This window comes from Parashewanella spongiae, assembly GCF_004358345.1.
Classification (GTDB): Bacteria; Pseudomonadota; Gammaproteobacteria; order Enterobacterales; family Shewanellaceae; genus Parashewanella; species Parashewanella spongiae.
In genome coordinates, this window is record NZ_CP037952.1 from 2595222 (window position 1) to 2652892 (window position 57671).

Consider the following 57671-nt stretch of genomic DNA (forward strand, 5'->3'; position numbering starts at 1 on the left):
ATCATGGCGTTATGCAACCGATGGCTGCGGCACAATTACGGCAATTACTGAGTGGTGAACCTTATTTATCTTCAAGTCGCTTGAAATAAATCGCACTTACCGGTTGATTATTTTATTTATCGGATCATACTGCCCGCCGAATTCATTTTTCCTATTCGCCTAAGCTGGACTGTCCTTTAATGAGTAAACCGTTTACTGATATCGACCACAACGCGCTGGAAGCACTGATAGTTCGTGTTACTGAAGCCAAAGAGCATGAATTAGCACTGTCTCCAGAAGATTGTCAGTTGTTACTTGATGCCTTAGTGACGTTATCGACGATGCAGCAACGATTAACCAATCACGATGTCACCGTGCACAAATTGCGTAAGTTACTTGGCATTGAAAAGTCTTCAGAAGCCTTGTCTCGTGTCAGTAAAAGCAATAAAGGAAGCGGTAAACACACTGCGGGTAAAAATCGTAAACCCAAAGAGAGCGGTGAAGATTTCACTCCCGCTAAGCCAGTTGTGATAGTGCATCAGAGTACAGATGTGAAAAAGGGTGATAACTGCCTAGAGTGCCACATGGGTAAAATGTACAAAACCGACCCAGGCAGTTTACTGCGTATCACAGGGCAAAGTCCGTTTAAGCCAGAGCAGCATGTCATGGAGCGCTTTCGCTGTAATGCTTGTGGTGCTTACGCTACCGCCGCTTTGCCAGTTGAAGTGTTAGCCGACGGGAGCGAGCAACAAAAATACGGCTACTCAGCTCGGTCATTAATGGCCATACACAAGTATTTTGCCGGGTTGCCGTTTTATCGCCAAGGGAGCATTCAAAAGCTGCTTGGTGTCAAAATCACTGCGTCTACTGTGTTTGACCAAGTTGAATATGTGGCCAATGATATTTACCCTGTTTATCAAATGTTGGTTAACCTCGCGGCCGATGCGAAGCATTATTATCTCGATGACACGACTCACCGAATTTTGGATGCTACGCCAATAGAAAAACCGGTGCGTAACAGTGACAAGACACAAATGCGCAGCGGCGTGTACACATCAGGTGTTATTGCGACCACTCAAGCCAATGATAGTATCGTGTTGTTTGAAACTAATATTGGTCATGCTGGCGAATTCATCGATAGCCTGTTGCACAAACGCGGTACTCATCAATCTAGGCCGATAATGATGAGTGACGCTCTGGTCAGTAATCGCCCTACGGTAAGAGAATGTCTGCTGTCATTGTGTAACAGTCATGCCAGACGACAATTTGTTGATGTCATTAACCATTTCCCCGATGAAGTCGAGCACGTACTGACACGTTATGGTGAAATTTGGGCTTACGAGCAGCACACTAAAGAGCAAAAGTTTACGGCAACAGAAAGGCTGAGTTACCATCAGCAACATTCGTTGCCTGTAATGAAAACCATCAAGCAGTGGTGTACAACACACCTTAACGATGAAACAGTTGAAGAGAATAGTGGTTTAGGTAAGGCGATGCGATATTTTGTCAAACATTATGTTGGCTTGAGCTATTTTTGCCACTACGAAGGTGTATACATCGATAATAACCGTATCGAAGCCATGTTAAAAATCATCGTTCGTGACCGAAAAAATGCGATGTTCCATAAGACGTTACTTGGCGCTACGATTGGTGATGTCATCACGTCAATGATTGCAACAGCAAGTGAAGCTGGCATCAATGTGTTTGAGTATTTCACATTTTTACAGAGAGAGAAGGATAAAGTGAAAACCAATCCTGAAGAATACCTACCGTGGAATTATCGAGAAACAGTCGTCATTGAAAAATAATATAGCTGTAAAAAATGGACTTGGGCTAATCGCCTAGGTCTAGCTGTACCTGAAATAATTTAGTTTTTCACGCTATGCTGCCGTAAGCTCACTTTTAACTAAACAATTTAATGAACGTAGAAAACTATAAATGGTTGCGGGAGCTGGATTTGAACCAACGACCTTCGGGTTATGAGCCCGACGAGCTACCAAACTGCTCCATCCCGCGTCTGAATTGTTGCTGTGATTATTAATTAATGGTTGCGAGAGCTGGATTTGAACCAACGACCTTCGGGTTATGAGCCCGACGAGCTACCGAACTGCTCCATCTCGCGTCCGAAAACTAATATACTATCAAAACTGGTTGCGGGAGCTGGATTTGAACCAACGACCTTCGGGTTATGAGCCCGACGAGCTACCATGCTGCTCCATCCCGCGTTCGTATTGATATTTAAATTTATGTGTTTGGTTGCGGGAGCTGGATTTGAACCAACGACCTTCGGGTTATGAGCCCGACGAGCTACCAAACTGCTCCATCCCGCGTCCGATACATAAATTTATTTTCAAGTGGTTGCGAGAGCTGGATTTGAACCAACGACCTTCGGGTTATGAGCCCGACGAGCTACCAAACTGCTCCATCTCGCGTCTGTCTTGAAAGCGGGATGGACTATAACGATCCGCCCTGAGCAATGCAAGCTTAAAGTGATAAAAACGTCTTGAGTGCTCAAATAAGGCTCACAATGGGCTTATTTTCTACATTTAGTCATTTCTTCAACTCACAACGTTATCATTTTCCAATTTATTTTAATATTGAACAACCACTAAGTTTGCTTTTGGAAATAATTTCTTATCTTTTATCCTAGTAGTCCATTCATATGAATTCTACAGTTAAAGCTGTTCTGGTAAACCATAGTCATAGGAGAGCTAAGAATCATATATCGATATTTATTGTTTTAAACTCTTACTTAACTTTTGTTCACAATCAATTGACAAATAAGTGATGTCTGAACAAAACACCTCCTCCCAGCCCTTGGCAAGTCAGTAGGATTCTAGCTTTTCATGCTTTGATTAACGAATGTGTAACTGGATTTCGTTAATCAGTGAACTTCTGTTAAAAGGCTCACTTTACTCTGGGAGTACGGGGTAAAGTTTCTTTAATTTTATACGTGCCTCCTCAGTCGTGAACTGCCAGTTCATCTTAGCCTTGGACTCATTACGCTCGGTAACCCAGGCTTCGACTTCAGTATTTAGTGTTTCCTGATCGGGTATTCTTCGGTTTAAGCATTGCCTGCTCAAGATACTTAGGGATGCTGCGACTTAGGTTATACCGACGTATAATCCAAACAGAGTAATTTACGGTTGCAGCCAAATGTCTACTTCAATTTACCTTTCTAGTGAGTCCAAAAGGATAATTAAACTTGCATCCAGTAAATTTCATGGGATGGAGAAAAGAGTTTTTATGGCCGAAGTATCCAAAACCTTCTGCTGTGGGAGTCCACGCTTAACTGAAACAGAATTTGGCTGGTGTCGAAAGGCTGTTGCGTTTGGGCTTCATGAACAAGAAATGGGCTTCGAGTGTTTCGGACACTATGACGGAAAACCTTGAAGTGAAGTGAGTCAGCCTCAATTAGAAATAGATATTAGAGCGTTAGTAGATCCTGAATCGCAAGCCGACCCGAATTTTAAAAATACGTTTGTGTATACCCGAATTACAGCGAAAGGCGTCAGAAAAAAGTTAATTGAAGAAAAAGGCTGGCTACCTGAAGAATTACCTAAAGAAAGAACGGAACCCATCAGATACGGGTAACAAATAAATGAGAAAATCTGAGGAGAAAAACGTTATTTATTGAGATAATAAGCCGACTAAAACTATTCTCAAAATAAAATGCCGATACTCGACCGAACACCGCTTAACTCCTCAGACAAATTCGAACTTCTCTTAAAAACTATCGCTTGCCAAGTGCATGGTGCAGTTTCTTCTCTTTCTGATGAATTTAATGTTTCTCGTAAAGCCGTTTACTCCGCTAAATATGCGGCTCAATCGGCACTAAAGTGCCTTGTTACTACCAACGACGAATCTGATGTCATTACATCTGTAAATGTTGACGTACCACATCTTCGCCGTTCTATTGTGGCTTTATCAATCACAGCACCTAACTCTATTCGAGCAATTGAAGAACAAATCCCACTCATTTATCCAGGCTGTAAAGCCAGTTACGGTTACATTCAAGGCGTTATCGTTGAAGCTCAAGAGCAGGCTAAGTTATTTAACGAAAAAGTGTCGCTATCAGCCATAAAGAGTGTGGCCATCGATGAGATGTTCAGCCAAGGTGACCCCGTACTTGCTGGGATAGATCTCGAAAGTGGTTATTTATTTTCACTCTCTCACGAACAAAAGCGTGACGGTGAAACTTGGGCACGAGTTTTAGGTGAAGCTAAATCACAAGGATTATCACCTCAGCACGTCGTTAAAGATGGAGCAAAAGGAATAGCGAAAGGCGTTAGCATGAGCTTTGAACATGCAGAGCAACGTGATGATGCTTTCCATGCGTTGTATATCGTAGGTAAGGCGCTGAGAAAGGTTGAACGTCGGGCGTACTACTACATTGATAAAGAGGCTAGTTTGGAAAAAAGATTGCATAAAGATGTATTCGATACAGAGAAAAAGCAGCAGACAATGGTTGATTTCTTAGGCGTGCAAGCGAAATGTGAGCAAGCGATTGAGCAATATGAAAGTGGAACGAAAAGCAGAAATCATCTCCACCAAGCTTTGACCAATATTTCCATGAAAACGGGTAGCCTCATGACGAAAAAACAGGCTGAAGCCTTGCTAACGAAGGCTGTTGATGGCTTAAAAAATACTGAGCATAAAGATGGCATCACCGCTGCTAGATACATAAAAAATCGTTTGAAAGGACTGACATTAGCAACTAAAGCACTTCACGAAAAGTTACTGAAACTTGGCGAACTTTATCCTCAAGAATGCGTTGAAGTGGCTTGTCGCTTCTCTGAACGAAAGCGCCAATTACGAAAAGCTAAACCTTGGAAAATAGCGCGGTATCAGAAAGAATTAGTTGGCAGTTATCAGTGGTTGCGACTCCGTTTAGGCAAGAGTGCCAGCGAACTTATGCTGCAAGTGGAAGCGTTGCATCAAACTCGCCACAGAGCATCAAGTGCCATTGAAGGATTTAATGCCACTCTACGGTCTTACCTTTATGTCCGTAAAGGAGTCAATCAAGGTTTCCTCGAGTTATTTAAAGCTTGGTACAACCTTCGCTCAAGACGCTGGGGGAAACATAAAGGAACTTCATCGTATCAGAATATCACAGGGAAAAAAGTTGATGACTGGCTAACAATGCTGAATTTTCCACCTTCGGATTTACACCACTAAGCACTCACAAACTTTGTGTGATTTACGGTAGCGGTTCAACTGAGGTTGAGCTGGCTATCTCTCTTTGATTTGTTACCTTTAAGACCTATGTTTTGATCAGTCCTGAAAGAACCATTAACGACATATTAAATCGACTGGGATATAGACTTCGACGAGTCCAAAAAACTAAACCCCAAAAAAAATTCCTCAAACAGACGCTATCTTTGAAAACGTAAACAAAATCAATAAAGAAACAACCGGTAATAAAAAAGTCATCCGTATTAGTATCGACTGCAAAGCGACAGTTAATGTTGGTGAGTATTCCCGTTACGGTAAATCTCGTAGTGCTGATGCTGTTCAAGCGTTGGATCATGATATGGAAATAAAAAAGAAAATGATCCCGTTCGGAATTCTTAACCTCGACAATGATCAACTTCATGTTTTTTATGGCAACTCAAATAAAACAAGTGACTTCATTTGTGACGCACTTGAATGGTGGTGGGATTCAGTTAAAAGTGAAAATCTAGAAGTGGAAGAACTCATTATTTTTTCAGATAAGGGTCCTGAAAATAGTGGCTGTCGTACTCAATACCTGTTTAGATTAGTAGCGTTTAGTGAACAATCGAAACTCAAGATTCGAAACGTCTACTACCCGCCATACCACAGTAAGTACAACCCGATAGAACGAGTCTGGTCATCGTTAGAGAGGCATTGGAATGGCACATTACTGAGTACAGCCAAAACGGTAATAGAATGGACAAAAACAATGACATGGAAAGCGATGAGCCCAGTAGTCAATGTAATTGATAAAATTTACTCAAAAGGAGTCAAGCTCAATAACAAAGAAAAAGAAGAGCTGGAAAGTAAAATAGTCAGAAATAGTGAATTACCAAAGTGGGATCTTACAATCACTCCAATTGCGGTAGATTTTTAAATGCTAGATCCCTTAATTCAATTTCAGCCATATCCAACCAACTTCCGTGCTTTGGCGTGTAATGAAATTCTATTTTATTGATCAACCTACGAGCTTCTTCTGGTTCGAAGGCCTTATAAAATGAAGCCGGTGTATGAGTATTCAAGTTATCCTCAACTAATACAATTGTCTCAGCGTCCTTATAACGCCCGTCTACTAAGGCTTTTACTTGATGAGCCCAATCAATGGCCGTTCTGTGTTCAGTGACTTCAACATGTCGCCAGCCCGCTAAAGGCTCAAATATCATGAACAGGTTGCTGACACCGTTACGCTCATACTCTGTATCGTATCGCTCTGGATAACCTGAAACTAAGGGTAACGGATTGCGAACTTCTTTAACTTGTTGTTTGCTGGTTTCATCAAGGCATACTAAAGGACGCTTAGGATTGTAAGGAAGTTTATAGAGTTCTAATATATCTTCCATAGCACTCACGAAGGCAGCGTTTTCCTCTTTAGGTATACACCATTCATCTTTAAGCCATGGTTTAAGTTCGTTTTTTTTAAAGCATAATGAACAGAAGTTCTTGATATGTTATCGATATATTTGAGTTCAATCATCTTGTCTCTAAGAAGATTTAATGTCCAACGGCAACGTCCTTCAGGAGGCGTAGAGCAGGCCAGTGCAATTAGGTGGGCTTCGGCTTCGCCATCCATTATGCGTCTGCGGCCTTGATGGCTGTGTTTGCTATTCACAGCGACTTCTAATCCTTCTTCGACAAAACGCTTTCTAAGGCTCGTTACTGCAAGTGGTGAGATGTTTAGTGCTTTAGCAATCTGTTGATTGATCAGTGGCGAATTATTCTCATCAATAGCAAGTAAAATTTGGGCGTGTCGTTTCTTATGTTGAGCAACACGTGGTTTCTTCTGCTTTATCAAAGCCTCAAGCATTGAACATTCTTCATTACTCGAACGAACGTGGTATTTAACCCTCATAACAACTCCAGTGTTTCTTGTGTTCAGGAGTTGTTAGGATATAACCATTCGGTCATTATTTGTTCTTGAATGGACTACTAGAAAAATCAGTTGGTGGCGCTCTTAAACGCAGAGAAAATTTTCGATATCAAGGCGTGACTTGAAGTAAGTAGTAGTTCTACTTATAAAAGTTACAATGCAGCAAGCGGTAATTTTCTCTGCGTTTAAGAGCGTCAAGCATTCACTCAATGGATGAGTACACTTTATGACTTTTATGGTTGAACTTGAGTTACTAATCTTACTTTTATGCGTCCAACTGATTTTTCTAGGCTTATATGCCTCAACAGGTATAATGTCGGTCATTATTTTTTCGGCGTTTTGAAGTAACAGATGTTTGAATTTTTTGCAGCGGCCCCACGCGGGTTTGAGTACAGTCTAGCTCAAGAGTTAGATAAGTTAGGTGCGAGTGATATTAAAGAAAGTGTAGCAGGCGTATACTTTTCAGCTTCCTTAGAGTTAGGTTATCGTATTACTTTGTGGAGTCGTCTTGCGAGTCGAATCGTTTTATTACTTCAAAAAGCGTCATGCACCACTCCTGATGAATTATACGACACGGCTTATTGTATTGATTGGCCAAGTCATTTTTCAAATAAATCGACGTTTAGTATCGATTTTCATGGAACTGGTGGGTTCATTAAGAATACTCAGTTCGGTGCGCTTAAGATTAAAGATGCTGTGGTTGACCGTTTCCGTGACGATGGTGAAGCACGTCCTAACGTAGAAAGGTCTGAAGCAGAATTTAGAATCGATGCACATTTTCGTAAAGGTACGATATCTATAGGCATCAATTTCTCAGGCCCTGGACTTCATCAACGTGGATACCGAAGTGACACTGGCTCTGCGCCATTGAAAGAAAACCTTGCTGCGAACATGCTTGCTCGTAGTGGTTGGATTGAACAGCAAACTGATTTATTTGACCCATTCTGCGGCAGTGGAACGATATTAATTGAAGCTGCAATGGTTGCTGCTGATATAGCACCTGCTTTACATCGCCAGAGTTTTGGTTTTGAAAAATGGCGAAGACACAATTCAGAGTTGTGGGATTCAATATTACAAGAGGCAGAGGCTCGAGCTTCATTAGGTAAATCCCGTTGCGAAATTAAACTGTTTGGATCTGATATTGACCCAAGAGTAGTGAACATCGCTAAGCAAAATGCTAAAAATGCCGATGTTGCACAGTTTATTGATTTTGAAATTGCAGATGCACTGGCAATGAACCCACCTTTTGAAACAGGGACTTTAGTGAGTAATCCTCCTTACGGTGAGCGTTTAGGCAAAGTCACTGGGCTCCTGCAGTTATATTACAAGCTTGGTGAGCACTTTAAGTTTACTTTTGGTGGCTGGAAGCTTGCACTGCTTTGTAGTGAAATTGAATTATTATCGGCTTTAAAACTGAAAGCAGATAGACAACTTAAAATGTTTAATGGTGCTATGGAGTGCGGTTTTAATCTTTACACTATGCATGCCACAAGTACTCGTCGAGAAAGAACAGAAACCAAAGTCAATGACACTGCAGAAGTTAGCATTGCTAACGTGGCACCAGATTTCTGTAATCGCATAAAGAAAAACCTTAAACAGCTCAATAAATGGGCTAAGAAAGAAGGTATTGATAGCTACCGTATTTATGATGCTGATTTACCCGATTACAATGTAGCAATCGATAAATACTTAAATCATCTTGTTGTTCAAGAATATGCTGCACCAATTGAAATTCCGGAGTCAGTTACTAAACGTCGTATTAGTGATATTTTATTAGTATTACCGCAACTTACGGATGTTGCTCCAAATAACATCGTTGTGAAGACACGTTCACGCCAAAAAGGTAGTAACCAATATCAAAAACGTAATCAAGACAAAGTTGAGTTGATCACCACAGAATACAATGCCAAGTTTAAGCTAAATTTATCTGGTTATTTAGATACAGGGCTCTTTCTTGACCATAGATTAACAAGACGCTTAGTCGGTGATAAATCAAAAAATCGTCATGTACTGAATTTATTCGCTTATACTGGCACAGCATCTGTTCATGCTGCTTTAGGCGGTGCAAAATCGGTGACCACAGTTGATATGTCACATACGTATTTATTGTGGGCTGAAGAAAACTTTAAACTTAATGGTATTTATGGAAATCAATATCATTTCGAGCAAGCGGATTGCCTTCAGTGGATAAAAGAATCAGAAGAACAATTTGACTTGATTTTCATTGATCCGCCAACCTTTTCTAATTCAAAAAGAATGGAAGATTCATTTGAAGTCGAGCGAGATCATGTTGAATTACTCACAGATCTTATGAAGTTACTGATGCCAGATGGAGAGATTATATTCTCAAATAATAAGCGGAAATTTAAAATGGATATTGAAGCTTTGGCAAAAATTGGTATTAAAGTTGAAAACCTTGACGCTAAAACACTGCCATTGGATTACAAACGTAACCCGCAAATTCACAATACATGGTTATTAACACATGGCTGATTTTTCAAAACAATTTGTTTTGTTTCATACCGAAGGCTGCCATTTGTGCGAAATAGCTCAAAGAATGGTGGCCAAAGAAGCAATTGATTATCAACATCAAGATATTTGTGACGATGATCAATTGGCTGATAAATATGGTGTAAGTATTCCTGTCCTTTATGACAGTCTAAATAATAAAGAATTATTCTGGCCGTTTGAGCAAAACGACGTTCAGAAGTTTATAGGAGCATAAATTGAGTCTGGTTCGTATTAATAACGGTGCATTAGCTTTCGGTCATACACCACTTTTGAAAGATGCTGATTTTACTATTGAGCCCGGAGAACGGGTGTGTATCGTTGGCCGTAACGGTGCTGGTAAGTCGAGTTTAATGAAAGTGCTTGCTGGTGACATTATTTTAGATGATGGTGAGTTTAATATCGCTACTGATGTTAAAGTGAGCCGCTTGCAACAAGACCCACCAAAATCAGAATCAGGTTCAATATATTCTTATATCGCCGCAGGCGTTGCTGAAATTGGCGATTTGCTTCAAGCTTATCATGATCTTTCTCATCAATTAGAAACAGCTGATGCTGACTCTATGGAAAAAATGCTGAATAAAATGCAGCGGATTCAAGAGAAGCTGGATCATAATAATGGCTGGCAGCTTGATTCTCGAATAAACCAAATATGCCAATTACTTTCATTAGATTCTGAAAAGCAGCTTTCTGAACTATCGGGTGGTTGGCAGCGTAAAGTTGCATTAGCGAGAGCCTTAGTCAGTGAGCCAGATCTGTTATTATTAGACGAACCGACTAACCATCTAGACATTGATACGATTGAATGGCTTGAACAGTTCTTGATGAGTTATAAAGGCGCGATTGTATTTGTCAGTCATGACCGTGGTTTTATTCAAAGAATGGCAACTCGAATTGTTGATTTAGATCGTGGCGTAATTACAAATTGGCCGGGCAGTTACCAAGCTTATCTTGATGGAAAAGCTGAATGGCTGCGAGTTGAAGAAGAGCAAAATGCACTTTTTGACAAGCGCTTAGCCGATGAAGAAACATGGATTCGTCAAGGTGTTAAAGCAAGACGAACCCGTAACGAAGGTCGAGTAAGAGCGTTAAAGTCGCTTCGAAAAGAACGAATGGAGCGTATCAACAGACAAGGTAACGTAAGTATGTCTGTTGGTGATTCAGAGCGTTCAGGCAAGCTTATCTTTGAGGTAGAAAAAGTTAATTATGATATTCCTGAAAAGAGACTGGTAAATAATTTTACAACCCGTGTTATGCGTGGTGATCGTATTGCGCTCATTGGGCCTAATGGTTGCGGTAAATCTACGCTCATTAAGTTACTTTTAGAGCAACTTGAGCCGCAATCAGGTGAGATTAAAGTAGGCACTAAGTTGCAAGTGGCATACTTTGACCAATACCGTGAAGCACTCGATCCCGAAAAGACAGTAGAAGAAAATGTCGGTGAAGGGAAGAGTACAGTTACTATCAATGGTAAAGATCGCCATATATTGAGTTACCTGCAGGATTTTTTGTTTTCACCACTACGTGCACGTACCCCAGTTAAGGCATTGTCAGGCGGTGAGAAAAACCGTTTATTGCTTGCAAGACTATTGTTACGCCCTGCGAACTTAATTGTTCTCGATGAACCAACAAATGACCTTGATATTGAGACCTTAGAATTGTTAGAGTCTCTACTGGCTGATTTTGGCGGAACACTTCTCATTGTTAGCCATGATAGAGCATTTATCGATAATACCGTGACAAGCAGTTGGTGGTTCGAAGGTAATGGACGTTGGCAGGAGTACGTTGGAGGTTATCAAGACGCTGTTTCTCAAGGCGCTAAAATTTATTCTGAGGAACCCGAAGAGAAAATCGCTGTCCAATCAAAAGCTGAGCCTAAGAGAGCTGATGTTTCGCAAGTAAAAGAAGAACCATCAAAGCTTAAGTCGGCAAAAAAAATGAGTTACAAATTGCGGGATGAATTAGAAAAATTACCTGCAAAGATGGAAAAACTTGAGAGCGAAGTTGAAGAACTACAAAAAACTATCGCCCATGCTGATTTTTACAATCAAGAGCAAAATAAGGTCAATGAAGTTTTACAAGCATTGGCAGACAAAGAACAGCAACTAGAAACCTACTTTGAGCGCTGGGAAGAATTAGAATCGCTTAAGTAACTGAGTTAAACAGGAAGATATTAATGAAGTTAACGCTGGATAAAGCTTTATCTGCAGTAGCAGTAAGTGTAATTGGAGCATTAGGTACTGCAGTTGCAGCGCCAGTGTATGAAATTGTAAATTTAGACGATTATGATTTTATTGGTGAAGGTCGTGGAACACTAGAAAACACCCGTAGTGGATATGCGCAATCTATCAACGCGAATAATGAACTCGTAGGTATTGCTCAAGGGCGTAAAAAACTCAGTGCTGAAGATATCGATGTAGATATTATCGATGTTGAAGATGGTATTGCACCATCAGAAAGAATTACATTTAGCATTAACTCTCCAATTGTTGCTAATACTTTTGGTTTTGTAGCGAGTACTGTATGGATCCCAACATTTGAATCGGTAAATGGTTCTACGGATCCAAAAGATTCGAGTGTGACTAACTCTGTTGATAGTCAGTTTTTTGGTATTAATGACGCTGGCATAAAAGTCGGAAACATGACGGCACCAGAAGATAGAATTACCTATACAGGGACTACGGAAAACCAAGAATTCTGGTATATAAGAGCTTACGAGCAACGGGGTATTGCTAAGCGTGGTGATACTGAGCTCCCACTATTACCTCCTTATCATACTTACACTAACTCAGATGGAGAGGCCGCTGAAATAGGTGGCTATGCGGGTGCAACAGCGATTAATAATCATAACTTGATTGTAGGTTACGCAAGTACCGATATTGCTGATCCAAGCAAAGCTAGAATCGATACCTGCATCGATTCAACTACAACGCCTACGGATGTTTGTATTCAAGAACAACAGTTTCCAAGTAGCCAAGGCAGTAGAAACATTAATTACCAAGTACGTGGCTATCTATGGCAATTGAATAGCGATGATACAGTCACTGGAACATTACTTCCTTTAGGTTTAACGCCTGAGGCAGACTCAACGGTAACATATTCAGCACAAGCTTTAGGTGTAAATAATGCTGGTGTTGTAGTTGGGCGGTCTAATACTTATCGTAACGGTGATAAAGACCGTTTGCGTGATGATGCGGCTTATTGGACTAAAAATAGTTCAGGAGAGTATCAGTATAATTGGGTTCCTTCAGTAAATGAGGAAGAAGATATTAACTCTATTGCCTATGATATTAATGACAATGGCATATTAGTAGGTAGTTATAGATCGTTTATCGATGGTTTCCAAAGAGACAAATTCTTTTATTTCGACACAAATTCATCAGGTGGATCAGTCGTTGTTCCAAACGACTTTTTTGATCAACTTTCTGACTTTGCTTCACGTGGACGTAGTATTAACAACAAAGATCAAGTTGTTGGATACATTGAAACTACTCAAGATAAAAATACTGCACGTCCGAAAGCTGGTTTCTTATTCGATAAATCTTCTGAAGAGTTTTCGAATTTAAATGATTTGCTGACCTGTGAATCCAAAGGTTACATTGTAAGTGGCAGTGAAACTCGTCGTAATGAAGTGACGGTAGTAGACGGCTCAGGTAAAGAGTTAGTTTATGAATCTGATATTGTGGTTGCTGACGCTGCGAGCATTAATGAAGATGGCACAATTGTAGGCACGGCACTCATTCGCAAACCAGTGTATCAGGTCGATGCTGATGGTAATCCTGTTTTAGATGAAAATAGTAATCTTCCTTTGTTTGAGTTAAACGCTAATGGTCAGCCAGTCACTTCATCTTTACCAAGAATGGTTGTTTTACAACTAACAGGCGATGATGTGCAAGCTGGGGAAAAAGCTTGTACATTTACGGACAAAGTTGATGAAAAACCGTATGAAAGAAAAGGTGGCGGAATGTTGACTTGGTTGTTTGCACTACCTCTTTTATTCATTAGGCGTAGAAAAGTTCATTAACTTTAGTAACTTACTAAAAACAAAAGAAAACGACGCGTTATAGAGTCGTTTTTTATATCAGAATACTTTAAAGTCGGTTAAAAATTAATCAAAAAAATATTGATCTTGGGTTAAAAAAGCATTATTTATTAGATCTGATTGTATTTTAAATTTTACATTGACTGATATATCGTGACATTGAAAACAGGATCAGTAAAGCAAGACATGCTGTTTACCTGAGACAGTCCGGTTCGTCATAATAATAGAGTTTGAAAACGCAACAGATTGGCCCAACTTTTTATTTGCTGTATATAGAGGACAGGAATATGAAAAGACAGAAACGAGATCGATTAGAAAGAGCTTACTCAAAAGGATTTCATGCCGGGATGGGAGGACGCTCAAAAGAAATGTGTCCATACTTAAACGTGAACTCTCGCTCTCAATGGCTCGGTGGATGGCGTGAAGGAGTAGATGATAGATTTAATGGAATTCAACCAAATAAGTAATGCCAATTACAGTAATTAATCTCTGACTCAGCAAGAGATAAAGGTTTTCAGTACAAGGCGCATGTTCGAAGTACTATCGGGATAATTCAAGAACGTGCAACGCAGTAATGGAAACTTTTAGCCTTGCCCTACGGGAGCTTGTATGCGCAAAAATTACTTCACAAAATTATTTCAACGTAGATAACTATGTTTTCACCGATTTCGTTTGTACTTTGTGCGCATACATAGCTCTGAGTTGAGCATTTAAAGCATCAGTTGACTGCGTTCTCAAGCGTAGAAAAAATGGCTGATAGTAAGGCGTAGCTTGCAGCAAGTAGTTATTCTACTTGCAAAAGTTACAACGCAGATAGCAGTCATTTTAGCAAGCTTGTGAGCGTAGAGCACTTCACTCATTGGGTGAAAGCCATGATGATAAAGTCATCTTATTGACTCAAACAGTTACTCATATCATATGCTCAGCGTTCAACTGATGTTTAGGTTTAATTACTGTAATTGGTATAACCTAAATAAACAAGCCCTCATAAAAGAGGGCTTGTTTATTTTTAAAATCTTATAGAGAAACTTAAAACGTTGAAGTATCGGTAAATATTCCAACTTTCAAGTCAGTTGCGGAGTAAATTTCACGGCCATCAACTTCAATTACCGCATCAGCCATACCCATAACCAATTTTCTATTTATTTTTCTTTTAATGTTAAGGCGATATGTTACTTTTTTTGCGGTAGGTAATATTTGTCCTGTGAATTTCACTTCTCCAACGCCTAAAGCACGACCTTTTCCTTCGGCACCTTCCCACCCTAAGAAGAAACCAACTAACTGCCACATAGCATCTAAGCCCAAACAGCCGGGCATAACAGGATCACCGACAAAATGACAATCAAAGAACCATAAGTCTGGATTGATATCTAATTCAGCAACTATTTCACCTTTACCAAATTCACCGCCATCACTATTTATTTTTGTGATTCGATCGATCATTAACATATTTTGAACTGGAAGACGAGGTGAATTTGCACCAAATAAATCACCGTGACCGCAAGCGATTAATTCTTCTTTAGTGAAACTGTTAGCGTTATTCATATTATATCTATTCAAATCGAAAGTGACTGCAAGGTTAGCGAACACATGTACGCTAAACAACTCCGATCAGCTATTTTTAAAGATAAAATTGAATCTAATCACGGTTCAATTTTAACATTGTCACTAAACGCTCAAATAAAGTTGGCTCTGCTTCAAATTCACCAGCTAGTTCGTTTAATCTTTTTTGCACCTGACCATAAAGGGTTTTTTCAGGGAAGTCATTATCTTCGTCAGCAACTCCTGCGGGTTGTTGCATCAGTATTTCAATAACTTGATCCACGTGGTCAACTTGAAAAAGAGAAAATAAGCCGTTTTTAACGGCGTCGACAATTTCAGTTGGAAGATTAATTTGTTTAACATTAGCTTTAGGAATAATCACACCCTGTGAGCCTGTCAATTTGCGTCGATTACAAAGATTAAAAAAACCAGTAATTTTTTCATTCACTCCACCAATTGCTTGAACATTTCCAAACTGATCCAAAGCACCTGTTACTGCAATGTTCTGTAAAATAGGTGATTCGCTTATGGCTGATAGTAGGCAGCAAAATTCTGCTACTGAAGCGCTGTCTCCGTCAATTTCTTGATAAGATTGTTCAAATACAATATTGGCATTTAAATGCAAAGGCGCATCACGACCAAAAATTCGATATAGGCAAGATGATAAAATCATCATTCCTTTTGCATGGATGTTACCACCTAATTCTGATTTTCTTTCGATATCAGCGACTTCACCATCACCATAATGGGTTGTACAAGTGATTCTAGCTGGTTCTCCATAGCTATAATCGCCTGTATCTATCACAGTAAGCCCATTGACCTGTCCGACCATTCCACCATCAGTTGGTAAAGTAATAAACTTGTCATCAAAATTTTGAGCTGAGTAGACTTCTGATAAATTATGCCGACGTTTTTTAAACTCGAGGGTTTTAATTACGTCAATTTGATCGATTGTCGTGGAAGATGAAAGTGCTTTTATTTGAGCTAACACTTGTACAAGTTCTGACGAGGCTAAAGATAACCGTTGCTGATGCTCAACAAGGCTGGATGAATAAGTAAAAAGTGCCTCAAGTGCAGACTTGCTTAGTTTGACAGATAGACTTTCCGCTAAAGCATCTAGCCACAAGGCATAATCAGACTCTGGGTAAGCCAGTAAATCAACCTCGTTATTGACTTCACCAAGGAGAGGAAAATGTCGGTTAAATCTTTCGTCTTGGATGCGGAGATGGTTGTATAAACCTATTGGGCCAACTAATACAATTTTACAATTTAAAGGTACTTGTTCTAAAGTAGAGCTTACTCGATAGTACCCAGTATCAAGAGTATCGATTAACAGAGACCAAATACCTTCTTTTTCCAATAAGGATTCAATACTTATAAATACGGTGTGATTTTCAGCAAACGCACCATTTTTATATTCTGATATTTTATCATTTACAATGGTTTTTCCTAATAAGTCTATACGTCTTATATTGCCAGACAAATAACAAAAGGAGTTGGATTTTTCAGCGATAACACCAACATTTTTAGGGGCAGGGTGCTTGTGCCATTGCAGATCAATTTCGGCTGAATCTGCTTTGGCGGCAGCAAGAAATTGAGGCTCTTTATCGTTAGACAGGCTTATTAAAGCATCGATAAATAGATTTCGCTCGATACCTGTAAAATCTGCAATGTATAAATGTTGAGAAGGTAACTGTTGAGACAACTGAAATGCTTCAACTACACGCTCTTGACCGAGTAATAAATGTCGCTTGTCACACTTAGCTCGAAAGCCTGTCGGGATATTGTATTTTGGAGTAAGTTCACTTGCAGGAATTAGCTTCGGATTCATATCAATATTATCAGATTTCTTTTAAGCAGAAGTTTATCACAATGTTACTGTTGAAGTCGTACCTCTCATATTATCTAAGAGGGATAAGTTTAGAGTTCGATTGCCAGCATATCCCCCAATTAAAGGTTATTATTGCTGAAAATAAATACTGAGCGATTGATTTGCAGACACTTGGCTCATTTTATAAAATTTTATATTTACAGCATATTAGTTTTTGCATATTATCAGCGCGTTCGGAGGGGTGGCAGAGTGGTCGAATGCACCGGTCTTGAAAACCGGCAACGGTTTATCCCGTTCCAGGGTTCAAATCCCTGCTCCTCCGCCACATTAAGAAAAGGCTACTTAATTGAGTAGCCTTTTTGCTTTCTCTAGAAAGGAGAACTGATTATCGATTATTTCGATAATCAGTTCTCAATATTTATAGGTAAAGGTATAAAGGCCAGCCTAATAATCCAGCCATACCTTCTTTATGTTCTAAACGTTCAAGTTTTTCTGGGCTTGCACCAGCTATCAGTTGTTGCTGATATTTTTGGGCAAACTTTAATGTTCTAATAATTGCCGTATTGAATTTAGCGTTTAAATCTTCATTCAAAGTTTGTTGAAGCTGCTCAGGAAGTGAGACTAGCATTCTATTTTTAGTTTCTTGGACAAAATCTTCGCTAAACCACAAGGGTTCGAACCTAATATTAGAAATTTTTTTCTTCAAGTCTTCTTTAACTTTTGTATTACTACCAAAAAATATTTGATAAATCAGTGCCTCAGAAAACATTTCCTCTAGGCTTCTACACTCAACAGGATCGTAGCTTGAGTTTGTAAAGTAAAGGCTTTGAATTGCCTCAGCGGCTTGTTGGCTGAGGTGTTCTTGAAGTGCGCTTTGATAGGCATTCCAGCCATCCCATTCGTCAGTATCTGCAGGAGACGAAATTTGATTAAGAAGACGCTTTTCGACTTCGCCATAAACTGACTTTGTATTCATCAATCTGTATTTACTAACGGTGGCCAGCATGGTCCAACCTTTTTGAAAGGACTTCACAAGGCCATCACCTTTCTTTAACAATAGAATTGCTTTTATTTGGTCATGGTTTGCCATCGTCATTAAGCCAAGACTAGCAATTCCGATAACATCTTGAGACGCTTGCTCTAATAAATGCATTTTGTGTTTATTGTAAAATTTATCAGCAAGCTTTAGGCTCATTAAAACACCTTTATTTTTTATTGCTGATATTTCAGAAGAAGATAAGATTTCTTCTTCGATTGCGAAACGCAAAACCTTCGACAAAAAAGGACCTTGATTAGGGTCGTGTAAAACAAGCTGCATTTACTATTTCCTTAATCTAAAAAGCTGAACATATCATCGACTTCAGTGTATTCATCATTTGTATCATTTTTCTCTTTAGCTTGAGTAACGATTTCAGTGACAAATTTTCCAATAATAGCTTGCCAGTCTGACCCTTGATCACGTAACAAGTTTTTGATGGCTTTCTCTACATCAGGTGAGAGATCTTTAATAAGAGCGAGCAAACTTTTTGGATCATCAGTGCTCAAGTTATGTAACTCTTCTGATTCAAAACGATCAGTGAAACCAACAGTATCTTCATCCGCTTCATCATCAAAAGTATCTGCAATATTATTTGTTAAATCACTTTTTGATGGGTTCATTATCAGCTCTATGAAAGGAATTGATAAATAAAATAATCCAGCTGGTTCTTCGGCTATGCATTCAAGAATAGCAGTTTGTTTAGCCTCACTAGGTTGAATTCGAATAAGGTAAGTAAGAAAGTCAAAAGTTTGTGATGCGAGTTCATCGGCATTACTTTTTATTTGTTCTTCCCAATACAGTGGCTGCTGACAGACGACATCTCTAATTTGCTCAGGCGTCATTAGCTCTGACATAATCGATGGGCAAGAGATGTCATGGTTACTGTTAATTTGAGTGAGTGTGACGATATCCATGTTTTCGATGACTTCTACTAACTGATCGTCATTCATTGTATTCGCAATGATCTCAAACCGTTTACTTGCTTGTTTTGGTTCTACATCTGCCAGCTGCTTGATTTCGGCAGCTGTTAATTCAATAAGACTGTTCATTAATAGTTCTCGTCTTGATCATAGTGGTCGGAGTAATCTTCTGATTGTTCGTCATATTTTTCATTAAAGTCAGCATCTGTAGCTTCGTTTTTTTCTGTAGATAACTTGTCGTCAAACATAAGTAAATATACAGCTGCAGTACTTTGTATCAGTAGTTTTTCAGAGTGTTCTTTGACAGCTTTAACAAGTGGAATGTCATCATTATTAAAAGCGACATTTACTTTAAATTCATCCCAAGTCGGTGATGTTTCATTAGCTAACCAGTTTTTCCATTTCTTCTGCGAAGCGTCGGGGAAACGGACATTTCCGAATAGTGCAACGGTTAAATATTCTGGCAAGGAGACTAAAATGCTAACGTCAGCAAGAAGTACTTGTTTCATTTTCGACGTGTATTGACTTAGGGCGTCTGGAGTATCTGGATCTTGATAAGACTGAATGTTTTCCCACGCATCACTCTGTAACTGATTAATAAAAGCGGTATCAAATTGACTGGACATAAACTACCTAAAAAGTTGAAAGCTGAGAAATAAAATGTGTGCGCTAGTTACGAGTTAATAATATTCATCCCATAATTCTCGCATAGCAATCGTTGGATCATTCACAATGACATTATTGAAATCACGGATGAATGCCTTACGTGATTTAGGGTCTATTAAAACTTCGTATGAAGATTGTATTCGATGAAGCATTGAGGCAGATTGCTGCTTTTCACCTTCAGAAGCGTTGAGCATTTTGTCTGGATGAAACTTATTAGACAGTCTTTTATATGCTTTTTTTATTTCATCTTCTTTGGCGCTGGGTTTGATACCTAGTACGCTAAAGTGATTAATCATAATTTTACCTGTTTCAGTAAGACGAGAACTTAACTTAACTTAAAATCAAATATCAATAGACTATAGGCTATTTTATAGCAATAAATGCTTATAGTTTATCCAAAGATTCTTTTTTCGCGAAAGGAGAATGATATCAAAGATGTGAAGTTATCAGCAAATTTGAATTTTGTTTCCTCAGCCTTTCCTGCGTTTTTAATCTTGTTAAGGTATCGAAACATAGCAAACAGTAATCAGAATGTAAGTTGCGAAACTGTAGGCTTTCATTTACCCATTCTATTTGCTAGCTTGAAAACCTCCCCTCTCTTACAAATAATACCAATTACAGTAATTAAATGCTCAACTCAGAGCTATGTATACGCACAAAGTACAAACGAAATTGATGAAAGCATAGCTATCTACGTTGAGATAATTTTGTGAAGTAATTTTTGCGCATACAAGCTCCCGAAGGGCAAGGCTAAAGTTTTCCACTACTGCGTTCCACGGTCTTGAATTATCCCGACAAAAGCACGAAGTGCGTTGAACGCCAGCTTTGTATGGCGGCCGTAGGGAATATAGTACTTCGAACATGCGCCTTGTACTGAAAACCTTTAACTCTTGCTGAGTGAGAGATTAATTACTGTAATTGGTATAACACCCTTCCTAAGTGAAATATCAAAGCGCTATGGCAATTGTTTCTTTTACTATCTATTTGGAGGATAAGCAACGCAGGATAATTAGCAATTAACTCTCGTAGAAATCATACATCTTCAAGTAACACGGCTATATTAGGGGTTGTTGATCTTTCGTGATTGTTTTTGCAGCGATAAATTGGTTATTTTATGCAAGGTAGAGTTTGTGAGGTTTGGTTATTCCAAATAGTAAAACGATAACGCAGCAGAAATGACCAATTTACGCTGTCTTCGATGCTTTTGAGCATTCACTGTTCTGTGTTGTGATCAGCTCACTTAGATGGCTAAGCATCACTGCTCACGCCTTGTACAGATAAATGCTCAAATAGCACAAAATTTAATCCTGAAAGAACAACAGACCCTAGTACTTTGCTGTATTTGAAAATCAAGTATCAACACCTAAATCATTAAAAAAGCGTTGTTTCGCACCATATTTGAATCAAACTTTGATCTGCCGAACAATTCGGAAGATTTATATTCTATATTTAATATATATACTGTAATGAATCGTTTAAATACTAGTCATTTATGGTTGTTCAGAATGAGTATCTAGTATTTACATTTATAGAAAAATAGGAAATCTAATGAGTGTAAATGGCAGCCCGCAATCAACGAGAAAAAATTCTACTGATTATGAATTGTCGCTTATGTCGTCAGATCGAACTCAATCAAGTCAAAACTTGGATAATGAATTAGAGAGCTGCATTTTAGCTATGGATGGCATTGCTACAACTGCCACTAAAGATTTACAACATTTGCGTATTGAATGGGAGAAGTTTATTGGAGCATTGAAACTTGAAGTGACAACTGGCAGCCAATCTTCTTTACACGAATTATACAGAAGTCAGCTGTTTGAAATAGGGCAACTTTTATCGGCAAAAGAAGATGCTATTCCTCAGGAAGTTAAAGAAAAAGCAATAAAGCAAATGTTGGTTAATCCTAAAGTTCACCACCAACATGAAGTGTCAGCAAGTATGAATACTTCAACTCCTTTACATACATTGAACTCAACACGGGCAAAAAAATTTTCACAATGTGTCAAGGCTGAGACAAACCTAGTTGATTCGGCGATTACTTCCCATATAGAAAAAAATCATAAAGGCAGTGAAGATCATGTCAATAGAGCCGCTCTTCGTTCTTACGCTTGTGAAGTTATGGGTTTTGGCGAAACTAGTGAGGGGCACACCAAGGATTATTATCAACTTGATCTGCATGAAGCCAAAGATTTTGCTGCAGTGTTAAAGCTAACAGCTTCACCATTTTTTGTTATCGAAGAGTATAATTCGGAGTCGGATGAGGATGTTGGCAGTAGTCCGAAGATACAGGACAGTAATATGGAATTTACTCATGGAGAAGTAGAGCTTCAATTACTTGCTCAAAGTTCAGTCTCAGAAAGTGAATTATCTAAACAAGATGAAACAGAGTTAAGTAATAAAGAGGAGGGCTTAGGGGTAACGGATCCTATCTTTACTTTAAGAACATCAACTGGAGCCGAATCGAATTCAATTGTAAGTGCCGATGGTATTACATTCACAGTGATTGACAATGGTAATTTCAGAGATATTCAATTAGATGATCTTAAGGCTATAGATTTATCAAGTTTAGAGCCTGATCAGGCATTAATGATTGGCAGTAATGTAATTAAGAGTTTAAAAAATGAAGACGAAATATCCAAATTCTATCACGATCAGATTGAAAAAATAGAAGATTCAACCGTTTCATCTTTGCTCAAACACAAACTAAAAAATCAGATGTTAGAATTGAACCATCATAAAGATAAAACATTTGTTAAAAAATATGAATGGCAAGAAGGGGGATTTAATAGCTTTAACCAAATGCTTTTAGATGTAGATATTTATTTAACAGGGGAGAGATTAGAACAAATTGATTCAGCACCTTCATTAGACAGCTATATGGAAACGTTACATGAATGCGCATTTTCAGAACACATTCCAAGAGAAATTAGAGAGACAAGAATAGGTGAATTTGCAAGTAGGGAACGCATATTGAGCTTTAATGAATCAAACCCGGTGTCAATTCTTAACAGTGCAGCTAAAACTCGTTCTAGTGAATTAATCAGGCATATGGCCAAGTTTGCCATTGAGAATGTAAAAGACAGTGCAAAATCAATTAAATCATCAGAGGATATGGGTACTTTTTCGAAAACTGTATTGGAACTCTCTATGTCTGCAAATTTAGTTAATTATCAAGTGTTAGATTTGCGCGAATCGCTACAAAAAGTCTGGAAAAGATTCGATAATAAATCCATGACAGACGAAGGGTTATCACTGTTAATTGAGGGCATTAGTGATTCTCGGGAAGTTGAGCTTTACAGTAAAAGTAAACTGTTAACTGCAGAACATAGATTAACTTTATTAGAAAAAAAGCACACATTAGGCATGCAAATTTCAGATGATGAATTTGTTAATGACAAAGAGCTCTTGTCAGTAGTGTCACCCGATGCGGCGTTGAGGTTTGCAACTAAAGACAAATTATCGAAAAAGTTGATGAAAGAAGTAAGCGGTAAATCACCAGATATGTCGATTATTGAAGACTTAATTAGAGTGGGTGCAGATATAAATTATATCGATCCTGCAGATCAGTGTACTTGTTTGATGAAAGCTCTAATTAATGATAATCATCAGCTAGTACTTTCGTTAATAAATTCAAAAAATGTTGACACATCAATCCAGAATTCTGAAGGCGACACTATTTTTCATCTTGCTTTAAAATCGGGTGATGAAAAACTGTTGCAGCAGTTTATGGAATCTCTTCCGAGGGATGCAGCGATAAATCTGAAAAATGTTGAAGGGTTCTCTGTGTTGCAACTCATGGTTAGATATGGCTCCCTTGACTGTTGCAAAAATTTACTTTCATATGGCGCTGATTATCAAGTACTAACTGACGATGCAAATGAAAAAAATATGCTTCATTTGGCAACTTCAACAGGGAATGTTGAAATTATAAAACTTTTTCTTGATGGAGAATTTGCGTTAGCTATAGATAGTCAAACAGCAACAGGTGCAACGCCTTTTCACCTTGCTGCTTCTCTAGGTAAGCCTGAAGTGCTGGATTTAATTGTAAGCAAGAAACCTAATTTGAATACTCAAGATAAATCAGGTTTCACTGCACTACATTACTCAATAAGAAAAGCTTCAAGTAGCCTTAATCATATTTTAAATATTGAAGGGGTAGATAATAAAGTACTAACAACAGAGGGTGATGACATTTTAACCTATGCCGTTAAAGAAGGTGTACCTTTACCTGTCCAAGTCATCATAGATAAAGGCTTGTTTGATGAAAAACAACGTAATGTTTCTGGTATGGGAGCCATTCACGTGGCAGCAGAGCTAGGAGTTAAGGCAATATTCAAGTCACTATTAAATAAGTTCAAAGAGCCTTTTGCATTGACAACTCATGGTTCAAAATACGATGGATTAAGCCCTGTTGCAGTAGCCAAAGTTAACAACCAAGATGATATAGTTAAAATTGCAGAAGAATCAATAACAAATGATCTTGACATTGATGGTTATGACGTTATTTTTGACGCAGAAGCTGATCCAAATGTAACTAAAGCGACTAATTCAACATTGGATGATGATCCGTTTACAACTAATTACGATGATGTCATGGGAGCCGTTGGTCGAGATGCTGATACGTATCCTTCTTTAGGATTGGAGACTGCAAGAAAAGGAAATTATTCTGAAAAACCGCAGAGTAAGATTAAAATTGCATCGGCCTCAAAATCATCAAAGACTTCTCCCAGTTTTGTGAAAAAATATTTTAGCTTTCTACCATTTGTAGGAAAGAATGATTGATATTAATAAATAACAGCAAGCCATATCAATATAACGTGCTGTTATTAATATTAAATTCCTACTCGTGAGCCTTAGTTATTAGTATTTTTAATTTTAGCCCAAGGTAACCACTTGAAAGATTGGTATGAATCGGGCATACGATTTCGTCCATCTTGCACCACAATCATTCCTTTGCCCCAAGCTCCATCTCCAACAGGAGATGACGTTACGGCTAACCCATCGGTTTCAGAACTTCCATCAATATCTTTATCAATATTGGCACCGATACGAAAATTTCCTCTGACAGAAAAGGGCGGTTTTGTGTCGTAAACCATGTAAGAGTCATTGCCCTGACTGGATGCAATTAATAGAGTTTCATTATCATCACGATATAATGCCAGCCCCTCAACATCTGCAACAAGAGCGTCTCCAGCTTTTATTATTAATTCTCCGGCTGAAGTTGCAGTATCAATTGCATTAAATAGCCAAATACCTTTGTCTTCTTCACCGATGAATAATTGATGGGTATCGTCATTGGCAACACAACCTTCCACTTGTGATGGAATCATTAATTGCCGAACTTGTTTGAGTTTAGGTTTTTGAGCATTCCAGTTCACACGATACTGTATGGTTCTACCTGATTTCTCATTAGCAAATACATATAAACTTCTTTTATCTTGGTATAAACAAGTGCCATATATATCTTTTAATTCAGTATCCAATTGTGCGATTTCTGTAACCATGCCATTATCAGAAATTTCGTAAAAGGCTAATTTATCTCCATCTCTAAGACTTGCAACCGCTATCGATTTGTTAGTGCCGTTTATCGGTAGGTTTTGGCGTATGTCAATATTGTTTATGCGACCGGTTGGTATAGATTGTATTTGTTTACCATTCATATTAAATACAACTAGACCCCAGCGTTTATTTGTACCAAGAATTAAACTCTTTTCAGGTGAATCTGGATGCAACCATATTGCAGGATCGTCCATAGTATCACCGGCACGATCAGATGGTTCACTTTCTACCCATGCTGGGATTTCCTTGATTTTATTTGTTAAGTTGAGGGGAATATTTTTGGTGTCATATTCAGAAACTAAACTAGAATTGCTCCATTGGCTGAAAATGTATTTTTTTGCTTCATCATCAAAACTTATGAACTTAAAACCTTCTGGCTTAACCTCGATTGAAAAATGCTCCGCTTCAACAGCCTTGTTGTCAGCAATGAGCTGTTTTTGTAAAAATAGTTGCCCATTTTCGGTTTGATGAACTAATTTTCCATTTATAAATTGAATTGAAGTGATTTTATTATCTATATAGGCTTCAGCTAATTTAGTTTTAGCTTCAGATTCTGGATGTGCTTCGTATTGCCAGATCCCAGCTTGTTGTTCAACCACGTAAAGATGTTCGTTTTCATTATCAATGGCACAACCTAAAGAGCCGACAGGAACGGAAAGTTGCCTTACGAGCTGAGGCTTCCAAGTTTCACCTTTATTCAATAACCATTGTTCTGCTATTCCTGTTTCGCTACCTATCCAAGCATAAGTTGAATTGTCTTGAATACGTGACTGCAAACATAACCAATTTACTTCAAACGATCTCGGAGGAAGTTGAGGGTAAACCTTGAAAGGATGAGTGCCGAGATTAATTGGTTGAACTCTGTCACTGAAAACGTCTAGAGTTAATGCTAAATCATCATTAACTGCCAATAGTTTAAATTCACCAGAAATTATTTGCTGTAAGTTATTCTGTTGACTGTCTTTAAACATTAAGCCTTTTGTTTCACTTGTGAGTAACCATCCATCAGAAAATGCAGCTGACTGGCTTCCTTCTACATTTTCTATTTCAGATATAGATAAAAGCGAGGGATTATCTGCGTTGATGTTTTTGTGTTCAGACACATTTGGTTCAAGATTGGATGAACTATTATCACAGCCAGATACAGCCAAGGCCGCCAAAACAGATGCAGTGATCAATGGTGTTTTTAAGTTAAATTTTATTGTTGTCATTTTTATTAACCTTAGTAATTAACAAGCTGTAAGCCAAATTGAAATGTTCTACCGTATTTTTCAAATTGATTATTGAAATCTCGACGGCCTGCGTAGCTATAAAAAGGTTCGTCGGTGATGTTTATTGCTTTAAAGTAAAATGTTAGGTTTTCTGTTATATGACCTTTAGCTACAAAATCCCACTGTAAATGGTCGTCTTCGTACATGTCATAACGGGAATCATCAATTTCTGTGACTTCTTGTAGATAATTAGATTTATATGCCGCAGAAAGCCAAACACTTGCGTATGCATCCTCATACCCTAAAGATAAGTTTGCGCTAATGTCTGATTGACTAGGCAAAGGAATCTTACGTGAGAGTTTTTGATTATCATCGAACCAGCTTATTGATGCCGTCGAATCTGACCATGTTAAGTTACTATTCAATAGTAGGTTATTAAATGGGGCAGAAAGAAAATTGAACTTTTGAACGTATGTTAGTTCAGCTCCTAAGATCTCAGCTTCATTACCATTGATAAAAGTAATCGCTTTTTTGAAGTCTAAGTATTCACCTCGCCCAGCAATATCCGCTTCGTAAATAAAGTTATTGATATCTTTATAAAACACTCCAGCTGAAAGAATACCAGTGCCACCAAAATAATGTTCAACGCTTAAATCGAAGTTTGTTGATTCTAGCGACTCTAATTCAGGATTACCGAAGTTTGCCTCAAGTTCACCATCGTCTTCTTCTATTAGAAATCCGGGAGCAATTTCTTCAAATTTCGGACGAGTTATAGTGTTTGTATATGCAGCTCTAATGATGGTGTTATCATTAGCAGTGTATTTTAAATGAAGAGCTGGCAACCAATGTTCTTCAGAATTAATGTTTTTTGTAGTATTAAACTCTTCAGTTTCACCATTGTATTTAAAACCTGATGATTTCCAATCAGCTGTTTCGTATCTAATACCGGTAAGGATACGAAGATTATCAATATCTACATGCGCCATGATATAGGCGGCTTTTGTTTCCTCGTTAATATCGAAGTCGTTAACTTTCGATTCAATTTCGTCAAAATTATCATTCGCATTAAGTTGGTCGATGATTTCCCAAATGGGTGTTGAGCCAATATTGTTTCCAAAACGGCCTAAACCATAATCTATTGTTTTATCAGTAAAATTTTTGAGTGATAGGTCGTCTTCTGAAATTTTTTGTTCATCGAAATCTTCATAAACCCATACGTCTTCATAAGCAATCTTGTCGCGTGAGCTTGCTTTTGCGCCGAGTTTTAATTTAGATGCATAACTTGAAAGCTCAAAACTACGTGAAAAATTAACTTGTGCACTTTTTAGCTTGTCCGTTGAAGCCGATTCACCAATTTCGATTTCTTTTAGCTCATATTCATTGTTATCAAAATAGCTTTCATGTGCTTTTATTTTGGGTACGCTGATACCATCAAATCCGATATTGTCGAATTCTCCTTCAAATTCGGCACCATCAATATGTCGAGGTTTTCTAGCTTCCGCTTTTGAAATTGATATTTGATAATCAGCGGTCCATTTTGTAAATCGTGTTTCACCACCGAAAACATATGATTGAATGTTTTGCTCTTCAGTTCTTGCTTTGAGAGAACGCTTTACTTCAGCTGTTCCTGTCATGCCTGACGTGAGACCATCTTCCCATTCTATGGCTGATGCATTTCGACGTTCCGAATCATCATATTGGCTGTAGAGACTTCGAAAGTAAAAATCATTTTTATCATTAGGACGGTAATCCAAATTAACACCTATGCCTAATCGTTCTCGGTTGATTTCATAATCACGTACTTCAACTTCTTCTAAAGTTGCTGGCGAGTAGCCTTCATCTGCATCGAAATCCCATCCACCATCTACTTCAACGTTGTCTGAACCAAAATCACGGCTATACCAACTTGCCGCAATAGCAACCCCAAGGGTTTCGTTAAAAATATCGCTATAACTTATTGCAAACTTAGGGCTTGTATCATCAGTTAGGTTGTTATAGCTCGCTTCGCCACTGATATTATAAAACGTATCATCTCGATCAAAAGCAGACAGACTTTTTACCTCTACAGAGCCTCCTAAAGCATCCGCGTCCATATCTGGTGTAACTGTCTTGCTTACTTCAACAGACTGAACTAAATCTGATGGCACAACGTCAAGTGCAACAGCGCGACGGTCACCCTCGGGTGCAGGCAAGCGAACACCATTCATTGAAACGGAGTTAAAGTCGGGAGCAAGTCCACGAATACGGACAAATCGACCTTCGCCTTGATCTCTTTCAATTGATACACCAGGAACACGTTGCAATGCTTCGCTTACATTGCTGTCAGGAAAGTTACCGAGGACGTCAGAGCTAATAATACTAACGAGGTTATCTGCTGCACGTTGCCTGTTTAATGATTTACTTAGTGAACCTTGTTGACCTACAACACGTATGTGCTCAATATCGTCACCACTGAGTTTAAAAGCTACATCAGTAGTGTGTTCATTCGTAATTAAAATGGTTTTCGTCTTTGGCTTTGCGCCTAGATAAGATACTGATAAAGTGTACTCTCCTGCAGCGATACCACTAAAGAAAAATCGACCATCACGTCCGGCCGTTTGAGTCAAGTTAAGCTCTTTGACAGTTACTATTGCACCTTGAAGTGGTGTGGATGTTTTGATGTCACGAACATTTCCTTCCAATTTACCGGCTGCGGTAACAGAAGTTATAAAACCTGCTGTAATAAGAGCACAGGTTAAGCGAGTGAGTGACGGTAGCGATTTCATCTATTTTCCCTATTAAGTTATTGATGAATTAATAGCGCTACAATAAATGCTGTAAATGTCATATTTGTGACTAAATATTACAGAGATTCACATTTATTTATAAAGTTCAATAGGTAAAAAGTAGGTGATTTTGATTTTTTAGAGTGTTTAGCTGTTAAGTCACAAATTTGCATTATAAATGTATGATTCAATGGGGCTGGAGCAGTGTTTTAAGCGAATGTGTTGCAAAGTGAAATTGTAATAAAACTAACTAACAAATAAATGAACTCAGCTTGAAACGATTTTAGAGAGAGTGGGCATTATTTGTTAGTCATTAGTAATACCAATTACAGTAATTAATCTCTCACTCAGCAAGAGCGAAAGTTTTTCAGTGCAAGGCACAAGCTTGAAGTACTATATACCCTAACGGCCGCCATACAAAGCTGCCGTTCAACGCACTTCGTGCTTTTGTCGGGATAATTCAAGTGCTTGTAACGCAGTAATGGAACCATTTAGCCTTGCCCTTTGGGAGCTTGTATGTGCTCAAATTACTTCTCAAAATTGTCTTGACGTAGCAATGTAATAACGACAGCTGTGTATGTCGGTAACAACTATGTCTTCATCAATTTCGATTGCGCTTTGACCACATACATAGCTTTGAGTTGAGCATTTAATTACTGTAATTGGTATAAGGTTTAAATACACCTTGCTGGTTTGGGTAAACCGGCAATTTTAGTAGCTTGTTTAGCTGGGCCTAAAGGAAACAATTTATAAAGGTACTTAGAGTTACCTTTTTCGGTACCAAGTTTAAGTGCTATGGCTTTTACTAATGCTCGAATAGCAGGGCTTGTCTTGAATTCTAGATAAAAATCTCGAACAAATTGTATAACTTCCCAATGGGCATCGGTCAACGTAATATTTTCTTTTTCAGCAACGACTAGAGCAATATCTTTACTCCAAATAGTATAGTCGGTTAAGTATCCTTGTTTATCTACTGAAATTTGTTCTTCATTATGGATAATGTAATTCACCAGCTGATTACCTTGTTGTACTTTAGAGTTTGTTCAATAAATTGTTGATAGTTAATGGCATCAAAATGCTTTAATTTCTCCGCTAAGCCTTGGGCCATAATGTCATCAGATAATATTTTTACGTCAATATTTAGGAGTTTTCTTTGCCATTGTTTTTGAAGTAAGCCGGAAACGGCTGAACCAGCCAAAATGATTAAGTCGTCATCATTTTTGTACTTTAAGCATAGTTCAAGAGCATTATCTTGATTCAATGAAGTTTGAATGAAATGAATGTCCATTAAAAAATTAAAACCTTATCAGATCCACGAATCATCTCACTTATCACTGAAGGCTCTGCTGATGTATAGTCAATCAATATATCAGAGCTTAACAAGCCGAAACCATCCATTGATGTTTTGCAAATATATACATCATCAATATCGTAAAGAGAAAGAGCTTTAAATGTGGATATATAGTCTTTAGCGCCAGTTTGCTCAATCTGCTGATCTTTGAGGGTATTGAATACCCCCTCATCAATAAAAATGAGTTTGACGTGTTGATCGAAACTTGCGCTGAGCATTGCTAAATCTAATGCTTCTCGACCTTTAGAGTGAGCTGTCGGGCCATGCCGAAAAATTATTGTTAATTGTTTCATATTAAAACGTTATCACTCTGTCAGCTTTTTCAATACCAGTAACAAGCTCACCTAGCCCAGCCATCTCAAAAGGTGGCATAACGTTATATTGGGGAAGTGCTTCTTCGTTCGCTTCATTTTCAGTCGCAAAGCCTCTTCTTAGAGCAGCTGAAACACAGCATATTAAAGGAATCTTGTATTTGGCTGCTAAATTCGACCAAGCATGATTGATATTAAATTCATCAGTAGCAGGGCAAAGCAATGCGTTGGAATGACTTACTCCATCTTGATAGAAAAAGATTTTTATCACTTCGTGCCCTGCATCAATGAGAGATTCAGTGAACTTATAAGCTCTAAACGAGTTGGTGTCACCGTAGGCGTATGAAGTGACTTGTACGATAAATTTACTCATAAAAACAAAAATGGCCCCACAATGGAGCCATTCTACAACAAATTAACCGATACCCAAATAAATTGGACTAATAGGTTTAATCATCACCGCCAATACCCATTAAATGGAGTAGGGCAATGAATAGGTTTAAGAAATCTAAATATAATGAAACTGTTGCACGGATGTAATTTGTTTCTCCACCATTCACAATACGACTTGTATCGTAAAGAATGAAGCCAGTCATTAACAGTGCAATACCAGCGTTAACCGCCATGAATACCATTCCATTACCTAGAAACATATTCACTAATGAAGCTACTATCATCACAACCAAGCCAGCGAATAAAAAGCCTCTCAAAAAAGAAAAATCTTTTTTTGTTGTCAAAGCATAAGCGGACAAAGATACGAAAATGACTGATGTAAGTCCAAGTGCTTGCATAATAAGCGAAGGGCCGTTTGCAAGGTTTGCGTAATGGTTAAGCATGTAACCTAAAGAAGCACCTTCCATGCCGGTGAAAGCAAAAATCCAGAAAATTCCTGAAGCACCTTCTGCTTTTTTTAGAGTTACAAATAAAAGAACTAAGCCGCCGAGTGATAAGCCAATTGACATCAATGGACCAATGCCAACGGCCATTGCAATACCAGCACAGAGTGCTGAGAATGCAAGTGTCATTGATAGCAGCATATATGTATTTCTCAGCATTGAGTTCACTTCAATGGTAGAAGCTCTACTTGTATGTAACGTTTGTTGATTCATTGCTTTCTTCCTTTCGTAACAAAATCTATTGAATGTTAGACCTGATATTTTGCTCTAAAGTTCACTAACACTATTATTACTTTATCATTTTAGCTTAGTTAAGTCGTGAGAAAGATTAACTTAACCATTCTTTGTGCATGTTTTCAGTACTACCAACATAATCAAGTAGCCACTCTAGCTCAGTTGATCTTTTGTTGTCATTCCAAGCAATACAGCAAGGCTCAGATAATATAGGGCTTTCAAGTTTCATTTCGACTAATCGTCCAGAACTGATAAATATATCAACAAGATGGCGTGGAAAAAAACCTACCCCTAAGCCTGAACTGACGCAATTAATGGCTCTTATCCAGTCAGGTACAACAATTCTTCGTTGATTAGCCAATCGCCATAACTCTCTCTTTGGTGTCTCTTTTGCTGTGTCTTCAATACAAACTACAGGGTATTGCCTAAGAGATTCATCGGTTAAAGGGATATCAGACGTAGATAAAGGGTGTTTACTGTTGACGCAAAATATCCAATCAACTTTTCCCATATTAATGTATTTAAAATAGCCGCCGTTTGGTATTGCAGCTGTCGCGCCAATGGCTAAATCACTTTGCCCTGTAACTAAGCTTTCAAGCACTCCATTGAACACACCAAGACGAACAATGAGCTCAACATCGTCAAATTTTTTATAAAAATGGGCGATTAATGCGCTAATTTTATCCGCGCGCACTAAACTGTCGAAAGTAATACAAATCGTCGGTTGCCAATTATTTGCGACTCGTTGGGTAGAGTGTTTAACATCCTGTAATTGCTTAAGTAAATCACGTGAGACCTTAAGGAAATGCTCACCAGCGGGCGTTAAAGTTACACTTCTATGATGTCGCACAAATAAAGGAGTGCCAAGCTCATCTTCAACTTGCTTAATTGAATAGCTAATTGCTGAAGGGACTTTGTTCAAATAGTTTGCAGCAGCGGTGAAGCTGCCAAGTCGAGAAACTGTATCAATAATATTAAGTAGTGATTCAGAAAGCATTGCAGGGCTCTCCTTTGCCATGAAAAAAATTCATTGTAACGAACAATAAACAATAGTAGTTACAGAGTGAATATTCAACAGCTTTTATATATTATCGAATTATTTTTCAGCAAGGAGTTGAATAGTTAGACATTCAATCAAAAAAATTGAAATTCAACTTTACATCAACTGAGCTCCTATATATTATTCACAGCGTTCGGAGGGGTGGCAGAGTGGTCGAATGCACCGGTCTTGAAAACCGGCAACGGTTTATCCCGTTCCAGGGTTCAAATCCCTGCTCCTCCGCCACATTAAGAAAAGGCTACTCAATTGAGTAGCCTTTTTGCTTTGTTGACTTCACTTAACTAATGATAAATAGCGTTTTAAGTTCATGTCGGGAATAGAACTTGCGCTAGTTACTGCACATGAAGCCCACTGAGCAGCCTCTTTCATAGCTTCAGTTATTGTCATTCTCGTCACTAAACCATGTATTAAGCCTGCTGCGTAAGCATCACCAGCACCAGTAGAATCAACCACAGCAGTCTTACGAACTGAAACAGTTATTTGCTGTTCAGAAGTATAGAGTGTGGCTCCATGCTCTCCATTCGTAACAATAAAGTATTGTAAAGATTCCCCTGCAATCTTAAGCCCAAATTCCCACCCATTTAAGTGACTTCGGTCAAGCATGTCGGCCTCAGATGAGATGAGTACATGGCATGGTCGCTCACGGTTATCTTTTCCAAGTTGAGCTACAACCAATGTTTTTGATAGTGCTGTTTTGCTCCAACTTGTAGCACCTTGAGCTGATGTATTGAGATATAACGCATCCCAATATTCCCAGCAATGAGGAATACCTAATTCTAATGTAGGTCTATGAGGGCGAATAATTGTCCGTTCACCTTCAGGGGTGATTAACAACATTAAGTCTTGTGTTGGTTCTGTTCTTCTTTTAACAAAAGTGCAATCTATACCTTTGTCTGTTGCTTCATTGATCAACCAATCGCCTAACGGATCTTGTCCGACTTCACTGACTAAAGATACTTGATGATGAGCAAAAGCTAACCCTATCCCAGTATTGGCACCACCACCACCTAATCGTTTATGCCCATCTTGATAATGAAAGCGACCTCCTAATTGAATAGGTTTATCAAGGTGAAGTACACGATCACAATTTAAGTTTGCGACTAACAAAATTTTAGCCATTAGCTGCCTGATACCATTCGACAATTGAATAGATGAATAATGCCATGTTTGTCATAGATAGATAAGAGAATAACAACCAGTTGTGGTAAGTTTGAGCAATTTATTTTACATTTTTAATTTTGATGGTTTTTTATATTAGCATCAGCAAATATTGCTTTTATAATACAGATAGATGGGGTAGATTGAACTCGAATTTAAGATGTAATATGGCTCGAAGGTAGATTTAAATTGATAAACATATATTTAGTCGATGATCATGAATTAGTCCGAATAGGTATCCGCCGTATTCTTGAAGATGAAAAATCATTTAGTGTTGTAGGTGAAGCCCCTGATGGCGAAACGGCAGTTCAATGGTGTCGTAGCAATGAAGTTGATGTGATTCTAATGGATATGAATATGCCCGGAATGGGCGGATTAGAAGCAACAAAAAAAATTGCACGTTATCAACCTCACGCCAAAATTATTATACTAACTATTCATTGTGAAGATCCTTTGCCAACTAAAGTTATGCAAGCTGGCGCTTTTGGCTATTTAACCAAAAGCGCTAGCCCACCAGAAATGATTAAAGCAATTCGTCAAGTTGCACATGGTTTGCGTTATCTTTCACCTGAAATCGCTCAACAAATGGCACTTAGCCAAGTCAGTAACCTTGACGAAAACCCTTTTACTTCATTATCAGAGCGAGAGTTACAGATAACAATGATGATCACTAATGGTGATAAAATCACAGAAATTTCTGAAAAATTAAATCTAAGTACTAAAACGGTGAATAGTTATAGGTACAGGCTCTTTGCTAAACTTAAAATCAATGGCGATGTTGAGTTAACACGTTTAGCTATTCGTCATAAGATGCTTGATACAAGACAATTTTGATTAATTTATACATACTAAGTTGGAGTTAGTTTGGCTCTAATTTTCAACCGGTTACAATTATGACCACTCCTGTTTTAATTCCGTTTGATCCACATGAGTTTCTCAAAACAGTTTCAAGTTCTGCTGGTGTATATCGAATGTACGATGCGGCAGATAAAGTGATTTATGTAGGGAAAGCAAAAGATTTAAAAAAACGGCTTTCATCATATTTTCGTACAAATGTTGATAATATTAAAACACAAGCGTTAGTCAAAAATATTGCAAATATTGATGTAACCGTCACCCATAGTGAAACCGATGCATTGATCTTAGAAAATGATTACATCAAACAATATATGCCGAAATATAATGTATTGCTTCGTGATGATAAATCGTATCCTTATATATTATTAAGTAAGCATAAGCATCCACGACTAGCATATCACCGCGGGTCTCGTCGAGATAAGGGGCAATATTTTGGACCTTATCCAAACGGCGGAGCGGTAAGAGAAAGTTTGCATCTATTGCAAAAAATTTTCCCAATCAGGCAGTGTTCAGACATTTATTATAAGTCGCGTTCTCGCCCTTGTTTACAATATCAATTGAAACGCTGCAGCGCACCTTGTGTTAGCAAAGTTACAGATGAAGAATATGGAGAGCAAGTAAAGCTTGTTGAGTTGTTCTTAAAGGGTAAAGATCAGCAAGTGATATCAAAACTGGTAACAAAAATGGAGTTAGCCGCACAAATCTTTGATTACGAGCATGCGGCTGAATTTCGTGATCAAATATCTGCGCTAAGAAAGGTGGCTGAGCAACAAGAAGTAACTACAGCCAGTGGCAATATGGACGTAATTGGTGTGAACTATCAATCAGGTATTGCTTGTTTTCATATTCTGTTTATTCGAACAGGTAAGATATTTGGCAGCAGGAGTTATTATCCAGCTATTCCGGCAAATACAGAGCTTAATGAAGTACTAAGCTCCTTTATAAGCCAATTTTATCTCAGTAAAGAAACTCAACGAACTGTTCCTACTGATATCATTATCGGCGATATGTGCGAGGAGCTTCACCAACTTGAACAAGCCATTAGCCTCTCGATAGGTAAAAATGTCAGTATAAAATCGAATGTACGCGGTGAAAGAGCAAGCTTTTTACGGTTAGCTCAATCGAATGCTGTTAACTCGGTGGTGACGAAACTCGCTCACAAAAATACGGTGGAACAACGCTTTTTGTTATTGCAAGAAGCATTAGAGATTAATGAAGCAATTAGTCGTATGGAATGCTTTGATATCAGCCATACCATGGGGGAAAGTACCGTTGCATCATGTGTAGTATTTAATCGTGAAGGACCATATAAGGCTGATTACCGTCGATATAATATAAATGGAATAACACCAGGTGATGATTATGCTGCAATGGCACAAGCTATTTCTCGTCGGTTTGATAAAGTAACGAATGACGGAAAAATACCTGATCTATTGTTCATCGATGGTGGAATAGGGCAATTACGTATTGCTCAAAAGATTGTTGATGAAAAATGTATTAATTTAGACAATCCGCCAACACTTATTGGTGTCGCAAAAGGTGAAGGGCGTAAACCAGGGTTAGAAACGTTAATTTTTGGTGAGTCAGAAGCCAAGTTTTCATTAGATAGCGATTCTCCTGCCTTACATCTTATTCAGCATATTAGGGATGAGTCCCATCGCTTTGCGATAACCGGTCACCGCAATAAAAGACAAAAATCCAGAAATGTTTCAACGCTCGAGTCTATTCCCGGTATTGGCCCTAAACGTCGTAAGGTATTACTGCAATTTTTAGGCGGAATACAAGAAGTTAAAAGTGCAAGCGTAGCTGAATTAACAAAAGTGCCTGGAATTAGCACAGAAATGGCTCAAACAATTTATGATTCATTGCGGGGGTAGTAAAAATCAGGCAAGATTACCAGTATCTTCAATAAAGTGATTACATGATGCCGTTTAATCTACCTATTGCCTTAACACTCTTTCGTTTGTTCTTGGTGCCTGTTTTTATCGTTCTTTTTTACCTTCCTTTTCACTGGGCTGCTTTTGCCGCTGCCTTTGCATTTTGGCTAGCGGCTATAACAGATGCATTGGATGGTTATGCCGCTCGTAAACTTAAACAATCGACTCGATTTGGTGCTTTCCTCGATCCCGTTGCTGATAAACTTATGGTGGTTTTAGCATTATTACTTCTTGTTGAGCAGTACAGTTCAATTTGGCTAACGATACCCGCCGTTATAATGGTTGGTCGAGAAATTGTTATATCAGCATTGCGTGAATGGATGGCTGAAATTGGAAAAAGAGGTGTTGTTGCCGTCTCATGGGTAGGCAAATATAAAACGGCTTTGCAGATGACTGCGATTGTTGGTTTAATTTGGCAATATAATCAATTTATGATCTACCTTGCATACTTCTTATTATATATTGCAGCCGTATTAACATTTTGGTCGATGATAAGCTACATCAAGGCCGCCTGGGAAGATTTAACCCAAGAATAGTGCGTTTGACACGCATCTAGAACATAAACTGTTCAAACAGAATTTAATGTCGAAACAGTTGTTGACAGTGAAGACTAAATCCGTAAAATGCCAATCCGAAGTCAAGGAGAACTCAAGTTAACTAAGACTTTGGATTAAGAAACAAAGCGACATTAGCTCAGTTGGTAGAGCGATACCTTGCCAAGGTATAGGTCATCGGTTCGAACCCGATATGTCGCTCCAATGTTTAAGATAGACGGCGCGATGGCAGAATGGCTATGCTGCGGATTGCAAATCCGTCGATCTCGGTTCGACTCCGGGTCGCGCCTCCACAATTTGATTATTGAAAGGTAATCGCACTCAATATGCCCGAGTGGTGGAATCGGTAGACACAAGGGATTTAAAATCCCTCGCTTAATAGGCGTGCCAGTTCAAGTCTGGCCTCGGGTACCATCTTTATCTAATCTTGATTAAAAAGATTAGATTCAATATAAAAATTAATTATCAAAACTTCCTTGTAGTAAGCCAATTGCCTTCCGTTTGAAAGAATTACAGCTCTTTTAATACCTATCCACTAATGCATTAGTGCCTCAAAGTATTAATGCAATCAAAGAAATAATAAATAAGTGTTTAATTTATTAATTCCTACAGAGAAGAACGTATAAAATTCTTCATACAATAAGTTATGTTGTGATGGAGCATATAAGCCTCTAATAAAATTAATGATTTATTTACAGAATGTAAGTTTGAAAAGTACACATTTTTAGGATTAAAGTTATAAATAATAATTAATTTTATTTTATTTTAATTTATCTTTATAACTTATTGTTTAGACTTGCCGCTTATTGTTCACAGTTTGGAGAGTAGCTTATGTCACACGAAATGCTAAGGAGTTCTCAGCGACTGGCTGATCGATTGTGCTACGAGAATCTAGGTGATTTATTTCCTTCATCAGTAAAAGAGCTTCAAGCAACTCCGTCATTTGATGATCCAACATTTGATTCAGCAGGTCTAGCACCTATTATAAAATATTATCAACTGGATCCTCCAATTTTTAACAGACTTTGTGACTTACAAAATGAATTAGCATCACTAGGTAAAGATGAAAACTTGCTTATAGTTCAAGAAAAAGTAACAAAGTTAAATACTGCCCTTAGAAAAAATCAAGGAAAAGATATTTGTTTAGTTGCAATTAATAGACTTGTCCCTAGTGGGGAGGTTGTTAACTGCAGGAATGTATTAAAATATTTGAATTCAGCTATTGAAGTATTTGAGTTTCAAATCGATAGTGAATGCGCAGAAAATTTAGAAATAGTTGAAGTAGATCGCCGTGAAATAAGAAGATTATTTGTTAAATATAGAGAGAATAAAGATGGTGTTTGGCACCACGGTGATACCAAAAATTGTAGAGAAACCTCTTTTTCTGAAGCAATTAAGAGTGATAACTATGGAGGTGCTTTGGCAGTGCTTCGCTTGAAACCGCGCTATATATTTGTACAAAATGCAGAGTTAAAAACGCCACTTGTGGTCGCAGCTGAAAATGGCAAGTACGATTTTATCATTAAGATTTTAGAACCCGCGATGGAATATATCGATCCTTCTGATATCAATGGTAAAGGAATATTGGAATCTGCAAGAGCAAGCTCAATGAGCAAAGGCAAACTTAATGAACTTAAAATTTTAATGCAGAGGCTAAAGATACCAGTTAGTTGACTTGATAGGTCAGAGAACTGACATCGATAGCGGTAACCGCTATCGAAAATTAATGATAAAATTTAACTTATAAGCTGTTAATTTTAATGCCGTCGGATTGGATTGTGATAAGTTGTTTCTTAAACAATCCACCTATGGTTTTCTTAAAGGCTTTTTTGCTCATAGATAACGTCTCGTAAATCAATTCAGCGTCAGTTTTATCGGTCAAAGGTAAGAAGCCATCAGCTTGTTTAAGTTTAATGAGTATCGTGTTCGCATACTTATCAAGTTCTTGTTTTCCCGATTTTTGTAGAACTAGGTCGATTTTACCATCAGCACGAACTTGCTTAATAAACCCTTTTAGTTTTTGTCCATAGTGGAGAGGTTGGAATACTTCGTTACGAAAAACCACCCCCCAATGTGCGCTATTAATAATGGCTTTGAAACCAAGTTCAGTTTTTTCGGCAATAATTAGGTTCACCTCTTCACCATTTGCATAGTTTGCAGGTTCTTTATCGAGAAATCGATCGATTTTTGCGCTAGCCATTATGCGCTCATCTGCGTGGTTTACGTGGACATAAACAATTTGAGATCGACCTTCTTCAGCGGGTCTTTTTTGTTCAGAAAAGGGAAGTAATAAGTCTTTATCTAATCCCCAATCTAGAAACGCACCAACTTTGTTATTAGCGATAACTTTTAAGTTTGCGAATTCACCAACTTGGGCTCTTGGGCGCTGAGTAGTTGCAACGATAACATCGTTTGAATCTAGATATAAAAATACTCGAACTTTATCACCAACTTGGCAGTCTTTAGGTTGGTGTTTTCGGGGCAACAATACTTGTCCGAAATCATTACCATTTAGGTAAACACCAAAATCAACTACCTTTACGACTTCAAGTGTCGCGTATCTACCAAGTTTAACCATTTGTATCTCTGAATTACGTCAATTTAAGTAGCGATTATAACGCGATCTACAAAAGAGATGAAGGTAATACTATAGTGCTAGTTACGGTAAATATTTGCTTTTTAAGACTTGCCTGTAGATATTTAGATAGTTAGAGCACATTCTTGCTTGCAATGCTTATATAAGCAGGGTTAAATTGCGCTTCTTCTTGATGAGAAGTATATGAATTTCTATATAGTAAATGCACTTATCTATGTTTGAACAATACTGATTGAGTTAGTTTTAATATCACAAAATAGTTTAAACAGTTTAATAAATGGACAGGCTTGTAACGATGAATAATTGGTCTATAAATGATGCACGTGTTGGTTATAACGTAACTCATTGGAGTCAGGGCTTTTTTGGTATCAGTGATGGTGGTGAAGTCACTGTTTCACCAGATCCAACCAAAGCTGAAAACCAAATTGGTTTGAATCAGCTGGCTCATGACATGGTGTCTGCAGGAGTTTCCCTTCCTGTGCTTGTTCGTTTCCCTCAAATTCTACATCACAGAGTTCACAGTCTTTGTAGAGCTTTTGATCAAGCCATTAAAAAGTATGAATATGAAGCTGATTATTTATTGGTTTACCCAATTAAAGTCAACCAGCAAAAAACAGTGGTTGAAGAAATTGTCGAGAGTCAGCGCGGAAAATCAGCGCCGCAACTAGGTCTTGAAGCTGGAAGTAAACCAGAATTAATGGCGGTTTTGGCTACGGCACAAAAAGTCAGTTCTGTTATTGTGTGCAATGGTTATAAAGATAAAGAATATATTAGACTTGCTCTTATCGGTGAAAAGCTGGGCCATAAGGTTTATATCGTCTTAGAGAAGATGTCTGAACTTGAAATGGTATTGGCCGAGGCAGAATCTTTAGGTGTAACGCCAAGGTTAGGTTTACGTGCTCGATTAGCGTTTCAAGGCAAAGGGAAGTGGCAGGCAAGTGGTGGCGAAAAGTCAAAGTTTGGACTGTCAGCCGCACAAGTTTTAAAGGTTGTTGACGAATTAAAAGATAATGACAAGCTTGAGTCTTTGCAACTGTTGCACTTTCATTTAGGCTCTCAAATCGCAAATATCCGCGATATTAGACAAGGCGTGAGTGAAGCGGGTCGCTTTTATTGTGAACTCAGAAAACTTGGCGCTAAAATTGATTGTTTTGATGTTGGTGGTGGTTTAGCTGTCGATTATGACGGTACACGAAGCCAGAGCAGTAATTCTATGAATTATGGCTTAACAGAATATGCCAATAACATTGTTCATGTACTTACTGATATTTGCCGTGAGTATCAACAGCCTATGCCCAGAATTATATCTGAATCAGGCAGAAATTTAACGGCGCATCATGCGGTTTTGATCACTGATGTCATTGGAACAGAAGCTTATCAGCCTGAGCAAATCGAAGAGCCAAAGGAAGATGCACCACAGTTGTTGCATAACATGTGGTTGTCGTGGACAGAAGTTCTTGGGGGCGTAAGTCATAGAGCTTTGATTGAGATTTATCACGATACTCAAAGTGATTTAGCTGAAGCCCATTCCTTGTTTGCGTTAGGACAGTTATCGCTAGAAGAACGTGCTTGGGTTGAACAAGCAAATTTACGTGTTTGCCATGAAGTGCAAGGGCTGTTGAGTAGTAAAAATCGATATCACCGACCAATAATCGATGAGTTAAATGAAAAGCTAGCCGACAAGTTCTTTGTTAACTTCTCGTTATTCCAATCACTGCCAGATGCATGGGGAATTGACCAAGTATTTCCAGTGTTGCCTTTATCTGGTCTAGAGAAACCCCCTAAGCGACGTGCTGTTATGCTGGATATTACCTGTGATTCTGATGGTGTTGTTGATCAATATGTAGATGGTCAAGGCATCGAAACAACCTTGCCAGTACCGACTTGGGATGCTAATAGTCCCTATTTAATCGGTTTCTTTATGGTGGGAGCGTATCAAGAGATCTTAGGCGACATTCATAATTTATTTGGAGACACGAACTCTGCTGTTGTCCGCGTAGACGATAAAGGAGAAACAGTAATTGAGTCAGTATTAGCTGGCGATTCTGTTGCAGATGTGCTCGGTTATGTTAATCAAGACGCGTTAAGTTTTTTGCAAACTTACGAGGACTTAGTGCATAAACATATTCCTGAATTTGAACGGGAAAGCATACTTGAAGAGCTGCAATTAGGGCTTGAGGGTTATACCTACCTAGAAGACATTAGGTAAGCAATGTTTTACGAAGCCTCAGAAAAAAAAGTAGAAATTATCGTATCTCAGAATTCTGATTCTCTGAGAGATTACAGCGTAAGTTTCTGGAAACATATTGTTGAACAAGCTAATGCAGAAGTTCTATCAGTCACAACGAACGAATGTTGCGATGCTTACATATTAAGTGAATCAAGTTTGTTTGTATGGGAAGATCGTTTTTTGATGTTAACATGTGGAAACACGGAGCTTATAAACTCTGTGATGACGTTCATTGATGAAATAGGACACGAACTTATTGAGTTCGTACGATACCAAAGAAAAAACGAACATCGTGCTCACCTACAAGTAACTACATTTAACGCGGATGTTGAAAAGTTAAAAAGTCAGCTTTCTGGAGAGGCTTTCTTGATTGGCGACGCTGGTGGCCATCATCATTACCTCTTTACAACAGAAAAGAAAACGCCAGAATATAAAAAACCAGCTTGCACTGAATTACTGATGTATCAAATATCAGGTGAATTTTCAGACTATTTACGCCGTAGCTGTCAAACAAAAGAAAATATTCGAAACTTTTTAGATTTAAGTACTGATTTTGCTGAATTCATCATTGATGATCATAAGTTTGATCCTGTTGGTTATTCAATCAATGGAATCAAAGGTGAGAAATATTTTACAGTTCATATTACACCTCAAGAACCTAATTCCTATGTTAGTTTTGAAACGAATATAGACTTGATTCAATCATCGAATCATATTTTACAAAAACTTATAATGCTTTTTAACCCCAAAACTTGGGATGTTATTGGCTTTAATTCAACACACAATTTACCTGTTTCTTTTGAATCTGATAAAAATACAAACAGTTATGATTTAACTGTTCTCTCAGGGGATGATGTTTCATTTAAATATCATCAATTTCCAGCATGTCAGAAAATAACAGTAGAATTAATTTAAAAATTTTGGCTTTGGTCAATTTGGAGCAAAAATGACGACGATAGCGGACAAACCCGACTATTCATTATATTCGAATGCATTTGGTTATTTACGTCAACCATTAAATTTTAATCCTTGCGAGAGTGACGCAGATGTCGTTGTTATAGGTTTACCATTTGATATGGCGACCACGGGGCGTTCAGGTGGAAGAATGGGTCCTGGTGCTATACGCCAAGTTTCAACAAACCTTGCATGGGAAGAAACTCGTTGGCCGTGGGATTTTAGCTTAAGCCAGCATGTAAAAATGGTTGATGCAGGAGATTTAGTTTTTGATTGTGGAGACTCGGCAGATTTTACAAAACGAGTAGAAGACTTTGCCAGTAAAATCGTAGAGTCAGGTAAGGGCTTATTAAGTTTTGGTGGAGATCACTTTGTCACTTTACCGTTATTACGTGCCCACTTCAAAAGATATGGAAAAATGGCGTTGATTCACTTCGATGCTCATACAGATACTTATAGCCAAGGCAGTAAGTACGATCATGGTACGATGTTTTATCATGCACCCAAAGAAGGCATTATTGATGCTAGCAATTCCGTGCAAATAGGTATCAGAACTGAATACACAAAAGATGATCATTTATTTAAGGTCATTGATGCTGCAACAGCAAATGATCTTTCAGCTAACGATATTGTTGCTCAAATTAAACAGCGAGTAGGTGACTTACCTGTTTATCTGACTTTCGACATTGATTGTTTAGATCCAGCATTTGCACCGGGAACAGGTACTCCAGTTTGTGGCGGTTTAACCAGCGATAAAGCAATGAAAATTATTCGTGGCTTACAAGGATTAAATATAGTTGGTATGGATGTTGTGGAAGTAGCTCCAGCCTATGATTCATCAGAAATTACGGCACTTGCAGGTGCAACTTTAGGACTTGAAATGCTACACATTTGGGCGATTTCTCAAGGGTTAGTGAAGTAAGGATTATTGAATATGGATTTAAGTGAAATCAGAAGAGAATATACCAAAGATGGGTTAAGAAGTGCTGACCTTCCTGAAAGCCCTTTTGAGCTATTTAGTAAATGGATGGAACAAACAAGAAATGCTGAGCTCATTGATCCAACGGCTATGGTCGTTGCGACAGTTGATGATTCAGGGCAGCCATTTCAGAGAATTGTCTTATTAAAGCGTTTTGATGAAAACGGATTTGTATTTTTTACAAATTTAGAAAGCCGAAAAGCGCAACACATTCAAAATAATTCGAAGGTAAACCTCCTGTTTCCTTGGCACTCGATTGAGCGTCAAGTTGCTATCTGTGGTGAAGCGGAGCAATTATCGTCAACAGAAGTACTTAAATATTTTTTATCTCGTCCCAAAGAAAGCCAAATCGCCGCTTGGGTGTCCGATCAATCAAGTAAGTTGTCAGCGAGACAAGCACTTGAAATTAAATTTAAGGAAATGAAAGCAAAGTTTTCAAAAGGGGAAGTTCCTTTGCCTAAATTTTGGGGCGGATATATCGTCAGGCCAAGTTCAATAGAATTTTGGCAAGGTGGTGAGCATCGACTTCATGATAGGTTTTTGTATTCTAAAGAAACGGTTGAAGCAAACGAAATTTGGAAGATTGATCGACTTGCACCATAATTTTTATTTTAGAGAAAGAGGCTCATAGAGAGTCTCGCGTATTTAGGTTATATATTAATGAGCGAAGTTACGATATGGGTTGATGCAGATGCGTGTCCCAACCCCGTGAAAGAAATGATTTTCAGGGCGGCTGATAGAAAATCAATTAAAGCCATTTTTGTTGCGAATCAGTTAATTCGTATTCCACCTTCTCCCTATTTAAGTTGTATTCGAGTAGAGCAAGGGTTTGATGTAGCCGATGATTATATTGTTAACCATTTAAATGCGGGCGATCTTGTTATTACAGCCGATATTCCTCTAGCGGCAGATGCTGTAGGAAAGGAAGCGAGCGTAATAAATCCAAGAGGAGAGCGTTATGGTAAAAATAATATCGGTCAAGCGCTTTCTATGCGTAACTTCATGGATGAGTTACGAGGATCAGGCGTGCAAACAGGCGGTCCAGCCGGGTATAGTCAAACCGATAAACATAAATTTGCTCAATCCTTCGATTCATGGCTCGCAAAAGTTTAATTGTACAGCAATGTGTTATGACAGAATGATATTTCAAAGTTAATATAGTTTAGAATAGAATCCAACTGACAGCCCAACCTAAAAGATTGGTAAGGTATTAGAATGAAAACTTGGTTTTTTGCATTGGCATTTATATTTGCAGCCCCTATTGTAAGCGCGCATGAATGGAATGTCGCTTCAAAAGATTCTACTGTAAGCTTTGTTTCTGTAAAAAAATCAGTAATAGCGGAAGCGCATTCTTTAAGTGGTATTGAGGGAAATATAAGATCTGATGGTCATTTTGAGTTAACGATTCCACTAAAGACTGTTGAGACGGGCATCGACATCCGTAACGAAAGAATGCAAAGTATGCTATTTGATGTTACTCGCTATCCTAAGGTTATTTTATCGGCTAATTTACCTAAAAATTTATTGAAAAGTATGCCTGTAGGTACAACACAAACTAAAGAGATCCCTGCTCAGCTAGCACTTCATGGTAAAATTAAAAGGATTAACTTTGAAGTGCTTATTGTAAAGTTGTCACATCGTAAAGTTGTAGTGACTAGCGTTAAACCTACTATCATCAATGCTTCCGACTTTAACTTAAGTTCTGGAATTAAAGCATTAATGCAAATAGCTTCCTTATCCAGTATTAGCACTGCTGTGCCCGTTTCATTCGTGTTAACTCTAAAGCGAGACTGAACATAGCCAAAAAATGTTTTATAGATGCGTATGTACATTTACCGAAACGTAAGTACGCATCGAAGCTATTTACAACACCTTCATGATGGTATTCCAGTTTCTATCAATATCTATTTAAAACAACTAATATCAATGCTACATGGTTAACATTCTTGGTGGGTTTAATGGTTGAGTCTTCTCATCATATTAAAGTGGGCATAAGTAGTTGTCTTTTAGGCGCTAAGGTTCGTTTTGATTCGGGACATAAAAAAAACTCATATGTGACAAATGTTTTAAAGGATTACTTTGAATTTCATTCATTTTGTCCAGAAGTTGAAATTGGTTTAGGTATTCCCAGAGAGTCAATACGATTAGTTTCAGTAAATGATCAAATTCGTTGTGTAGGCACTAGGACTGCAGAATTGGATGTTACTGAAGACCTTTATGAAATATCAGAAGAACAAAAATCTTGGCATCAAGATTTATGTGGTTATATTGTAAAAAAAGATTCTCCAAGTTGTGGCATGGAGCGAGTAAAAATTTATCATAGTGGAATGCCTACAAAAAACGGTATAGGTCTATACACTAAGCGTTTAATAGAAAACTTTCCTTACTTACCTATTGAGGAGGAAGGTCGTCTTGAAGATCCCCACTTAAGAGAAAATTTTATACAACGTGTGTTCATTTATTCACGTTGGAAAGCAATGCTTCAAGAAGGTGTTTCAATATCTAAGCTTCAAAAATTTCATGCTAATCATAAGTATGTTTTAATGAGTCACAATCAGACTAAAGCTAAAAAGCTCGGAAATTTACTTTCAAGAAATGAAAATATCAGCTTGCATGCGATTGCTGATGACTATCTTGAAAACATGATGCAGACACTGAAGCTCGTCGCAACAAGAAAAAACCATAGTAATACTTTATTGCATATTCAGGGATATCTAAAAAAACATTTAGACACTGACGACAAAGCAGAGCTAAATGAAGTGATAGACGATTATCGTAATTGTTTGTTACCACTGATTGTGCCTATCACCTTATTAAGACATCATTTTAGGAAATATCCTAATCAATATATAACAGAATCCTATTATATGAACCCACATCCTAGTGAGTTAATGTTACTCAATAAAATATAATTATTCATTGTATTGCATAGTAGGTAACAAAATATTCGGGATTATATTTTCATGTATTCACACTCTTGAATAAATAGTCGGTATATACTTAAAGGTGACTGTATTGTGCAAACTATACAGTAAAAGTATATTGCTGATTTAAAAACCGTAAAATTGCGGCCAGATTTGGTGAAATACTTTGGTGCGCTGGGTAACACAAACCTATACGACGGAACATCCTAGGACCGTCGAAATTTACTCTGGATAGCCTTGACTCATCTTCAATTAAGCCGTCAGGTAAAAAACTTATCCCGTAACCAGCAAGCACTAATGATTGTACAAGTGATTTAGATTCAGCCTTGGCGACTAAGTTAAGGGAAATGTGATTACAAGCTAATAAACCAATCGTTTGCTGGTGGGCCTTACAAGGTGGACATTCAATAAAGTTGAATCCTTGTAGTTGTTCAGGCTGAACTTTTTCGTGGCTTGCTAACTCGTGATTTGTTGGGACACAAAGTACATAGTTTTCCTCCCAGAGAGGAAAGAATATTTCATCTTCATGACGTAATTCTTCAATTGTTAGCCTTGCATCTGCGGTACTAAGGTGATCAACCAATTCGATATCTAAGTGATCAATGGCGTTGTTGATGTGGCCAAGTACTGCCGAGAGTCTTCTCGGGCTTAAGTCTGACATAACGGCTAAGCGGAATTTTACTCGGCTGGCTTTTTCGTGAAATAACCCCGGTAATTGTTTTGCTTCTTCAACAAGTTTTAGTGCTAAAGGGTATAAATAATTTGCGTTATCTAATGCTTTGACACCTTTTTTACTTCTTTCAAATAAAGCGCCGCCCAGCTGTTCTTCAAGCTGTTTTAAACCAGAAGATAATGAAGGTTGGCTTACATGGCAACGAGAAGCGGCAGCAGTAATGTTGTTTTCTTCGAAAATAGCGATGAAAAAGCGAAGTAGTCTTAAATCGATCATAGTTATTGCTTATTGATAAAGTGAGGTTATCTATAGGTAAAGACTATCATATCCAACTAAAATTAGTATTTTAAACTCTTTAGATGCCTCAATATAATGATTTCAGATTCAAGGTTGATCGAGCTTAATCGCGTAATTTTAGATTTTAAATTAGTTAACAACTATAGGTAAAAGTAATGACAAGTTCACAAAATAAAGAATTAGTTGTAATTACAGGCGCTTCATCTGGCATCGGTGCATCAATGGCCAAGGCATTTAGTCATGCTGGTCACCCATTATTATTATTGGCGCGTCGTGTTGAGCGCATGGAAGAGCTTAAACTTGACAACTGCATGACAGCAAAAATTGATGTTACTGATTTAGATGCAATGAAAGCTGCCATAACAAAAGCTGAAGCTAAATTTGGGCCTGTTGGATGTTTAGTAAATAATGCTGGTGTGATGTTGTTGGGAGCGGCTGATGTTCAAGACCCTGCTGAATGGCAGAAAATGGTTGATGTAAATGTTATGGGTGTACTGAATGGTATTCATTCTGTATTGGGTAACATGAAAGCCCGTAAATCTGGAACAATTATTAATGTAAGCTCGGTTGCTGGTCGTAAAACCTTTGGCAATCATGCAGCCTATTGCGGCACTAAGTTTGCTGTTCATGCAATGACTGAGAACATTCGTGAAGAGGTGGCTCCTTTTGATGTTCGTATGATTACTATTGCTCCAGGAGCAGTAGAAACAGAATTACTTGGCCATACTACGGACAAAGATATTGTCGCTGGTTATGAGTCATGGAAAGAAAGCATGGGTTCTGTAATTGGACCTGATGTGATTGCCGATGCTGCATTATATGCATGGCAACAGCCAAAAAGCGTTTGTATTCGTGAAATCGTTTTAGCTTCTACTCGTCAAGAGCCATAAAAAATTTCAAACGATTAAAAAAGGATAGCGTTTGCTCTCCTTTTTTATAAGTTACTTACTTATCTAGCATTTAACCTTGAAACATCAGTAGACTGCGTTTTCAAGCGTAGAAAAAGTGGCTGATATAAGGCGTAGCTTACAGCAAATAGTTATTCTACTTGCAAAAGTTACAACGCAGATAGCAGCCATTTTAGCAAGCTTGTGAGCGTAGAGCACTTCACTCATTTGGTGAAAACCATGATGATAAAATCATCGTATTGCTCAAACAGTTACACATATACTCAGCGTTCAACTGATGTTTTTAGGTTTAAGCTGCATAATCAGCCGCTTTCATTATGGTTAGTTGAGCTTTTAATTCAGCTGGATCAAAATCATCAACATTGATAGATTTTAAGCGACCAATTTCAGCTCGCTTCATCAAATCAGCTTCCTCTTCAGTTAAAGCATTGAGCTCAAGCCCTTTAGCTGCGACATGATCTAACCACATGAAAGGTAACCTTTCTCCCGAAACTCCACACACCTTTTTATGGAGCGGCTCACAGGCAATTAAATCTAAAAATGTTTGCTCTTGAACTCCGACAGGGTTGTTCTCGTTTGCCAATAAATATTGTCCTTCAGCTAAACGATCTCGGCTAGCACAAGGTGTTTGCATAATGTTCGCAACTTGGTGATCCAATATATCACTTGGTCTTTTAACACATCGACCGAACGGGAATATTATCAAGCGTAATAAACGGCCTAGTCCTAGTGGGAAGTTATTAAGCAATTCATCAAGTGAGGTTTGAAGTTTGAATAATGAATCTTCTACAGCCCATTGAACAAGCGGTAAATCTTCAATTTGTCGGCCTTCATCATTATAACGTTTCAGCACTGCAGATGTTAGATATAACTGGCTGAGCAAATCACCCAAACGAGCAGATATACGCTCCTTTCTTTTTAAGCTACCACCTAAAGTACCCATCGCTAAATCAGATAACAATGCTAAGTTTGCACTGAAGCGATTCATTTGCTGGTAGTAACGCTTAGTTTTATCTGAGTACGGTGCGTTTGACAATCTTGAACCAGTCAATCCCATCCATAAACTACGAGTGAAATTACTGATAGCAAAACCGATGTGTCCAAATATGGCATTATCAAAATCTTTTAATGCCTTAGAAGGATCAGGATCGAATGCAGCTTGCATTTCGGCCAATACATAAGGATGACAGCGAATTGCACCTTGACCATAGATAATCATTGAGCGAGTTAAAATGTTTGCTCCTTCAACCGTAATTGCTATTGGTGCCGCTTGGTAACCACGGCCTAAATAATTATTGGGGCCTAAGCAAACACCTTTACCCCCATGAATATCCATTGCATCAATAACACATTTTTGCATACGGTCAGTTAAGTGACATTTTACAATAGCTGAAATAACAGAAGGCTTTTCACCGAGATCTATGCCTGTAGTGGTTAAGGCTGTAACGGCATCCATTAAGTATGCATTGCCACCAATACGAGCCATTGGCTCTTCAATGCCTTCTAATTTCCCGATTGGTAATTTGAATTGTCGACGTATTCTAGCGTATGCCCCAGTTGCGACAGCTGCTGTCTTGATACCACCAGCTGAATTTGAAGGTAAGGTAATTCCCCGACCTACTGATAAACACTCAACGAGCATTCTCCAACCTTGACCAGCCATGCTTGGGCCACCAATAATGAAATCAAGTGGGACAAAAACCTCTTCACCCTGAGTAGGACCATTTTGGAACATACAATTTAATGGAAAATGACGACGACCAGTAATGACGCCTTGTATTTTGGTTGGGATCAGTGCGCATGTAATACCTAACTCTTCAACTTCACCAAGTAGCTGCTCTGGATCGCGTAGTTTAAACGCAAGGCCTAACACAGTCGCAATAGGTGCGAGTGTAATATAACGCTTATTCCAAGTTAGTTTCATGCCAAGAATTTGTTTGCCTTCCCATTCACCATGACAAACGATCCCGAAATCTGGTATAGAACCAGCATCACTTCCAGCCTCTGGACTAGTTAAAGCAAAACATGGAATTTCTTTTCCCTGTGCTAACTTTGGTAGATAATGATTTTGTTGTTCTTGAGTTCCGTAATGTTGCAATAATTCGCCAGGACCAAGAGAGTTTGGCACACCAACGGTTGAAGCAAGTTCGCTACTCACTCCGGCTAGTTTTTGCAGGACTCGAGATTGGGCGTAAGCAGAAAACTCCAGTCCACCAAATTTTTTCTTGATGATCATGGCGAAAAAGCCATTGTCTTTTAAATATTGCCAAACGTTTTCTGGTAAGTCTGCAAGTTGGTGTGCAACTTGATGCTGATTAACTAAACCACAAACATGCTCAACTGGCCCATCAAGGAAAGCTTGTTCTTCTGCTGTTAATCGCGACACTGGAATATCATGAAGTTTCTTCCAGTTAGGCGCACCTGCAAATAAATCAGCTTCCCACCATGTTGTCCCAGCCTCGATTGCTTCTCTTTCTGTAGATGACATTTCGGGCATAATTTTTTTGTACATGGAGAGCAAAGGGTTTGATATAAACTGTCGTCGCAATGTTTTTATGTTGAATGGAATCGCTAATGCAAGAAAAACAATGAGTGGAATAGGGTGCTCAAAATGAAAAATGGATGCACCACCTATAACTAGTGCTACAGCGGTGGATGCTGTGATTAATGAAACCCTAATGTAACTGCAAATCCCTAGCACTATTACAAGGGCGATAATCCAAAGTAGAGTTGTCACCTTTATGTCTCCTTAAGTCTTTTGATTGAAGATCGCATTTTTTAATCGTTAAATACGAACATGATCATATTATAGTTTGTGGTCAGACCTCTGTCGCATTTACAAGGTAAATCTTAGCCAAAATTAATACAAGCACTTTTTAAACAAATGTTTGAATTAGTCGTTTTATAATCTATGGAGGATTTTTTAATAAATTTAATAAGTTGGCATATACAAGGATTGCATCTAGCGTTGTGATACAACGAACGCTAAAATACTAAAATTGTTGTGATATTAAATAAAAGAGCTTTTTGAATGTGTGAACTCTTGGCTATGAGTGCCAACGTACCTACAGATATTGTTTTTAGTTTTACAGGTTTGGTCGAACGAGGAGGTGTAACTGGGCCACATGTTGATGGCTGGGGAATCGCATTTTATGAAGGGAAGGGAAATCGAATTTTTAAAGATGTTTCACCGAGTTGTGATTCACATATCGCTAAACTGATAAAATCATATCCGATTAAAAGCGAAGTTGTTATAAGTCATATAAGGCAAGCAAATAGTGGTGGTGTTTCTCTTGAAAATACGCACCCTTTTAATCGAGTGCTTTGGGGAAGAAACTGGACTTATGCACATAATGGCCAATTAACTGATTATGAAAGTAAGTTTCTTACCCACTCTTTCAAACCCGTAGGTGAAACAGATAGTGAATTGGCTTTTTGTTGGATTATCGAGCAAGTGGCTAATAAATTTGGTGAAAAAGAGCCGTTAGATATGATTCCAGTATATGAATATATCAGCGAACTAGCAGATAGGCTTCGATTGCATGGCGTATTTAATATGATCATCAGTGATGGTATGAACTTGATGGCATATTGCAGTAACAATCTGTGTTATATCACGAGAAGGGCGCCATTTGGTAAAGCGAAATTGAAAGATACAGATGTCACGATTGATTTCGATAAAGAAACAACACCAAATGACATTGTTACTGTTATTGCAACAAGACCTTTAACTACCAATGAACAATGGGAAATATTGTCGGCCGGTGATTGGTGCTTATTTAGATTGGGCGAGCTCATCTCTTTCAGTCATAAAGCTACTATTGAGTAATTGTACTTCGAGTTGTTTTTTCCCTTTTTTTGAATGGGTTAATTTCACGGGTAAGTAAGCGAGTTCTGGTGCCAACCATATTAATGTTTGGCGCTTTTTCTTTTTTCTTTCGACCATTAATTTGATCGTTTGGTAGTTTCTTTGATTAATGTTTATCACTTCAGTACCTACAATGTTGAACTGATAATCGCTAATTTTGTTACTTTTAATAATCTTGTAGTTTAAATCTTCTTTTTTGTTTGCTAAATCGAGCCTCAATTGCACTTGCACTGAAAGAATGTCGTATAAATCATTTGCATAATTAAACTCTAACTTTTCATGTTTGTATTTTCCGTATACTTTTTCTTGTGATTTAAGAAAGACAAGCTGAGCTTGGTAGTCGCTTCCTGTTCCCTCTCTTTCATGAAAAAATCGTATCGGATTGACATGGTCGTTAGTTACAACGAATTCGCTACTCACTTCTCGTCTATCGGAAAGGACGAGTAGTGATAATTCACTTTCAAATTTATAATTAAACTGATCATTTATTTTGTCTAAGGTATAGCGCGCTTTTCCAAGGTCGATACTGCCATACAGTACTCGGTATTCTGCAGTTTGAGGTAATAACGGAGATAGGGTGGCGAATGCTGAAGAGGATAAAATTAAAAGTGTAATAATAAATAAATACTGAACTATGCGACTCATATTATTCCTTTAATAAAAAAAATCAAAAGGGTATGCCTAAAACTAAAGAAGCGATATTTGGTTGCCATTCATACTTCGACAGCTGAATTTTACCTTGGTTCACTTCAACACCTTCGATTCTTAACAATTCAGCTTGTGCTCTGTACTCATTTGAGTCTTTTATAAACGAAATTTTGCCTTGGCTGTTTATCACTCTATGCCAAGGTATGTTTTTTTTCGGATCTGCCAATTTTAAGGCTTTTGACACGTATCGAGCTCGCTTTGGTAATCCTGCGAGGTCGGCTACTTTGCCGTAACTACTCACTTTCCCTTCAGGGATCATCGCGACAATAAAAAGTATTCTTTCAATTGGGGCTAAAGGAAACTCATTGTTATACATCAGATTTGATCTTATCTTATACAGAAGTGCTATGTGAGTTAACACACTCATAAATGGACTGAAATTATAATATAAAAAATTATAGGGTAAATGAAAGAAAATTTTTTAAAGTAAAAGCTTAAAAGAAGTCATAATGCAACTAATAAGCTTTTATTTGTTAAATTAAATGCTTATTTCTCATCATTCAGAGGGTGCTGACCATTGTTAATCGATAATGATGAAAAAAGTAGCTGATTTTTAATTAGATATTTCTGAGTAATTGAACCAGAGATATCTATTAACATCGCTTCTTGCTGTTGATTCAATTCCGATTTAATCTCATTCAATAGTGCTTGTTTAGAGTAAATAGAATCGAATGAATTTGTATTTGAGTTACCTATAGCGCTACTGGCACTAACTGCTGCTGTAATGGCGGCAAATACTACTACTTTGTACATCCTATACCTCAGTATTTACTTATATTAATGTGCTTTTGATAAACGAAAATCTATACATTGGAGGTTAAAAGATAGTCGACAAATTCATTATGTCTAATTTTTATTCGCTTTAATTTGTTTCAGGATATTCAGAGATGCTATTGCGTGGTAATGACATAGTCGAGTATTATATTTACCCACAAAAAATGAACTCAATAGACTTTGGTATAGACTATTTTCATTTTTTGTTTCCACACTTAATTTAAACCATGTGGCCCTACGTGTGGGTCACCACTGGGAAAGGATAAATCATGCCTGTAATTACACTTCCTGATGGCAGTAAACGTGAGTTCGCTCAACCTGTTTCAACTTATGACGTAGCAATGGATATCGGTCCTGGATTAGCAAAGGCTTGTATTGCTGGTCGAGTTAATGGCGATTTAAAAGATGCTTGCGACATTATTAATACTGACTCTGAATTATCGATTATCACCGCTAAAGACGATGAAGGTGTCGAAATATTACGTCATTCATGTGCACATCTTCTTGGGCATGCGATTAAGCAACTTTGGCCTGACGCTAAAATGGCCATTGGACCAGTGATTGATAATGGCTTTTACTACGATATCGATCTTGAGCATAAATTAACTCAAGAAGACATTGAAAAATTAGAAAAGCGCATGCTTCAATTAGCTAAGACTAACTATGAAGTAGTCAAAAAAGTTGGTAACTGGCAAACCGCTAGAGACACTTTCGAAGCACGTGGTGAGTCGTATAAAATTGCTATTTTAGATGAAAATATTAGCAAAGATGACTCACCGGCTTTATACCATCATGAAGAGTACGTGGATATGTGTCGTGGCCCACACGTGCCAAGTATGCGTTTTTGTCAAAACTTTAAGCTTATGAGTGTTGCAGGTGCCTATTGGCGTGGTAACTCTGATAACAAGATGCTACAGCGTGTTTATGGTACAGCTTGGGCAGATAAAAAAGCCCTTAAATCTTATTTAAACCGCCTAGAAGAAGCTGCAAAACGTGATCATCGTAAAATAGGCAAGCAGCTTGATTTATATCATATGCAAGAAGAAGCACCTGGCATGGTCTTTTGGCACAATGATGGATGGAGTATATTCTTAGAGCTTGAAAAATTTATCCGTGAAAAAATTAGCGAATACGATTATCAAGAAGTAAAGGGTCCATTGATGATGGATCGTGTGCTTTGGGAGCGCTCTGGGCATTGGGATAAATACGCAGATGCAATGTTTACAACACATAGTGAAGCGCGTGAATATGCGATAAAACCAATGAATTGCCCCGGGCATGTTCAAATTTTTAATCAGGGCTTGAAGTCTTATCGTGATTTGCCACTGCGTATGGCTGAATTTGGTTGTTGTCATCGTAATGAGCCTTCTGGTTCATTGCATGGATTGATGCGCGTTCGTGGTTTTACTCAAGATGATGCTCACGTTTTTTGTACTGAAGATCAGGTACAACAAGAAGTAAGTAATTGTATTGAAATGATCTACGATACCTATTCAACATTTGGATTTAATGAAATTATCGTGAAACTTTCTACCCGCCCTGAAAAACGTATTGGTAATGACGATATGTGGGAACGAGCTGAAGCGGCGTTAGAAAAGGCATTAGTTGCAAATGATATAGTCTACGAAATCCTCGAAGGTGAGGGAGCATTTTATGGCCCTAAGATTGAGTTCACATTACATGATTGTTTAGATCGTGCATGGCAGTGTGGCACAGTTCAATTAGACTACGCTTTACCTTCACGTCTTGGTGCCACATACGTTGCTGAAGATAATAGTCGTCAAACACCAGTCATGATTCACCGAGCAGTGCTCGGTTCTTTAGAGCGTTTCTTGGGTGTATTGATTGAAGAATATGCAGGACGATTCCCAACTTGGTTAGCCCCAGCGCAAGTTGTTGTGATGAATATCACTGATAAGCATGCTGATTACGTTGAAGAAGTTGTAAAAATATTCAAACAGCAAGGAATTCGTGCAGTTAAAGACTTGAGAAATGAAAAGATAGGCTTTAAAATACGTGAGCACACTTTACGTCGTGTACCTTATTTATTGGTTGTTGGTGACCAAGAAATGGAAAATAAGGAAATCGCGGTGCGAACCCGAGACGGAAAAGATTTAGGTAAAATAAAGATTGATGATTTTGCCACAAGAATCCGTGAACAAATTTCGCTCCGTAGTCTCAATTTGTTGGAGGAATAGGTCATAAAGATCAAGCAAGCAGGCGGGCGCAAAGCAGCCCCAAATAGAATCAATGATGAAATTACCGGTGTAACTGAAGTGCGTGTTACTGGTGCAGATGGTGAAGTTCTTGGAATTCTAAATATAAGAGATGCACAGAACATTGCCGATGAAGCATCACTGGATCTTGTTGAAATCAGCCCTAATGCTGAGCCTCCAGTTTGTCGTATAATGGACTACGGTAAGTTTCTTTTTGAGAAAGCAAAAGCTCAAAAAGAACAAAAGAAAAAGCAAAAACAGGTTCAGGTTAAGGAAGTTAAATTCCGTCCTGGCACTGATGAAAACGATTATCAGGTAAAACTACGCAACCTGAATCGTTTTCTTAACGATGGTGACAAAGCGAAAGTTACGCTGCGTTTCCGTGGTCGTGAAATGGCACACCAGAGCATTGGTATGGCTCTATTGAATCGTATCAAAGCAGATTTGGAAGAGATAGCGGTAGTTGAATCTTTTCCAAAGATGGAAGGTCGCCAAGCCGTAATGGTTCTCGCACCTAAAAAGAAATAAGTAAGGCTCTAAAGTAAACGAGATCTGATGGTCTCGTTTCGCCTTGCTATTTATTAACGTCCCAATGCGGAGTTTTAGAAATGCCTAAAATGAAAACAGACAAGGGTGTTGCTAAGCGTTTTAAGAAAACAGCTAATGGTTTCAAGCGCAAACAAGCACATCTACGCCACATCTTGACAAAGAAAAGCACTAAGCGTAAGCGTCATTTACGTGCTAAGTGTCAAGTTGCTAAATCTGACGTACCTGCGATAGCACGTCAATTACCATACGCTTAATTTAGGAGATTAGAAAATGCCAAGAGTTAAGCGTGGTGTAACCGCACATGCTCGTCACAAAAAAGTACTTAAACTGGCTAAAGGTTATTACGGAGCTCGTTCACGTGTTTATCGCGTCGCAGTTCAAGCAGTAACTAAAGCTGGTCAATATGCTTATCGTGACCGTCGTCAGAAGAAACGTCAATTCCGTCAACTCTGGATTGCACGTATCAATGCAGCGTCTCGTCAAAATGGTCTGT

Annotated in this window: 52 protein-coding genes, 10 tRNA genes and 1 pseudogene (2 of these 63 cut by a window edge); 34 read left to right on the forward strand and 29 right to left on the reverse strand. The window is 38.2% G+C overall.

The window, feature by feature from the left end; all coding sequences use genetic code 11:
- On the forward strand, positions 1–89 hold the 3' portion of the coding sequence (gene tnpB, locus E2I05_RS10010; protein ID WP_133309535.1) for an IS66 family insertion sequence element accessory protein TnpB. The gene continues 244 nt to the left of window position 1, outside the view; only the last 89 of its 333 coding nucleotides appear in the window; the start codon falls outside the window, past its left edge; the stop codon is at positions 87–89.
- A 90-nt stretch (positions 90–179) separates the two neighbouring features.
- Positions 180–1787: an IS66 family transposase gene (locus tag E2I05_RS10015; protein WP_133309619.1), complete on the forward strand. Its 1608-nt coding sequence runs from the start codon at positions 180–182 to the stop codon at positions 1785–1787.
- Between the two features lie 131 nt (positions 1788–1918).
- On the opposite strand, the gene E2I05_RS10020 is transcribed toward E2I05_RS10015, so the two are convergent.
- The 6 genes and pseudogenes from E2I05_RS10020 to E2I05_RS22520 all read right to left on the reverse strand — a co-directional run.
- Positions 1919–1995: transfer RNA gene (locus E2I05_RS10020), tRNA-Met, on the reverse strand.
- 29 nt (positions 1996–2024) lie between these two features.
- Positions 2025–2101, reverse strand: a tRNA-Met gene (locus E2I05_RS10025).
- Between the two features lie 26 nt (positions 2102–2127).
- Positions 2128–2204, reverse strand: a tRNA-Met gene (locus tag E2I05_RS10030).
- Between the two features lie 28 nt (positions 2205–2232).
- A tRNA-Met gene (locus E2I05_RS10035) sits at positions 2233–2309 on the reverse strand.
- 25 nt (positions 2310–2334) lie between these two features.
- Positions 2335–2411 (reverse strand) — tRNA-Met (locus E2I05_RS10040).
- 480 nt (positions 2412–2891) lie between these two features.
- A pseudogene (locus E2I05_RS22520) lies at positions 2892–3068 on the reverse strand (IS630 family transposase); the annotation flags it as partial.
- Positions 3069–3225: 157 nt separating this feature from the next.
- On the opposite strand from E2I05_RS22520, the gene E2I05_RS22025 reads away from it, so the two are divergent.
- The 4 genes from E2I05_RS22025 to E2I05_RS10055 all read left to right on the forward strand — a co-directional run bounded on the left by E2I05_RS22025 (position 3226) and on the right by E2I05_RS10055 (position 6070).
- Entirely contained in the window at positions 3226–3372 is a 147-nt protein-coding gene (locus tag E2I05_RS22025) for a hypothetical protein (protein WP_170179627.1), read from the forward strand.
- A 6-nt stretch (positions 3373–3378) separates the two neighbouring features.
- Positions 3379–3573, forward strand: coding sequence for a hypothetical protein (locus tag E2I05_RS10045; RefSeq protein WP_133309620.1), 195 nt, complete (start codon positions 3379–3381; stop codon positions 3571–3573).
- A gap of 78 nt (positions 3574–3651) precedes the next feature.
- Entirely contained in the window at positions 3652–5157 is a 1506-nt protein-coding gene (locus E2I05_RS10050; RefSeq protein WP_133309621.1) for a transposase, read from the forward strand.
- Between the two features lie 220 nt (positions 5158–5377).
- A complete protein-coding gene (locus E2I05_RS10055; RefSeq protein WP_244935433.1) occupies positions 5378–6070 on the forward strand; it encodes an ISAzo13-like element transposase-related protein in 693 nt (230 codons plus the stop codon).
- Here the strand turns inward: E2I05_RS10055 and E2I05_RS10060 are convergent.
- Together E2I05_RS10060 and E2I05_RS10065 are read right to left on the reverse strand one after the other, a co-directional pair.
- Complete coding sequence (locus E2I05_RS10060) at positions 6045–6638, reverse strand: IS630 family transposase (RefSeq protein WP_133309623.1); 594 nt, start codon at positions 6636–6638, stop codon at positions 6045–6047. The genes E2I05_RS10055 and E2I05_RS10060 overlap by 26 nt on opposite strands.
- Positions 6539–7042, reverse strand: a complete 504-nt coding sequence (locus E2I05_RS10065) for a helix-turn-helix domain-containing protein (protein WP_133309624.1) — start codon at positions 7040–7042, stop codon at positions 6539–6541. The genes E2I05_RS10060 and E2I05_RS10065 overlap by 100 nt, the downstream gene beginning before the upstream one ends.
- Before the next feature lie 369 nt (positions 7043–7411).
- Here E2I05_RS10065 and rlmKL point away from each other — a divergent pair, with 369 nt between their 5' ends.
- The 5 genes from rlmKL (at position 7412) to rmf (ending at position 14077) form a co-directional block, all read left to right on the forward strand.
- Positions 7412–9553 (forward strand): bifunctional 23S rRNA (guanine(2069)-N(7))-methyltransferase RlmK/23S rRNA (guanine(2445)-N(2))-methyltransferase RlmL, encoded by a 2142-nt coding sequence (rlmKL, locus tag E2I05_RS10070; protein WP_121851966.1) that lies wholly within the window; start codon positions 7412–7414, stop codon positions 9551–9553.
- Positions 9546–9785 carry a glutaredoxin family protein gene (locus E2I05_RS10075; RefSeq protein WP_121851965.1) on the forward strand — a complete coding sequence of 80 codons (240 nt, stop codon included), beginning with the start codon at positions 9546–9548 and terminating at the stop codon, positions 9783–9785. The genes rlmKL and E2I05_RS10075 overlap by 8 nt, the downstream gene beginning before the upstream one ends.
- A 1-nt stretch (position 9786) precedes the next feature.
- A complete protein-coding gene (locus E2I05_RS10080) occupies positions 9787–11721 on the forward strand; it encodes an ABC transporter ATP-binding protein (protein ID WP_121851964.1) in 1935 nt (644 codons plus the stop codon).
- Positions 11722–11744: 23 nt separating this feature from the next.
- Entirely contained in the window at positions 11745–13592 is a 1848-nt protein-coding gene (locus E2I05_RS10085) for a DUF3466 family protein (RefSeq protein ID WP_121851963.1), read from the forward strand.
- 305 nt (positions 13593–13897) lie between these two features.
- Positions 13898–14077, forward strand: a complete 180-nt coding sequence (rmf, locus tag E2I05_RS10090; RefSeq protein WP_121851962.1) for a ribosome modulation factor — start codon at positions 13898–13900, stop codon at positions 14075–14077.
- Between the two features lie 562 nt (positions 14078–14639).
- Here the strand turns inward: rmf and fabA are convergent.
- Both fabA and E2I05_RS10100 read right to left on the reverse strand, forming a co-directional pair.
- The gene (fabA, locus tag E2I05_RS10095) at positions 14640–15155 is read right to left on the reverse strand and encodes a 3-hydroxyacyl-[acyl-carrier-protein] dehydratase FabA (protein ID WP_121851961.1); all 516 of its coding nucleotides are present in this window, start codon (positions 15153–15155) and stop codon (positions 14640–14642) included.
- 94 nt (positions 15156–15249) lie between these two features.
- Complete coding sequence (locus tag E2I05_RS10100; RefSeq protein ID WP_121851960.1) at positions 15250–16983, reverse strand: S16 family serine protease; 1734 nt, start codon at positions 16981–16983, stop codon at positions 15250–15252.
- A gap of 235 nt (positions 16984–17218) precedes the next feature.
- On the opposite strand from E2I05_RS10100, the gene E2I05_RS10105 reads away from it, so the two are divergent.
- Positions 17219–17308: transfer RNA gene (locus E2I05_RS10105), tRNA-Ser, on the forward strand.
- Positions 17309–17401: 93 nt separating this feature from the next.
- On the opposite strand, the gene atcC is transcribed toward E2I05_RS10105, so the two are convergent.
- Genes atcC through atcJ form a run of 4 tightly spaced genes read right to left on the reverse strand, consistent with a single transcriptional unit; the run spans position 17402 to position 19904 of the window.
- Positions 17402–18301 carry a cold adaptation protein AtcC gene (atcC, locus tag E2I05_RS10110; RefSeq protein WP_121851959.1) on the reverse strand — a complete coding sequence of 300 codons (900 nt, stop codon included), beginning with the start codon at positions 18299–18301 and terminating at the stop codon, positions 17402–17404.
- A gap of 11 nt (positions 18302–18312) precedes the next feature.
- A complete protein-coding gene (atcB, locus tag E2I05_RS10115) occupies positions 18313–19071 on the reverse strand; it encodes a cold adaptation protein AtcB (RefSeq protein WP_121851958.1) in 759 nt (252 codons plus the stop codon).
- Entirely contained in the window at positions 19071–19568 is a 498-nt protein-coding gene (gene atcA, locus E2I05_RS10120) for a cold adaptation protein AtcA (RefSeq protein ID WP_121851957.1), read from the reverse strand. The genes atcB and atcA overlap by 1 nt, the downstream gene beginning before the upstream one ends.
- A 54-nt stretch (positions 19569–19622) precedes the next feature.
- Positions 19623–19904 (reverse strand): cold adaptation protein ActJcold adaptation protein ActJ, encoded by a 282-nt coding sequence (atcJ, locus tag E2I05_RS10125; RefSeq protein WP_121851956.1) that lies wholly within the window; start codon positions 19902–19904, stop codon positions 19623–19625.
- Positions 19905–21156: 1252 nt separating this feature from the next.
- On the opposite strand from atcJ, the gene E2I05_RS10130 reads away from it, so the two are divergent.
- Positions 21157–24390 (forward strand): ankyrin repeat domain-containing protein, encoded by a 3234-nt coding sequence (locus E2I05_RS10130; RefSeq protein WP_121851954.1) that lies wholly within the window; start codon positions 21157–21159, stop codon positions 24388–24390.
- A 71-nt stretch (positions 24391–24461) separates the two neighbouring features.
- Here E2I05_RS10130 and E2I05_RS10135 read toward each other — a convergent pair whose 3' ends face one another.
- The 8 genes from E2I05_RS10135 to punR all read right to left on the reverse strand — a co-directional run bounded on the left by E2I05_RS10135 (position 24462) and on the right by punR (position 32932).
- Positions 24462–26378 (reverse strand): phytase, encoded by a 1917-nt coding sequence (locus tag E2I05_RS10135; RefSeq protein ID WP_121851953.1) that lies wholly within the window; start codon positions 26376–26378, stop codon positions 24462–24464.
- 11 nt (positions 26379–26389) lie between these two features.
- On the reverse strand, positions 26390–29143 hold the full coding sequence (locus E2I05_RS10140) for a TonB-dependent receptor (protein WP_121851952.1): 2754 nt from the start codon (positions 29141–29143) through the stop codon (positions 26390–26392).
- A 674-nt stretch (positions 29144–29817) separates the two neighbouring features.
- Positions 29818–30153, reverse strand: coding sequence for a TusE/DsrC/DsvC family sulfur relay protein (locus E2I05_RS10145; protein WP_121851951.1), 336 nt, complete (start codon positions 30151–30153; stop codon positions 29818–29820).
- Complete coding sequence (tusB, locus tag E2I05_RS10150) at positions 30150–30431, reverse strand: sulfurtransferase complex subunit TusB (protein WP_121851950.1); 282 nt, start codon at positions 30429–30431, stop codon at positions 30150–30152. Before tusB ends, E2I05_RS10145 begins: the two co-directional genes overlap by 4 nt.
- A complete protein-coding gene (gene tusC, locus E2I05_RS10155) occupies positions 30431–30787 on the reverse strand; it encodes a sulfurtransferase complex subunit TusC (protein ID WP_121851949.1) in 357 nt (118 codons plus the stop codon). Before tusC ends, tusB begins: the two co-directional genes overlap by 1 nt.
- A 1-nt stretch (position 30788) precedes the next feature.
- Positions 30789–31178, reverse strand: coding sequence for a sulfurtransferase complex subunit TusD (tusD, locus tag E2I05_RS10160; RefSeq protein WP_121851948.1), 390 nt, complete (start codon positions 31176–31178; stop codon positions 30789–30791).
- 76 nt (positions 31179–31254) lie between these two features.
- Positions 31255–31914: a Bax inhibitor-1/YccA family protein gene (locus E2I05_RS10165; RefSeq protein WP_121851947.1), complete on the reverse strand. Its 660-nt coding sequence runs from the start codon at positions 31912–31914 to the stop codon at positions 31255–31257.
- 115 nt (positions 31915–32029) lie between these two features.
- On the reverse strand, positions 32030–32932 hold the full coding sequence (gene punR / locus E2I05_RS10170; protein ID WP_121851946.1) for a DNA-binding transcriptional activator PunR: 903 nt from the start codon (positions 32930–32932) through the stop codon (positions 32030–32032).
- A 198-nt stretch (positions 32933–33130) separates the two neighbouring features.
- On the opposite strand from punR, the gene E2I05_RS10175 reads away from it, so the two are divergent.
- Positions 33131–33220 (forward strand) — tRNA-Ser (locus tag E2I05_RS10175).
- 48 nt (positions 33221–33268) lie between these two features.
- Here E2I05_RS10175 and E2I05_RS10180 read toward each other — a convergent pair.
- Entirely contained in the window at positions 33269–34114 is an 846-nt protein-coding gene (locus E2I05_RS10180) for a PfkB family carbohydrate kinase (protein ID WP_121851945.1), read from the reverse strand.
- A 228-nt stretch (positions 34115–34342) separates the two neighbouring features.
- On the opposite strand from E2I05_RS10180, the gene uvrY reads away from it, so the two are divergent.
- From uvrY to E2I05_RS10215, 7 genes are all read left to right on the forward strand, one after another.
- Positions 34343–34987 (forward strand): UvrY/SirA/GacA family response regulator transcription factor, encoded by a 645-nt coding sequence (uvrY, locus tag E2I05_RS10185; protein WP_121851944.1) that lies wholly within the window; start codon positions 34343–34345, stop codon positions 34985–34987.
- Positions 34988–35046: 59 nt separating this feature from the next.
- Positions 35047–36888, forward strand: a complete 1842-nt coding sequence (gene uvrC, locus E2I05_RS10190; protein WP_121851943.1) for an excinuclease ABC subunit UvrC — start codon at positions 35047–35049, stop codon at positions 36886–36888.
- A 47-nt stretch (positions 36889–36935) separates the two neighbouring features.
- A complete protein-coding gene (pgsA, locus tag E2I05_RS10195) occupies positions 36936–37484 on the forward strand; it encodes a CDP-diacylglycerol--glycerol-3-phosphate 3-phosphatidyltransferase (protein WP_121851969.1) in 549 nt (182 codons plus the stop codon).
- Positions 37485–37630: 146 nt separating this feature from the next.
- Positions 37631–37706: transfer RNA gene (locus tag E2I05_RS10200), tRNA-Gly, on the forward strand.
- Between the two features lie 15 nt (positions 37707–37721).
- Positions 37722–37795, forward strand: a tRNA-Cys gene (locus E2I05_RS10205).
- 35 nt (positions 37796–37830) lie between these two features.
- Positions 37831–37916: transfer RNA gene (locus tag E2I05_RS10210), tRNA-Leu, on the forward strand.
- 417 nt (positions 37917–38333) lie between these two features.
- On the forward strand, positions 38334–39176 hold the full coding sequence (locus tag E2I05_RS10215) for a hypothetical protein (protein ID WP_121851942.1): 843 nt from the start codon (positions 38334–38336) through the stop codon (positions 39174–39176).
- Positions 39177–39243: 67 nt separating this feature from the next.
- Here E2I05_RS10215 and E2I05_RS10220 read toward each other — a convergent pair whose 3' ends face one another.
- On the reverse strand, positions 39244–40080 hold the full coding sequence (locus E2I05_RS10220) for a CvfB family protein (RefSeq protein WP_121851941.1): 837 nt from the start codon (positions 40078–40080) through the stop codon (positions 39244–39246).
- A 313-nt stretch (positions 40081–40393) separates the two neighbouring features.
- Between E2I05_RS10220 and speA the strand changes: the two genes are divergently transcribed.
- The 7 genes from speA (at position 40394) to E2I05_RS10255 (ending at position 47173) form a co-directional block, all read left to right on the forward strand.
- Positions 40394–42307 carry a biosynthetic arginine decarboxylase gene (gene speA / locus E2I05_RS10225; RefSeq protein WP_121851940.1) on the forward strand — a complete coding sequence of 638 codons (1914 nt, stop codon included), beginning with the start codon at positions 40394–40396 and terminating at the stop codon, positions 42305–42307.
- Between the two features lie 3 nt (positions 42308–42310).
- The gene (locus E2I05_RS10230; RefSeq protein ID WP_121851939.1) at positions 42311–43243 is read left to right on the forward strand and encodes an adenosylmethionine decarboxylase; all 933 of its coding nucleotides are present in this window, start codon (positions 42311–42313) and stop codon (positions 43241–43243) included.
- A 31-nt stretch (positions 43244–43274) separates the two neighbouring features.
- Positions 43275–44204, forward strand: a complete 930-nt coding sequence (gene speB / locus E2I05_RS10235) for an agmatinase (RefSeq protein WP_121851938.1) — start codon at positions 43275–43277, stop codon at positions 44202–44204.
- 12 nt (positions 44205–44216) lie between these two features.
- Positions 44217–44864, forward strand: a complete 648-nt coding sequence (gene pdxH / locus E2I05_RS10240; protein WP_121851937.1) for a pyridoxamine 5'-phosphate oxidase — start codon at positions 44217–44219, stop codon at positions 44862–44864.
- A gap of 57 nt (positions 44865–44921) precedes the next feature.
- Positions 44922–45374, forward strand: coding sequence for a YaiI/YqxD family protein (locus tag E2I05_RS10245; protein ID WP_121851936.1), 453 nt, complete (start codon positions 44922–44924; stop codon positions 45372–45374).
- A 102-nt stretch (positions 45375–45476) separates the two neighbouring features.
- Positions 45477–46055 (forward strand): YceI family protein, encoded by a 579-nt coding sequence (locus tag E2I05_RS10250; protein WP_121851935.1) that lies wholly within the window; start codon positions 45477–45479, stop codon positions 46053–46055.
- A gap of 164 nt (positions 46056–46219) precedes the next feature.
- Positions 46220–47173: a YbgA family protein gene (locus tag E2I05_RS10255; RefSeq protein ID WP_121851934.1), complete on the forward strand. Its 954-nt coding sequence runs from the start codon at positions 46220–46222 to the stop codon at positions 47171–47173.
- A 112-nt stretch (positions 47174–47285) separates the two neighbouring features.
- Here E2I05_RS10255 and E2I05_RS10260 read toward each other — a convergent pair whose 3' ends face one another.
- Positions 47286–48134: a LysR family transcriptional regulator gene (locus E2I05_RS10260; protein WP_121851933.1), complete on the reverse strand. Its 849-nt coding sequence runs from the start codon at positions 48132–48134 to the stop codon at positions 47286–47288.
- Between the two features lie 176 nt (positions 48135–48310).
- Here E2I05_RS10260 and E2I05_RS10265 point away from each other — a divergent pair, with 176 nt between their 5' ends.
- Complete coding sequence (locus tag E2I05_RS10265) at positions 48311–49045, forward strand: SDR family oxidoreductase (RefSeq protein WP_121851932.1); 735 nt, start codon at positions 48311–48313, stop codon at positions 49043–49045.
- Between the two features lie 307 nt (positions 49046–49352).
- Here the strand turns inward: E2I05_RS10265 and fadE are convergent, their stop codons facing one another.
- A complete protein-coding gene (gene fadE, locus E2I05_RS10270) occupies positions 49353–51800 on the reverse strand; it encodes an acyl-CoA dehydrogenase FadE (RefSeq protein WP_121851931.1) in 2448 nt (815 codons plus the stop codon).
- Positions 51801–52094: 294 nt separating this feature from the next.
- On the opposite strand from fadE, the gene E2I05_RS10275 reads away from it, so the two are divergent.
- Positions 52095–52892 (forward strand): class II glutamine amidotransferase, encoded by a 798-nt coding sequence (locus E2I05_RS10275; RefSeq protein ID WP_121851930.1) that lies wholly within the window; start codon positions 52095–52097, stop codon positions 52890–52892.
- On the opposite strand, the gene E2I05_RS10280 is transcribed toward E2I05_RS10275, so the two are convergent.
- The 3 genes from E2I05_RS10280 to E2I05_RS10290 form a co-directional block, all read right to left on the reverse strand.
- A complete protein-coding gene (locus E2I05_RS10280) occupies positions 52839–53576 on the reverse strand; it encodes a DUF3108 domain-containing protein (RefSeq protein WP_121851929.1) in 738 nt (245 codons plus the stop codon). The two genes, E2I05_RS10275 and E2I05_RS10280, sit on opposite strands and share 54 nt — an antisense overlap.
- A gap of 22 nt (positions 53577–53598) precedes the next feature.
- A complete protein-coding gene (locus E2I05_RS10285) occupies positions 53599–53955 on the reverse strand; it encodes an MGMT family protein (RefSeq protein WP_243641017.1) in 357 nt (118 codons plus the stop codon).
- Between the two features lie 170 nt (positions 53956–54125).
- On the reverse strand, positions 54126–54392 hold the full coding sequence (locus E2I05_RS10290; protein ID WP_121851927.1) for a hypothetical protein: 267 nt from the start codon (positions 54390–54392) through the stop codon (positions 54126–54128).
- A 290-nt stretch (positions 54393–54682) separates the two neighbouring features.
- On the opposite strand from E2I05_RS10290, the gene thrS reads away from it, so the two are divergent.
- The 4 genes from thrS to rplT form a co-directional block, all read left to right on the forward strand.
- Complete coding sequence (gene thrS / locus E2I05_RS10295; protein WP_121851926.1) at positions 54683–56611, forward strand: threonine--tRNA ligase; 1929 nt, start codon at positions 54683–54685, stop codon at positions 56609–56611.
- A gap of 3 nt (positions 56612–56614) precedes the next feature.
- Entirely contained in the window at positions 56615–57157 is a 543-nt protein-coding gene (gene infC / locus E2I05_RS10300) for a translation initiation factor IF-3 (protein WP_121851925.1), read from the forward strand.
- An 80-nt stretch (positions 57158–57237) separates the two neighbouring features.
- Positions 57238–57432, forward strand: a complete 195-nt coding sequence (rpmI, locus tag E2I05_RS10305) for a 50S ribosomal protein L35 (protein ID WP_012142466.1) — start codon at positions 57238–57240, stop codon at positions 57430–57432.
- Between the two features lie 16 nt (positions 57433–57448).
- Positions 57449–57671, forward strand: the 5' portion of a protein-coding gene (rplT, locus tag E2I05_RS10310; protein ID WP_121851924.1) for a 50S ribosomal protein L20. Its footprint extends 137 nt past the window's final position; only the first 223 of its 360 coding nucleotides appear in the window; it begins with the start codon at positions 57449–57451; its stop codon lies beyond the right edge, outside the window.

Excerpts from the sequence above, each read along its gene's own strand:
- E2I05_RS10015 (WP_133309619.1), top strand. The coding sequence starts at position 180 with ATGAGTAAACCGTTTACTGATATCGACCACAACGCGCTGGAAGCACTG.
- E2I05_RS22025 (WP_170179627.1), top strand. The coding sequence starts at position 3,226 with ATGGCCGAAGTATCCAAAACCTTCTGCTGTGGGAGTCCACGCTTAACT.
- E2I05_RS10050 (WP_133309621.1), top strand. The coding sequence starts at position 3,652 with ATGCCGATACTCGACCGAACACCGCTTAACTCCTCAGACAAATTCGAA.
- E2I05_RS10065 (WP_133309624.1), bottom strand. The coding sequence starts at position 7,042 with ATGAGGGTTAAATACCACGTTCGTTCGAGTAATGAAGAATGTTCAATG.
- rlmKL (WP_121851966.1), top strand. The coding sequence starts at position 7,412 with ATGTTTGAATTTTTTGCAGCGGCCCCACGCGGGTTTGAGTACAGTCTA.
- E2I05_RS10075 (WP_121851965.1), top strand. The coding sequence starts at position 9,546 with ATGGCTGATTTTTCAAAACAATTTGTTTTGTTTCATACCGAAGGCTGC.
- E2I05_RS10085 (WP_121851963.1), top strand. The coding sequence starts at position 11,745 with ATGAAGTTAACGCTGGATAAAGCTTTATCTGCAGTAGCAGTAAGTGTA.
- rmf (WP_121851962.1), top strand. The coding sequence starts at position 13,898 with ATGAAAAGACAGAAACGAGATCGATTAGAAAGAGCTTACTCAAAAGGA.
- fabA (WP_121851961.1), bottom strand. The coding sequence starts at position 15,155 with ATGAATAACGCTAACAGTTTCACTAAAGAAGAATTAATCGCTTGCGGT.
- E2I05_RS10100 (WP_121851960.1), bottom strand. The coding sequence starts at position 16,983 with ATGAATCCGAAGCTAATTCCTGCAAGTGAACTTACTCCAAAATACAAT.
- atcC (WP_121851959.1), bottom strand. The coding sequence starts at position 18,301 with ATGCAGCTTGTTTTACACGACCCTAATCAAGGTCCTTTTTTGTCGAAG.
- atcB (WP_121851958.1), bottom strand. The coding sequence starts at position 19,071 with ATGAACAGTCTTATTGAATTAACAGCTGCCGAAATCAAGCAGCTGGCA.
- atcA (WP_121851957.1), bottom strand. The coding sequence starts at position 19,568 with ATGTCCAGTCAATTTGATACCGCTTTTATTAATCAGTTACAGAGTGAT.
- atcJ (WP_121851956.1), bottom strand. The coding sequence starts at position 19,904 with ATGATTAATCACTTTAGCGTACTAGGTATCAAACCCAGCGCCAAAGAA.
- E2I05_RS10130 (WP_121851954.1), top strand. The coding sequence starts at position 21,157 with ATGAGTGTAAATGGCAGCCCGCAATCAACGAGAAAAAATTCTACTGAT.
- E2I05_RS10135 (WP_121851953.1), bottom strand. The coding sequence starts at position 26,378 with ATGACAACAATAAAATTTAACTTAAAAACACCATTGATCACTGCATCT.
- E2I05_RS10140 (WP_121851952.1), bottom strand. The coding sequence starts at position 29,143 with ATGAAATCGCTACCGTCACTCACTCGCTTAACCTGTGCTCTTATTACA.
- tusB (WP_121851950.1), bottom strand. The coding sequence starts at position 30,431 with ATGGACATTCATTTCATTCAAACTTCATTGAATCAAGATAATGCTCTT.
- tusC (WP_121851949.1), bottom strand. The coding sequence starts at position 30,787 with ATGAAACAATTAACAATAATTTTTCGGCATGGCCCGACAGCTCACTCT.
- tusD (WP_121851948.1), bottom strand. The coding sequence starts at position 31,178 with ATGAGTAAATTTATCGTACAAGTCACTTCATACGCCTACGGTGACACC.
- E2I05_RS10165 (WP_121851947.1), bottom strand. The coding sequence starts at position 31,914 with ATGAATCAACAAACGTTACATACAAGTAGAGCTTCTACCATTGAAGTG.
- punR (WP_121851946.1), bottom strand. The coding sequence starts at position 32,932 with ATGCTTTCTGAATCACTACTTAATATTATTGATACAGTTTCTCGACTT.
- E2I05_RS10180 (WP_121851945.1), bottom strand. The coding sequence starts at position 34,114 with ATGGCTAAAATTTTGTTAGTCGCAAACTTAAATTGTGATCGTGTACTT.
- uvrC (WP_121851943.1), top strand. The coding sequence starts at position 35,047 with ATGACCACTCCTGTTTTAATTCCGTTTGATCCACATGAGTTTCTCAAA.
- pgsA (WP_121851969.1), top strand. The coding sequence starts at position 36,936 with ATGCCGTTTAATCTACCTATTGCCTTAACACTCTTTCGTTTGTTCTTG.
- E2I05_RS10215 (WP_121851942.1), top strand. The coding sequence starts at position 38,334 with ATGTCACACGAAATGCTAAGGAGTTCTCAGCGACTGGCTGATCGATTG.
- E2I05_RS10220 (WP_121851941.1), bottom strand. The coding sequence starts at position 40,080 with ATGGTTAAACTTGGTAGATACGCGACACTTGAAGTCGTAAAGGTAGTT.
- speA (WP_121851940.1), top strand. The coding sequence starts at position 40,394 with ATGAATAATTGGTCTATAAATGATGCACGTGTTGGTTATAACGTAACT.
- E2I05_RS10230 (WP_121851939.1), top strand. The coding sequence starts at position 42,311 with ATGTTTTACGAAGCCTCAGAAAAAAAAGTAGAAATTATCGTATCTCAG.
- speB (WP_121851938.1), top strand. The coding sequence starts at position 43,275 with ATGACGACGATAGCGGACAAACCCGACTATTCATTATATTCGAATGCA.
- pdxH (WP_121851937.1), top strand. The coding sequence starts at position 44,217 with ATGGATTTAAGTGAAATCAGAAGAGAATATACCAAAGATGGGTTAAGA.
- E2I05_RS10245 (WP_121851936.1), top strand. The coding sequence starts at position 44,922 with ATGAGCGAAGTTACGATATGGGTTGATGCAGATGCGTGTCCCAACCCC.
- E2I05_RS10250 (WP_121851935.1), top strand. The coding sequence starts at position 45,477 with ATGAAAACTTGGTTTTTTGCATTGGCATTTATATTTGCAGCCCCTATT.
- E2I05_RS10255 (WP_121851934.1), top strand. The coding sequence starts at position 46,220 with ATGGTTGAGTCTTCTCATCATATTAAAGTGGGCATAAGTAGTTGTCTT.
- E2I05_RS10260 (WP_121851933.1), bottom strand. The coding sequence starts at position 48,134 with ATGATCGATTTAAGACTACTTCGCTTTTTCATCGCTATTTTCGAAGAA.
- E2I05_RS10265 (WP_121851932.1), top strand. The coding sequence starts at position 48,311 with ATGACAAGTTCACAAAATAAAGAATTAGTTGTAATTACAGGCGCTTCA.
- E2I05_RS10275 (WP_121851930.1), top strand. The coding sequence starts at position 52,095 with ATGTGTGAACTCTTGGCTATGAGTGCCAACGTACCTACAGATATTGTT.
- E2I05_RS10280 (WP_121851929.1), bottom strand. The coding sequence starts at position 53,576 with ATGAGTCGCATAGTTCAGTATTTATTTATTATTACACTTTTAATTTTA.
- E2I05_RS10285 (WP_243641017.1), bottom strand. The coding sequence starts at position 53,955 with ATGTATAACAATGAGTTTCCTTTAGCCCCAATTGAAAGAATACTTTTT.
- E2I05_RS10290 (WP_121851927.1), bottom strand. The coding sequence starts at position 54,392 with ATGTACAAAGTAGTAGTATTTGCCGCCATTACAGCAGCAGTTAGTGCC.
- thrS (WP_121851926.1), top strand. The coding sequence starts at position 54,683 with ATGCCTGTAATTACACTTCCTGATGGCAGTAAACGTGAGTTCGCTCAA.
- rpmI (WP_012142466.1), top strand. The coding sequence starts at position 57,238 with ATGCCTAAAATGAAAACAGACAAGGGTGTTGCTAAGCGTTTTAAGAAA.